This window comes from Variovorax sp. AC194 (assembly GCF_979257995.1).
Genome location: NZ_OZ409823.1, coordinates 5827723 through 5884166 on the forward strand (window position 1 = coordinate 5827723; position 56444 = coordinate 5884166).

Annotated in this window: 51 protein-coding genes (2 of these 51 only partly in view); 20 read left to right on the forward strand and 31 right to left on the reverse strand. The window is 67.6% G+C overall.

Annotation, left to right across the window (positions count from 1 at the left end; genetic code table 11):
- Together ACZYRS_RS27635 and ACZYRS_RS27640 are read right to left on the reverse strand one after the other, a co-directional pair.
- A protein-coding gene (locus ACZYRS_RS27635; protein WP_463421757.1) for an ABC transporter substrate-binding protein crosses the window boundary here: on the reverse strand, window positions 1-568 show its 5' portion. It extends 398 nt beyond the left edge of the window; 568 of the gene's 966 nt are visible here — the first part of the coding sequence; it begins with the start codon at window positions 566-568; its stop codon lies off the left edge, out of view.
- 62 nt (window positions 569-630) lie between these two features.
- Window positions 631-2085, reverse strand: coding sequence for an aldehyde dehydrogenase family protein (locus tag ACZYRS_RS27640; protein WP_463421758.1), 1455 nt, complete (start codon window positions 2083-2085; stop codon window positions 631-633).
- 141 nt (window positions 2086-2226) lie between these two features.
- On the opposite strand from ACZYRS_RS27640, the gene ACZYRS_RS27645 reads away from it, so the two are divergent.
- Window positions 2227-3186, forward strand: coding sequence for a LysR family transcriptional regulator (locus tag ACZYRS_RS27645; RefSeq protein WP_463421759.1), 960 nt, complete (start codon window positions 2227-2229; stop codon window positions 3184-3186).
- On the opposite strand, the gene ACZYRS_RS27650 is transcribed toward ACZYRS_RS27645, so the two are convergent.
- On the reverse strand, window positions 3187-3960 hold the full coding sequence (locus ACZYRS_RS27650) for an SDR family NAD(P)-dependent oxidoreductase (protein ID WP_463421760.1): 774 nt from the start codon (window positions 3958-3960) through the stop codon (window positions 3187-3189).
- 130 nt (window positions 3961-4090) lie between these two features.
- Here ACZYRS_RS27650 and ACZYRS_RS27655 point away from each other — a divergent pair, with 130 nt between their 5' ends.
- Window positions 4091-5011: an SMP-30/gluconolactonase/LRE family protein gene (locus ACZYRS_RS27655; RefSeq protein WP_463421761.1), complete on the forward strand. Its 921-nt coding sequence runs from the start codon at window positions 4091-4093 to the stop codon at window positions 5009-5011.
- Between the two features lie 136 nt (window positions 5012-5147).
- Here the strand turns inward: ACZYRS_RS27655 and ACZYRS_RS27660 are convergent, their stop codons facing one another.
- The 4 genes from ACZYRS_RS27660 to ACZYRS_RS27675 form a co-directional block, all read right to left on the reverse strand.
- Complete coding sequence (locus ACZYRS_RS27660; RefSeq protein WP_463421762.1) at window positions 5148-6218, reverse strand: aldose epimerase family protein; 1071 nt, start codon at window positions 6216-6218, stop codon at window positions 5148-5150.
- Entirely contained in the window at window positions 6215-7204 is a 990-nt protein-coding gene (locus ACZYRS_RS27665; protein ID WP_463421763.1) for an alpha/beta hydrolase family protein, read from the reverse strand. The genes ACZYRS_RS27660 and ACZYRS_RS27665 overlap by 4 nt, the downstream gene beginning before the upstream one ends.
- A complete protein-coding gene (locus ACZYRS_RS27670; protein WP_463421764.1) occupies window positions 7201-11973 on the reverse strand; it encodes a CapA family protein in 4773 nt (1590 codons plus the stop codon). The genes ACZYRS_RS27665 and ACZYRS_RS27670 overlap by 4 nt, the downstream gene beginning before the upstream one ends.
- A 476-nt stretch (window positions 11974-12449) precedes the next feature.
- Entirely contained in the window at window positions 12450-13328 is an 879-nt protein-coding gene (locus ACZYRS_RS27675; RefSeq protein WP_463421765.1) for a LysR family transcriptional regulator, read from the reverse strand.
- Between the two features lie 133 nt (window positions 13329-13461).
- Here ACZYRS_RS27675 and ACZYRS_RS27680 point away from each other — a divergent pair, with 133 nt between their 5' ends.
- Window positions 13462-14445, forward strand: a complete 984-nt coding sequence (locus ACZYRS_RS27680; RefSeq protein WP_463421766.1) for a DMT family transporter — start codon at window positions 13462-13464, stop codon at window positions 14443-14445.
- Between the two features lies 1 nt (window position 14446).
- On the forward strand, window positions 14447-15568 hold the full coding sequence (locus ACZYRS_RS27685; RefSeq protein ID WP_463421767.1) for an NADH:flavin oxidoreductase/NADH oxidase: 1122 nt from the start codon (window positions 14447-14449) through the stop codon (window positions 15566-15568).
- Between the two features lie 12 nt (window positions 15569-15580).
- On the opposite strand, the gene ACZYRS_RS27690 is transcribed toward ACZYRS_RS27685, so the two are convergent.
- The 4 genes from ACZYRS_RS27690 to ACZYRS_RS27705 form a co-directional block, all read right to left on the reverse strand.
- The gene (locus tag ACZYRS_RS27690; RefSeq protein WP_463421768.1) at window positions 15581-16069 is read right to left on the reverse strand and encodes a DUF2147 domain-containing protein; all 489 of its coding nucleotides are present in this window, start codon (window positions 16067-16069) and stop codon (window positions 15581-15583) included.
- A gap of 148 nt (window positions 16070-16217) precedes the next feature.
- On the reverse strand, window positions 16218-17006 hold the full coding sequence (locus ACZYRS_RS27695) for a class I SAM-dependent methyltransferase (protein WP_463421769.1): 789 nt from the start codon (window positions 17004-17006) through the stop codon (window positions 16218-16220).
- Window positions 17003-17539 carry an N-acetyltransferase family protein gene (locus ACZYRS_RS27700; protein WP_463421770.1) on the reverse strand — a complete coding sequence of 179 codons (537 nt, stop codon included), beginning with the start codon at window positions 17537-17539 and terminating at the stop codon, window positions 17003-17005. Before ACZYRS_RS27700 ends, ACZYRS_RS27695 begins: the two co-directional genes overlap by 4 nt.
- A gap of 5 nt (window positions 17540-17544) precedes the next feature.
- The gene (locus tag ACZYRS_RS27705) at window positions 17545-18147 is read right to left on the reverse strand and encodes a helix-turn-helix domain-containing protein (RefSeq protein ID WP_463421771.1); all 603 of its coding nucleotides are present in this window, start codon (window positions 18145-18147) and stop codon (window positions 17545-17547) included.
- Window positions 18148-18277: 130 nt separating this feature from the next.
- Here ACZYRS_RS27705 and putA point away from each other — a divergent pair, with 130 nt between their 5' ends.
- Window positions 18278-22039 (forward strand): trifunctional transcriptional regulator/proline dehydrogenase/L-glutamate gamma-semialdehyde dehydrogenase, encoded by a 3762-nt coding sequence (gene putA / locus ACZYRS_RS27710; RefSeq protein ID WP_463421772.1) that lies wholly within the window; start codon window positions 18278-18280, stop codon window positions 22037-22039.
- Window positions 22040-22315: 276 nt separating this feature from the next.
- On the opposite strand, the gene ACZYRS_RS27715 is transcribed toward putA, so the two are convergent.
- Window positions 22316-22708, reverse strand: a complete 393-nt coding sequence (locus tag ACZYRS_RS27715) for a carboxymuconolactone decarboxylase family protein (protein WP_463421773.1) — start codon at window positions 22706-22708, stop codon at window positions 22316-22318.
- Window positions 22709-22904: 196 nt separating this feature from the next.
- Here ACZYRS_RS27715 and ACZYRS_RS27720 point away from each other — a divergent pair, with 196 nt between their 5' ends.
- Window positions 22905-24290, forward strand: coding sequence for a YadA family autotransporter adhesin (locus tag ACZYRS_RS27720; RefSeq protein WP_463421774.1), 1386 nt, complete (start codon window positions 22905-22907; stop codon window positions 24288-24290).
- A gap of 50 nt (window positions 24291-24340) precedes the next feature.
- On the forward strand, window positions 24341-24739 hold the full coding sequence (locus ACZYRS_RS27725) for an outer membrane protein assembly factor BamE (RefSeq protein ID WP_463421775.1): 399 nt from the start codon (window positions 24341-24343) through the stop codon (window positions 24737-24739).
- Window positions 24740-24745: 6 nt separating this feature from the next.
- Here the strand turns inward: ACZYRS_RS27725 and ACZYRS_RS27730 are convergent, their stop codons facing one another.
- The 14 genes from ACZYRS_RS27730 to ACZYRS_RS27795 all read right to left on the reverse strand — a co-directional run bounded on the left by ACZYRS_RS27730 (window position 24746) and on the right by ACZYRS_RS27795 (window position 41451).
- Window positions 24746-25360, reverse strand: coding sequence for a phytanoyl-CoA dioxygenase family protein (locus ACZYRS_RS27730; RefSeq protein ID WP_463421776.1), 615 nt, complete (start codon window positions 25358-25360; stop codon window positions 24746-24748).
- A 21-nt stretch (window positions 25361-25381) separates the two neighbouring features.
- Window positions 25382-26611, reverse strand: a complete 1230-nt coding sequence (locus tag ACZYRS_RS27735; RefSeq protein ID WP_463421777.1) for a lipopolysaccharide biosynthesis protein — start codon at window positions 26609-26611, stop codon at window positions 25382-25384.
- A 5-nt stretch (window positions 26612-26616) separates the two neighbouring features.
- Complete coding sequence (locus tag ACZYRS_RS27740) at window positions 26617-27888, reverse strand: glycoside hydrolase 5 family protein (protein WP_463421778.1); 1272 nt, start codon at window positions 27886-27888, stop codon at window positions 26617-26619.
- Window positions 27885-28952: a glycosyltransferase gene (locus ACZYRS_RS27745; RefSeq protein ID WP_463421779.1), complete on the reverse strand. Its 1068-nt coding sequence runs from the start codon at window positions 28950-28952 to the stop codon at window positions 27885-27887. Before ACZYRS_RS27745 ends, ACZYRS_RS27740 begins: the two co-directional genes overlap by 4 nt.
- A gap of 16 nt (window positions 28953-28968) precedes the next feature.
- Complete coding sequence (locus tag ACZYRS_RS27750) at window positions 28969-30129, reverse strand: polysaccharide pyruvyl transferase family protein (protein WP_463421780.1); 1161 nt, start codon at window positions 30127-30129, stop codon at window positions 28969-28971.
- Window positions 30126-31223 (reverse strand): hypothetical protein, encoded by a 1098-nt coding sequence (locus tag ACZYRS_RS27755; protein WP_463421781.1) that lies wholly within the window; start codon window positions 31221-31223, stop codon window positions 30126-30128. The genes ACZYRS_RS27750 and ACZYRS_RS27755 overlap by 4 nt, the downstream gene beginning before the upstream one ends.
- Before the next feature lie 149 nt (window positions 31224-31372).
- Window positions 31373-32098, reverse strand: a complete 726-nt coding sequence (locus ACZYRS_RS27760; RefSeq protein ID WP_463421782.1) for a sugar transferase — start codon at window positions 32096-32098, stop codon at window positions 31373-31375.
- Window positions 32099-32433: 335 nt separating this feature from the next.
- Window positions 32434-34695, reverse strand: coding sequence for a polysaccharide biosynthesis tyrosine autokinase (locus ACZYRS_RS27765; RefSeq protein WP_463421783.1), 2262 nt, complete (start codon window positions 34693-34695; stop codon window positions 32434-32436).
- Entirely contained in the window at window positions 34692-35147 is a 456-nt protein-coding gene (locus ACZYRS_RS27770) for a low molecular weight protein-tyrosine-phosphatase (RefSeq protein WP_463421784.1), read from the reverse strand. Before ACZYRS_RS27770 ends, ACZYRS_RS27765 begins: the two co-directional genes overlap by 4 nt.
- A 7-nt stretch (window positions 35148-35154) precedes the next feature.
- A complete protein-coding gene (locus tag ACZYRS_RS27775; RefSeq protein WP_463421785.1) occupies window positions 35155-36309 on the reverse strand; it encodes a polysaccharide biosynthesis/export family protein in 1155 nt (384 codons plus the stop codon).
- 909 nt (window positions 36310-37218) lie between these two features.
- Entirely contained in the window at window positions 37219-37422 is a 204-nt protein-coding gene (locus tag ACZYRS_RS27780; RefSeq protein ID WP_198787932.1) for a hypothetical protein, read from the reverse strand.
- A 180-nt stretch (window positions 37423-37602) separates the two neighbouring features.
- Window positions 37603-38457, reverse strand: coding sequence for an AraC family transcriptional regulator (locus ACZYRS_RS27785; RefSeq protein WP_233101979.1), 855 nt, complete (start codon window positions 38455-38457; stop codon window positions 37603-37605).
- A 39-nt stretch (window positions 38458-38496) separates the two neighbouring features.
- Window positions 38497-40056, reverse strand: a complete 1560-nt coding sequence (gene gntK, locus ACZYRS_RS27790; RefSeq protein ID WP_463421786.1) for a gluconokinase — start codon at window positions 40054-40056, stop codon at window positions 38497-38499.
- A 42-nt stretch (window positions 40057-40098) separates the two neighbouring features.
- The gene (locus tag ACZYRS_RS27795; RefSeq protein ID WP_198788038.1) at window positions 40099-41451 is read right to left on the reverse strand and encodes a GntP family permease; all 1353 of its coding nucleotides are present in this window, start codon (window positions 41449-41451) and stop codon (window positions 40099-40101) included.
- A 211-nt stretch (window positions 41452-41662) separates the two neighbouring features.
- On the opposite strand from ACZYRS_RS27795, the gene gntR reads away from it, so the two are divergent.
- Complete coding sequence (gntR, locus tag ACZYRS_RS27800; protein WP_463421787.1) at window positions 41663-42706, forward strand: HTH-type transcriptional regulator GntR; 1044 nt, start codon at window positions 41663-41665, stop codon at window positions 42704-42706.
- Window positions 42707-42712: 6 nt separating this feature from the next.
- On the opposite strand, the gene ACZYRS_RS27805 is transcribed toward gntR, so the two are convergent.
- Complete coding sequence (locus ACZYRS_RS27805; protein ID WP_463421788.1) at window positions 42713-46321, reverse strand: indolepyruvate ferredoxin oxidoreductase family protein; 3609 nt, start codon at window positions 46319-46321, stop codon at window positions 42713-42715.
- Between the two features lie 92 nt (window positions 46322-46413).
- Here ACZYRS_RS27805 and ACZYRS_RS27810 point away from each other — a divergent pair, with 92 nt between their 5' ends.
- Entirely contained in the window at window positions 46414-46932 is a 519-nt protein-coding gene (locus ACZYRS_RS27810) for an Lrp/AsnC family transcriptional regulator (RefSeq protein WP_198787936.1), read from the forward strand.
- A gap of 24 nt (window positions 46933-46956) precedes the next feature.
- Here ACZYRS_RS27810 and ACZYRS_RS27815 read toward each other — a convergent pair whose 3' ends face one another.
- Entirely contained in the window at window positions 46957-47397 is a 441-nt protein-coding gene (locus ACZYRS_RS27815) for a hypothetical protein (protein WP_463421789.1), read from the reverse strand.
- 249 nt (window positions 47398-47646) lie between these two features.
- On the opposite strand from ACZYRS_RS27815, the gene ACZYRS_RS27820 reads away from it, so the two are divergent.
- The 10 genes from ACZYRS_RS27820 (at window position 47647) to ACZYRS_RS27865 (ending at window position 54695) form a co-directional block, all read left to right on the forward strand.
- Window positions 47647-48621, forward strand: a complete 975-nt coding sequence (locus tag ACZYRS_RS27820; protein WP_463421790.1) for a hypothetical protein — start codon at window positions 47647-47649, stop codon at window positions 48619-48621.
- Window positions 48622-48863: 242 nt separating this feature from the next.
- A complete protein-coding gene (locus tag ACZYRS_RS27825; RefSeq protein ID WP_463421791.1) occupies window positions 48864-49223 on the forward strand; it encodes a hypothetical protein in 360 nt (119 codons plus the stop codon).
- Window positions 49224-49257: 34 nt separating this feature from the next.
- A complete protein-coding gene (locus ACZYRS_RS27830) occupies window positions 49258-49677 on the forward strand; it encodes a DUF2934 domain-containing protein (RefSeq protein ID WP_463421792.1) in 420 nt (139 codons plus the stop codon).
- 20 nt (window positions 49678-49697) lie between these two features.
- Window positions 49698-50018 (forward strand): hypothetical protein, encoded by a 321-nt coding sequence (locus ACZYRS_RS27835; RefSeq protein WP_463421793.1) that lies wholly within the window; start codon window positions 49698-49700, stop codon window positions 50016-50018.
- Window positions 50018-51754 (forward strand): RecQ family ATP-dependent DNA helicase, encoded by a 1737-nt coding sequence (locus tag ACZYRS_RS27840; protein ID WP_463421794.1) that lies wholly within the window; start codon window positions 50018-50020, stop codon window positions 51752-51754. The genes ACZYRS_RS27835 and ACZYRS_RS27840 overlap by 1 nt, the downstream gene beginning before the upstream one ends.
- Before the next feature lie 139 nt (window positions 51755-51893).
- Entirely contained in the window at window positions 51894-52118 is a 225-nt protein-coding gene (locus ACZYRS_RS27845; RefSeq protein ID WP_463421795.1) for a hypothetical protein, read from the forward strand.
- Window positions 52115-52342: a DUF3606 domain-containing protein gene (locus ACZYRS_RS27850; protein ID WP_198787944.1), complete on the forward strand. Its 228-nt coding sequence runs from the start codon at window positions 52115-52117 to the stop codon at window positions 52340-52342. The genes ACZYRS_RS27845 and ACZYRS_RS27850 overlap by 4 nt, the downstream gene beginning before the upstream one ends.
- Window positions 52339-52710 (forward strand): hypothetical protein, encoded by a 372-nt coding sequence (locus ACZYRS_RS27855; RefSeq protein WP_463421796.1) that lies wholly within the window; start codon window positions 52339-52341, stop codon window positions 52708-52710. Before ACZYRS_RS27850 ends, ACZYRS_RS27855 begins: the two co-directional genes overlap by 4 nt.
- 167 nt (window positions 52711-52877) lie before the next feature.
- The gene (gene ku / locus ACZYRS_RS27860; RefSeq protein ID WP_463421797.1) at window positions 52878-53822 is read left to right on the forward strand and encodes a non-homologous end joining protein Ku; all 945 of its coding nucleotides are present in this window, start codon (window positions 52878-52880) and stop codon (window positions 53820-53822) included.
- A gap of 36 nt (window positions 53823-53858) precedes the next feature.
- On the forward strand, window positions 53859-54695 hold the full coding sequence (locus tag ACZYRS_RS27865) for a tetratricopeptide repeat protein (RefSeq protein WP_463421798.1): 837 nt from the start codon (window positions 53859-53861) through the stop codon (window positions 54693-54695).
- Here ACZYRS_RS27865 and ACZYRS_RS27870 read toward each other — a convergent pair.
- Window positions 54683-55183: a DUF3237 domain-containing protein gene (locus tag ACZYRS_RS27870; RefSeq protein ID WP_463421799.1), complete on the reverse strand. Its 501-nt coding sequence runs from the start codon at window positions 55181-55183 to the stop codon at window positions 54683-54685. The two genes, ACZYRS_RS27865 and ACZYRS_RS27870, sit on opposite strands and share 13 nt — an antisense overlap.
- A gap of 4 nt (window positions 55184-55187) precedes the next feature.
- Entirely contained in the window at window positions 55188-55580 is a 393-nt protein-coding gene (locus tag ACZYRS_RS27875) for a nuclear transport factor 2 family protein (protein ID WP_463421800.1), read from the reverse strand.
- A 143-nt stretch (window positions 55581-55723) separates the two neighbouring features.
- Between ACZYRS_RS27875 and ACZYRS_RS27880 the strand changes: the two genes are divergently transcribed.
- Window positions 55724-56263 (forward strand): winged helix-turn-helix transcriptional regulator, encoded by a 540-nt coding sequence (locus ACZYRS_RS27880; RefSeq protein WP_463421801.1) that lies wholly within the window; start codon window positions 55724-55726, stop codon window positions 56261-56263.
- A gap of 88 nt (window positions 56264-56351) precedes the next feature.
- Here the strand turns inward: ACZYRS_RS27880 and glmS are convergent, their stop codons facing one another.
- Window positions 56352-56444, reverse strand: partial view of a glutamine--fructose-6-phosphate transaminase (isomerizing) gene (glmS, locus tag ACZYRS_RS27885; protein ID WP_198787951.1) — the final stretch only. Its footprint extends 1788 nt past the window's final position; 93 of the gene's 1881 nt are visible here — the last part of the coding sequence; the start codon falls outside the window, past its right edge — the gene reads right to left on this strand; its stop codon occupies window positions 56352-56354.

Consider the following 56444-nt stretch of genomic DNA (forward strand, 5'->3'; position numbering starts at 1 on the left):
ACTTCGGGTCGGCCTTGATGATTTCCTCGAAGCCCTTCTTGCGGTCGATGGCCGGTGCCGAGCCCACGGTGCCTTGCAGCTCGACGATGTTCACCTCGCCCTTCTGGTCCTTCATCTTCTCGGTGAGCCAGCGGCCGGCCTTGCGGCCTTCCTCGGTGAAGTCCGAGCCCATGAAAGTCACGTAGAGCGTGTCGTCCTTGGTGTTGACCGAGCGGTCGGTCAGCACCACCGGAATCTTGGCGGCCTTGGCTTCGCGCAGCACGGTTTCCCAGCCCGACTCGACCACCGGCGAGAACGCGATCACATCGACCTTCTGCGCGATGTACGAGCGGATCGCCTTGATCTGGTTCTCCTGCTTTTGCTGCGCGTCGGAGAACTTGAGCTCGATGCCCGCCTCCTTGGCCGAGGACTTGATCGACTCGGTGTTGGCGGTGCGCCATTCGCTCTCGGCGCCCACCTGCGCGAAACCGAGCACGAGTTTCTTCTGCGCGAACGCGGAGGCGGGCAGCAGGCTGCCCAGGGACGCTGCGACGAGCGCGATGTTGAGGGTGCGGCGATTCATGGTCATGGCTGTCTCCTTCTTGATGAGTCTGTGGTTGTGTTGTCGTACGCGATTGAAAAGCCGAACGGTCAGGCCAGCATGTAGCCGGTCTTGACCGTCGTGTAGAACTCCGCGGCGTGGCGCCCTTGTTCGCGCGGCCCGTAGCCCGACCCCTTGCGGCCGCCGAAGGGCACGTGGAAATCCACCCCCGCGGTCGGCAGATTGACCATCGTCATGCCGACCACGGCATGGCGTCTGAAATGCATCGCGTGCTTGAGCGAGTTGGTGCAGATGCCCGCGCAGAGACCGAAGGGCGTGTCGTTGCACAGCGCCAGCGCCTGGTCGTAGTCGTCGGCGCGCAGCACGCAGGCCAGCGGCCCGAAGATCTCTTCGCGCGCGATGCGGTGCGACGGCTTGGCCAGGAACAGCGCGGGGCTCATGTAGTGGCCGGGCGTCGAACGCGCGAGCGCCTCGCCGCCCCACACATGCTCCGCTCCCTCTTCGCGCGCGATGTCGACCCAGGCGAGGTTCATCGCCAGGCGCTCCTCGTTGGCCACCGGGCCGATGTCGATGCCGCGCTCCAGCGCGTGGCCGATCTTCAGTGTCTTCAGGCGCTGGCGCAGCTTGGCCACGAAGGCGTCGTGCACCGCGGCCTCGACGATGAGCCGGCTCGATGCGGTGCAGCGCTGGCCCGTGGAGAAATACGCGCCCTGCACCGCGCAGTCGACCGCGCGGTCCAGGTCCGCATCGGCCAGCACCACGAGCGCGTTCTTGCCGCCGGTCTCCAGCTGCACCTTGGCGCGGCGCGTGGCCGCGGCCTGCAGCACGCGCTCGCCGTTGGCGGCCGAGCCGGTGAAGCTGAGCGCATCGACCAGCGCGCTGTCGACCAGCGCCTGGCCCACTTCGCGGCCGCTGCCCATCACGAGGTTGAAGGCGCCCGCCGGCAAACCGGCGCGGCTGATGATTTCGGCCAGCGCCCCACCGCAGGCCGGCACCAGCTCGGCCGGCTTGAACACCACGCTGTTGCCATGGGCGAGCGCCGGCGCGATCTTCCAGGCGGGAACGAGGAAGGGCGCGTTCCACGGCGTGATGAGGCCCACCACGCCGACCGGTTCGCGCGTCACATCGACCTGCACGCCCGCGCGCACCGAGGCGACGTTCTCGCCGCCGCCGCCACGCAGTGCTTCACCGGCGAAGAACTTGAAGACCTGCCCCGCGCGCGCCGTCTCGGCCACGGCTTCGGGCAGTGTCTTGCCCTCTTCGCGCGCCAGCAGGAGGCCCAGCTCGTCCTTGCGCGCGATGAGCTCTGCACCGATGCGATCGAGCACGTCGGCGCGGCGCTGCGGGGTGCTGTGGCTCCAGTGCGGAAAGGCCTCGGTGGCCGCGCGGATGGCGGTCTCGGCCTGGCGGCGGTCGGCGCGTGCGTACTCGGCCACCACCTCGCCGGTGTCCGACGGATTGGCGCTCACACCGGTGGTCGCGCTGGTTTCCCAGCGGCCGTTGATGTACTGCCGCACGTTCTGATGGATCTCGCCGTGGATCACGAAGGCGCCGACCTTGTCTCTTTGTTTGAATTGGCCAGAGTCTAGGAACAGAATTGATATCGATCCAATCGTTTTTTCGACAAAATGCATATCGATCACCGGATTCTGGAAAACCCGAGCAGCCCTTAGTTCCTACAGGCCATGACCAATTACAACCACTGGTTTATTCGCGCGCGGCTCAAGACGCGGCAGCTGCTTTTGCTGGTCGCGCTGGCCGAGGAAGGCAACATCCACCGCGCGGCGCAGGTGCTCAACATGACGCAGCCGGCCGCCTCCAAGCTGCTCAAGGACCTGGAAGACGTGCTGGAGGTGCCGCTCTTCGACCGCCTGCCGCGCGGCATGCGGCCCACCTGGTACGGCGAGACGATGATCCGCCACGCCCGCGTCGCGCTCGCGAGCCTGAACCAGGCGCATGACGAGCTCACCGCGCTCAAGGCCGGCCGCTTCGGCCAGGTGAGCGTGGGCGCCATCACCGCGCCGGGGCTGGCGCTGCTGCCGCCGGCCGTCGCGATGGTCAAGCGCGAGCAGCCGGACCTGCGCGTGTCACTGGAAATCGAAACCAGCCCGGTGCTGATCGAACGGCTGGAGCAGGGCAAGCTCGACATCCTCGTGGCGCGGCTCTTCGCCGAGCACGACAAGTCGCAACTGCGCTACGAGGCGCTGAGCGAGGAGCCGGTGTGCGCGCTGGTGCGGCCGGGCCATCCGATGCTCGGCGAGAGCGGCCTCACGCTGCGCGACGTGGTCGGCGCGGGCTGGATCGTGCCGCCCGCGGGCAGCGTGCTGCGCCACCGCTTCGAGCTGATGTTCCAGGAGGAAGGGCTCGCGCCGCCGACCAACACCATCGAGAGCTCGGCGCTGCTCTTCATCACGCGGATGCTGCAGCAGAGCGACATGGTGGCCGTGCTCGCGACCGACGTGGCGCGCTACTACGCGGCGCACGGCATCGTGTCGCTGCTGCCGCTGGACATGCCCTGCCACATGGACCAGTTCGGCATCATCACGCGCACCGACCGGCTGCTGTCGCCCGCGGCGCGCGTGATGATGAAGGCCCTCAAGACCGCCAGCATGAGCGTCTACGGACGCAAGCTGGAGATGGACTGATCAGGTCCAGCCCGCGTCCACCGTGAACTCTTGCGCGGTGCACATCTTCGCGTCGTCGGACGCGAGAAACAGCACCATGCGCGCGATGTCTTCCGGCATCAGCTTGTCGGGCAGGCACTGGTTGCGCTTGAGCGCCTGCTCGCCCTCTTCGTCGAGCCACAGCTTCACCTGCCGCTCGGTCATCACCCAGCCGGGCGACACCGTGTTGATGCGGATGCGATCCTTGCCCAGATCGACCGCGAGGCCGCGCGTGAGGCCGTTCACCGACGACTTCGCGATCGCATAGCAGGGGTAGCCCGAGCCCTTGGTCTGCCAGCCGGTCGAGCCAAGGTTCACCACCGAACCGAAGCCCAGGCGCTTCATGCCCGGCACCACGGATTGAATCGCGAACAGCGCCGGCCGCTCGTTGATCGCCATGCGGTTGTCGTAGTAATCCGGTGTGACCGATTCGAGCGTGTGGCGGTCGTCGCTCGCCACGTTGTTGACCAGCACAGCGAAGTCGCCGAACTCGGCGGCCGCATCGGCGATGGCGCCTTGCAGCGCGCCGATGTCGCGCACGTCGCAGGCGCGCCACCATGGCGCGTCGTGGCCGTCTGCGACGATCTGCTGCGCGAGCGCGGCGCTGGCGCTCTCGGCGATGTCGACGAACGCCACCCGCGCGCCCTGCGCGGCAAAGGCGGCGACGATGGCCGCGCCGATGCCGCTGCCGCCGCCGGTGACGAACACGGTGCGGCCTTTCAGGCTCGGATGGATCGAGAGTTGGGGGGAATTCAAGAAGGGTCTCCAGTGGGATGGCAAAGTGACATTGCAAAATGCATATCGATCTATTCCATATTGTTTGATTTCAAATATCAATATGCCTTGATACGATCCGCCGCGTCAAGGAGACATGACAAGGAAAACAATGACGAGCTACACCGCACCCTCGATCGAGGGCACCCCCGAATGCATCTGGCCCGCGGCCGCGAACCTCGGCGAAGGCACGCTCTGGTCCGAGCGCGAGCAGGCGCTCTACTGGATCGACATCCTCACGCCGCGCCTGTTCTGGTATCGGCCCGCCGATGGCGCGCGGCGGGCCTGGCAGTTCGACGAGGAGATCACCGCCATCTCGGAGCGCGCGAACGCACCGGGCCTGGTCCTCACGCTGCGCCGCGGCTTTGCGCTCTTCGACACGACCCAGCTGCCGGGCGCCGGCGCCAAGCCGCGCTACCTGCACCAGCCCGAACCCGAGCGCACGAACAACCGCTTCAACGACGGCAAGTGCGACAGCCGCGGCCGCTTCTGGGGCGGCAGCATGGACTTCGACTGCAAGGCGCCCACCGGCGCGCTCTACCGCTACGACGCCGATGGCAAGTGCACGAAGCACGACGATGGCTTCGAGGTGACCAACGGGCCCACCTGGTCGGCCGACGGCCGCACCATGTACTTCAACAACACGGTGCTCAACAACCTCTACGCCTACGACTTCGACATGGAAGCCGGCACGGTGTCGAACCGCCGGGTGTGGCACCGCTTTCCCAAGCCGGACGGCCTGCCCGACGGCATGACCACCGACGCGGCCGGGCGCCTGTGGATCGCGCACTGGGACGGCGCCTGCGTCACCTGCCACGACCCGGTGACCGCGGCGGAGCTCGGCCGCATCACGCTGCCCGCGAGCAACGTGACCGACTGCGCCTTCGGCGGCGCCGACATGCAGACGCTCTACATCACGACCGCGCGCAACGGCCGCACCGAGGAACAGCTGAAAAGCGAGCCGCTGGCCGGCGGCCTCTTCGCCGTGCGCATCGGCAGCCCGGGCGTTCCGGCGGCGTTGTTCGCCGGCTGAGTCCCCTCACCGTTCGGGCTGAGTCCCCTCACCGTTCGGGCTGAGCCCCTCACCGTTCGGGCTGAGCTTGTCGAAGCCTTGCGCAGCGCTTCGACAAGCTCAGCGTGAACGGTTGTTATTGAACGTCTCGCGCTACTCAGCCGACGCTGAAGCGGTGCTCCGTGGTGCTCGCGAACACCTCGCCCGGCCGCAGCACGGTCGACGGAAATCCCGGCTGGTTCGGCGAATCCGGGTAGTGCTGCGTCTCCAGGCAGAGGCCGTCGCCCTGGCGCAGGCTCGCGCCCTGCGATCCCATGAGGCTGCCGTCCAGGAAGTTGCCCGAATAGAACTGCACGCCCGGTTCGGTCGTGTGCACTTCCATCACGCGGCCCGAGCCTTCGTGCTCGACGCGCGCGGCCAATGCGAGGCCGCCGCCGTTGCGGTCGCCGTCAAGAATCCAGTTGTGGTCGTAGCCGTGCGCGCGCAGCAGCTGCTCGTGCCCTTCGCGGATGCGTTCGCCGATGCGCACCGGCGTGCGGAAGTCGAACGGCGTCGCGCCCACCTCGGCCACACCGAGCGGAATCAATTGCGCATCGACCGGGCAGAAGCGGCTCGCGGGCAGCGTCAACCGGTGGTCCATCACATCGCCGCCGCCCGCCAGGTTGAAATAGTCGTGATGGCTCAGGTTCAGCACCGTCGGCTTGTCGGTCTCGGCGCGGTAGTCGATGCGCCATGTGTTCCCGGTCGCCGAGAGCGCGTAGCGCACCGCGAGCCGCACTTCGCCCGGATAGCCCTCTTCGCCATCCGCGCTTGTGTAGCGCAACTCGATCGCGACGTCGCCGCGCGCGTCTTCCGCGGACACCGGCGCGATGTCCCAGAAGCGCGTGCCGAAACCCTTCGGCCCGCCGTGCAGCGAATTCGCGCCATCGTTGATGCCCACTTGATGCACAGCGCCGTCGAGCGTGAAGCGCCCCGCCGCGATGCGGTTCGCATAGCGCCCGACGATGGTGCCGAAGTGCGGATGCGGCTTCAGGTAGTCGTCCAGCGACGGCAGGCCCAGCACGATGTTCGCGCTGCGCCCATGCCGGTCGGGCACATGCAACGCGGTGACGATGCCGCCGTGGTTGATGGCACACAGGCGCAGGCCGCGGCCGTTGTCCAGGGTGTATTCGGTCACCGCGCGCCCATCGGGCATGCGGCCGTATTCACGTGAGGTGATGCTGCTCATTCGGCTCCAGGGGTGGGCGGAAACAACGCCTCCAGCGCGCACTGCGATGCGGCGTGCAGGCCGATGCGGTCCGTGAGGTCGTGATAAGTGGGCGGCTCGGCCGCATGGGTCTTCACCTCGACGCGGTGCCCCGCCTTCGCCACTGCATCGCCGAAGCGCTGCTGCAGGGCGAAGGGCGTGTTCCTGTCGTCGCGGTTGCCGATCAGCACGATGCGCCGCACCGGGTCGCGCACGATGCCGCTCACATGGTCGAGCGGATCGTAGAACTGCGTGCTGCCGGTGGTGTCGGTGCGGCCGTCCTTCGACATGCCGAGCATGCGCGCGCGTTCGAGCAGCCCGTAGGCGCCCGAGGTCAGCACCGCGCAGGCCACGCGCGTGCGGCCCATGGTGAGCAGCGCGGCGCCCGCGGTCGCGCCGCCGCTGTGGCCCAGGATGACGATGCGCTGCAGCTGGTGGCGCTGCATGAGCGCATCGAGCGCGGCGTCGAGCGCGTGGAACTCCACGGGCTCGCGGCGCCTTCTGTGGTCGCCCGACGAGCCATAGGTGCCGGGCCGCGCCATGAAGATCCACGGCACGCCCGCGCGGTCGCGGCTGCGCTGTGCATCGAGCGTGCGCAGCGCCTCGGTGTTGCCGGGAATGCGCGTGGGCGGCTGGTCCATCACGCCGTCGCGGTCGCCGGAGAACTGCACGATCGCCACGCGCGCGCCGTCGATCTCGTCGCTCGCGAAATAGCGGATGCAGGCCGGGCCTTCGACAGCCTGCACCCAGAGGTAGCCGCGGCGGTCGGGGCAGTTGGCGCGCACGGCCGGCTGGTTCCAGTGCAGCACCGCGTCCTCGGCGGCCACGCCTGATGCCGCCCGTGCCGCCGGGCCGCGCAGGTCGGCGCCGGCGCGCTGCGCGCAGGCCGCCTGCATCAGCGCGAACAGGAGCACGAACGCGAGACGGCAGTGCCGCCGCAGGACGGGCATGAAAGACGGCGTCGTCACAGCTTCTTGAGCAGCGCGGGAATGGTGCCGAAGTCCGAGCGGTCGCGGTCGCCCTTCACCAGCAGCAGGTCGCCGTCGCGCAGGTACTCGCCCAGGTACAGGGTCAGGTCGGCCGCGTTGTCGAAATGCGGGCCGAGCAGGCTCACCGGTACCTCCTCGCGCAGCCAGCGCATCTCGTCGCCGTGCGTCACCACATGCGCGATGCCCGAGGCCAGCAGCGGCTCGGCCAGCCCGCGGTGCATCGCCTCGGCCTGCTCGCCCAGGTTGACGATGCGCCCGAGCACGCCGACCTTGCGTGCGACCGGCTGGTTGCCGGCAGGCGCGCGGTAGCTGCGCATGAAGCTCATCGCGTTGCGCATCGACATGACCTCGGCGTTCCAGCTGTCGTCCACCAGCGTGACCAGCGCACCGGTGCCGGTGCGCAGCGGCTCCACCTGCATCACCGAGGCGGGCAGCCGCACGTGGGGCATGCGCGCGCTGGCCTCCTCGGCATCGAACCCCATCGCCACGATCGCGGCAAAGGCCAGCGCCGAGTTGCGCACCAGCCCGATGCTGGCCACCGGGAACAGGTACTCGTGGATGCGCCCCTTGAACGAGAGCCGCACGCGGCAGCCCGAGGCCTCGGGGCGCGCATCGAGCAGGCGCACGTTGTCGTTCGGCCCGGTGCCCACGGTCCACACCTTTGCGGCCGTGCGCATCGCGGCCTTCACCACCTTCGCCAGATGGGGAATGTGCGCGCTCACGACGGCGATGCCGCCGGGCTCCAGCCCGAGGAAGGCGCGCGACTTGTACTCGGCCGTCTTCTCCAGCGTGTCGGTCTTGGCGGTCTGCGAAAGCCCCACCTCGGTGAGGATCGCCACGTGCGGGCGCGCCTCCAGCGAGATCGGGCCGCGGTCCATCCACAGCGCGCTCTGCGCCATCTCCAGGATGCACACGTCCACGTCGGGCCCCAGGCTGGCCATGGCGCCGGGCACGCCGACGCGCGAGTTGTTGTTCTCCACCGTGGTGAGCACGCGCGCGCCCGGCGGCAAGAGGTCGCGCACCATCGCGATGGTGGACGACTTGCCCACCGTGCCGGTCACGCCCACCACCAGCCCCTTGTAGCGCGCCCGCGCGGCCGCGCCGAGCGAGAGCAGCGCGCGGATCGGGTCGGGCACCTGCAGCAGCGGAAAGTCCGGCGGCAGCCCTTCGACCGCATGCTGCACGATCGCGCCCGCGCACTGGGTGTGCAGGCGCTGCAGGTCGTCGTGCTGGTCCCACTCTTCGGGCGCGCGGCTGAAGTTCTCGTGCGCGGCCAGCGTGCGGTAGTCCGACGCGACGAACAGCGCCGGCCCCGGCCGCACCTTCAGGTGCATCGGAAGGCGCACCACCGACTGCACCGACCAGCCCGCGGGCGGCGGCACCAGCCATTGCCCGCCGGTGATCTGCGCGAGCTGCTCGGCGGTCCACACCGGCCCGGGCTCGCGGCTCGCGCCGGGGAGGTTGACCGACAGCACCGGCGCGCGGGTCTCGGGCAACGGCGCCGGCACGCCGGGCATGCGCAGGCCGCACCACACGGGAAGCCGCCGCGCGCCCGGCAGGTCCGGCGCGCCGCGCAGGCGAACTTCGAGCTGCAGCACGTCGCTTTCCATCTGCCGCGCGAGCGGGGGGCGCAGGCCGTAGCGGTCGCGGTAGATGCGCCCGGGCGTCCAGCGGCTGGTCGGCCACATCCAGTCGCAGGGGTCGTGGTCCATGCCCTCGCCCCAGGCCGGCATGGTCTTGCTGCGCACGGGCAGCGCGCGGAACTGCAGGCGCAGGTCGGCATCGACCGGCGCATCGACCGTCCAGAACGATTCGACCCACAAGAGCTGCCGGCCGAACACCTGGTTGGGCGTGCAGCGCATGCCCACCAGGCGCAGCGGCCCGATCTTCACCGGCGCCATGGCCGCGTCCGCGGGCACGGCATCGACGACCCAGCCGGGCCTTGCGGTGCGCAAGGGCGGCGAGGCGCGGCGAGCCACCGTTGCATCAGCGTTCACCAACGGTTGCTGCAGCTGCTGCGGCAGCACCTCCCGCGCGGGCGGCGCCAGGTGCAGCACGCAGCCGCCCTCCGGCGTCGGAAAGACCTGCGTGCCCAGCGCGTGGCATTGGGCGGCGAAGTGTTCGCTCGCGGCGCGCGCGCGATCGCCTTCGTACGGTTCGGAGAATCCGAAGTCCACGCGAATGGGCGTGAACTTCACTTGCTCGACGCCGTGCGCATGGAGCGCAAGCGAGAAGATGCCTGCGTTCCACGCATCGCCGCGCATCGCGTCGAACAGCAGGTCGCCGGCGTCATGGATGATCGGCCGCCCGCGGTAGACCTCGATGCCCTGCAGCACATGCGCCGAGGTGCCCAGGATGGCGTCGGCGCCCGCATCGATGATCGCGTGGCCCACGGCGATCTCGGCGCGCGAGGGCACCGTCTCCAGGTTGTCGCCCCAGTGCACCGCCACCAGCACCACGTCGGCCTCTGCGCGCGCCCTCGCGATGCGCGGCGCGAGCGTCGCGGTCCATTCGGCGGGATCGGCCAGCGGCAGGTAGGCGCCGCCCGGGTGCCAGGCCGTGGCCGCGAATTTCGGCTGCGTGGCATCGAGCGAGAACAGCGCCACGCGCACGTCGCCGGCGCGGCCCATCACCGGCTGCAGCGCGGCTTCGAGGTCGGGCCCGGTGCCCGCCGAGCCGATGCCCGCGGCGTCCAGCAGCGTCTTCTGTTCCAGGAGAGCCTGCGGGCCGTAGTCGCCGCTGTGGTTGTTGGCGGTGCTCACCAGGTCGATGCGCGCGGCCGTCAGCACGTCGATCATCTCGGGGCGCGCGCGGTAGTAGTAGGCGCCGGTCTCGTCCTTGTCGGCGCCCTGCTCGCCGGTGGTCGCGACCACGCATTCGAGGTTGACGATGCGCAGGTCCGCATCGCGCAGCGCCGCAATGCCGCCGAGCATCGCCTGCGGGCCGCCCAGCTCGGCCATCCGGTAGTGCTGGCGCCGGCCCAGGTTCACGTCGCCGCCCCAGGCCGCGACACCGCGCGGGCCCGGTGCGGCGGCCGTTTCCGCGGCGCCGGCCTCCGCCTGCTGCGCCTCGCGTTTCTGCAGCAGCCGGTGGTACGCCACGTAGCCCGAGAGGTAGTGCTCCACATCGTCGATGCGCACGCGAAAGCTGTGGTGCTTGATGAAGAACGAGCCGGCCACGCGGTCCGGGTTGCGGAAGAACATCGCCAGCTCGGGCCAGAAGTGGCCGTTGGCGAGATATCGCGCGCGGTGCTCCAGTGCGCGGTCGAACTTCTCGCGATCGAACCCGTCGAGCAGCGGACGCAGCGCCGGATCGGCTTCGATGCGCAGCACCATCTCGCGCGCCGCCATCATCAGTTCGAGCAGCGTCGGAAAGGTGGTGATGCGCTCCAGCACGAAGTCCAGGTACCCCGCCACGTTCTGCAGGCCGAACTGGTAGTAGCGCGTCTCGGGCCGGTAGCGCGTGAGCTCGTTGACGCAGTAGCTCAGCCAGTGGTCGTGCGCCTGCCAGTGCTTGGCGGCGATGAAATGGTCGAAGGCTTTCTCGACCACCGCGAGCCAGCGCTCGTCGCGCGTGAGCCCATAGAGGCGCATCAATCCGAAGGCGGCCTCGCCGTCGTAGTAGATGACGCGGAACGCATCCTTGATGTCGAGCTTGGGGAAATTGAGCACGTGCACGAAGCGCCCGGTCTTCTGGTCCTGCATCGCGCGAATGCCGAGCGCGAGCTGCTCCATCAATGGCAGGTACTGCGGGTCGCCGGTGAGCTCGGTGTACTTCACCAGCGCGAGCAGGCAGACCGCGTTGCCGCCGAGCTTGACCTCGTTGCCCACGTCCACCAGCAGCGCCGCGCGCGTGCCGTCGGGCAGCGGCACCTGGCGGATCAGCCGCTGCGTGAGGATGCCCAGCGAGCGGTCGATGGCCGCCTTCTGCACGGCGCTGCGCGTGAGCTCCCAGGCCTCCAGCATCGCGTAGGTGGTGCTGGCGTGGCGCAGGGTGTTGTAGGTGGGGATGGCGCGGTCGAAGCAGGGAAACCAGCCGTAGTGGAATTCGCCCGTGGGCTTGACCTGCTCGGCGAGGTAGTCGCTTGCCGAATCGATCATCGCGCGGACCTGCCGCATGTTCCAGTGGTCCAGCCGGCGGTAGCCCGCGGCCTGGCCTTCGGCGGTGAGGGGCCAGGCGCCCTCGGCGTCCACGTACACCGCGCGGGTGGTGAAGCACCAGACGGGCGCCGCATCGTCGGCGGGAAAGTCGATCTCGGCGCCGAAGCGGCGCTTGGCATGCAGGCGCAGGTTGGTGGCGTTGGGCAGCGCATGCTCCACCTCGCCGCTGTAGAGCACTGCGGCGCCCTGCATCTCCTGCGCGAGCATCGCGTGCTTGAAGTGCGCATCGAAGGCGATGCCCTGGTTGAAATAGTTGCGCTTGGTTTGCGCCAACTTCGCCTTCAACGCGCCCCAGCTCATGGCCGTGACCGTGTCGACGATTTCCGCGCGCAGGCGCTCCGGAGGCCGGTCGCCGCGCTTGGCTTGCACACCAGCCGCATCGGCGGCGCGCTGCCATGCGGCCTCGATGTCGGGGCCGCGTCCGGCCACCACGCGGGCGCGACTCTCGCCTTCGCCCAGGGCGAAGAACACCACGCACCCCGCCTCCGGGGTGGCGGGCGACGCAAGGGGCAAGGCGCCCTCGGCATCCGCCAGGGCGAGCCTGGCACGGTTCAACAGATCGGCGAGGGGGTGGGGGTCGTGCGTCATTCCACCGCGAATGATGACAGGCCGCAGCGCACCCTGCCATCCCGGCGATCCATGACGGCCCGGGTGCCGTTCAGGTGCTGCTCAGGTACCCGGTCTACAGCCTCGGCAGTTCCACGCGACGGTTCTTCGCGCGGACATCGGCGATGGAAGATGAGCCATGTCGTTTTCCGTTGTGGCTGATGTGAAAGTCGCGGAAGGGGCGTTCATGGCGTGTGCACAGGCCATCGGGTACTCCCCTCCGCGAATGTCCCCCGGGGCTTCGCCCCTCCTCCTTGATTTCGCTGCGGGGAGCACCCGACGCCCTGCGCACTTGGGCACGCTGCTGGTGTGCGGCGATCAACAAGTGCTCTGAGACGAGCGCGCCGATGGGGTGCCTTGCGCAGCGAAATAAAGGAGGAGGCCGCAGGCCGGGGGACATTCGCGGAGCAAGGTACCCCGTCGGCGGGATCGCCGCCCTGAATGCACCCGAATGAGTGTCAGGCCCAGGCTTCCATCACAGCCCCACGCACCGCATCGACCGACACGGCCCGCTTGCCATCCACCGATGCGATCCAGCACAGCCACGTGTGCGACCGCCACCCATTCCAGATCGCAAGCTCCCCATTGCGCGCGCCCTGCTCGGCCTGGTCGAGCCGCATCACCCCCGCGCCCATGCCGCTGGCGACCATGCTGCGGATCGCGCTTTCGCCGTCGGCGGTGCGGCCCTGGTGGTACTCGCGGCCCGCGCTCGCGAAGAGCTTTTCGAGGTGCACGCGCAGGATGCAGGACGTCGGCGTGCCCACCCACGGCAGGTTCACGAGTTCGTCGAGCGAAAGATCGGGATGTGCCTGGGCCACCGGCAACGGCAGCACCACGGCCAGGTCGACCACGCTCAGGCGGCGCAGCTCCAGCCCCTCGGACTGCTCGCTGTCGCTGAGCACATAGGCGCAGTCCAGGTCGCCGCGCTGCACGCCGGCCAGCGTCTCGAACGACAGTCCTTGTTTCAGCTGCAGCGTGACCTGCGGATGCCGCTGCGCGAGCTTGACAAGCACCTCGCCCAATTTCAGTGACACCGGATCGACCACCGTGCCGAAACGCACCACGCCCTGCGCCGCACCGCGCAGCTGCTCGGCCGCCGAGCGCATGCGCGTCGCCGAGGCCAGCGTGCGCTCGGCTTCGTCCAGGAGGCTGTGGCCGGCTTCGGTGGGCACCATGCCGCGCGGGGTGCGGTCGAACAGCTTCACGCCCAGTTCGTCTTCCAGCGCCTTGAGCTGCGCGCTGACCGCCGGGGCGCTGGTGAACACGCGCTCGGCGGCGCGGGTCAGGCTGCCCTCCCTGGCGATGGCGACAAAGGTCTTGAGTTGGTAGAGCTCCATGGCACAAATTGTGGGCGCTTCGGCGCGATTCGGCCATTCGCTTTTTTGGAGGGCCCCGTCCAAAGAAGCGAATGGAAATCGGAGCACCGAAGCACGATCCTTGGAGCCATCGATTCATTGCAAAAGGCTCCCCGTGTCACTCTCTCTGTCCCCTCGCCAACGCCTGCTCGGCATCGCCGCGCTGCTGCTCGCCACCTCCAGCTGGGGCGGCATGTTCCTCGTCAGCAAGGGCGTGCTGCACCACGTCGAACCCGTGTGGTTCACGCTGATCCGCTACAGCATGTCCGCGCTGCTGTTCGTGCTGCTCATCCTTCCGCGCGGCATGGCGCCCTGGCGCAAGCTGCGGCTGCACGCGGGGCCGCTGGCGCTGCGCGGGTTCGCGGGCTTCGGCGTCTTCAGCGTGATGCTGCTGCTCGGCCTGGCGCACTCGGTGCCCTCGCACGGCGCGGTCATCGTGGCCACCACGCCCATGACCACGCAGCTGCTGCGCTGGGCGCTCGACGGCGTGCGCCCCTCGCGCACGACGCTGCTGGCCTCGGCGCTCGCGCTGCTGGGCGTGGCGATCGTCTCGGGGCTGCTGTTCGGCGATGCGTCGGCGGGCGAATCGACGCTCTTCGGCGATACCGTCGCCTTCGTCGGCACGCTGGGCTGGGTCTGGTACACGCGGGGCGCCGCGCGCTTTCCGGGGCTGGACGTGATCGAGTACAGCGCGCTCACCGTGCTGGCCGCCTGGCCGCTGCTGCTGGCCGGCGCCGTCGGGGCCAGCGTGCTGGGGCTCTCGCAGATGCCGAGCCTGGAAGGCCTTAGCCTGTCGTGGGAGGCACTGCTCTACGTGGGCCTGGTGTCTTCGGCCATCGCGGTGCTGGCTTTCAACTTCGGCGTGAGCAAGCTGGGCGCCGTGACGGGCACGGCCTTCTTCAACTTCGTGCCGGTGTCGGCGCTCTTGATGAGCATGGCGATGGGCAAGATGCCCACGGCCAACGAGGCGGTCGGCATGGCGATGGTGATCGGCGCGCTGCTGATCCATACCGCGGCCGGGCGCAAGGCTTCTGCGGCGCCGGCAGCGCAGGCCGTGCCGCCGCTCCAGAATCCCGGCACCTGCACCGCCACTTCATGACATGAGCCAAGCCCACCTCTTCACGCCCCTGCAACTCGGCGCGCTCCGCCTGGACAACCGCATTGTCATCGCGCCGATGTGCCAGTACTCCGCCGTGGAGGGCACGCCGGGCGACTGGCACCTGATCCACCTGGGCCATCTCGCGCTCTCGGGCGCGGGACTCATGATCCTGGAGGCGACGGCGGTGGAGGCCGAAGGGCGCATCTCGCCCGGCGATCTCGGGCTTTACTCCGATACCAATGAAGAGGGCCTGGCCCGCGTGCTCGCGGCAACGCGGGCCCATTCGCCCATCAGGATCGCGATGCAGCTCGGGCACGCGGGGCGCAAGGCATCGAGCCGCGCGCCGTGGGAAGGCGGCAAACAGATTGCGCCCGGCGAGCCCGGCGGATGGAAGGCGTACGCGCCGTCGGCCGTGCCGCACTCGCCGACGGAAGACGTGCCGATCGCACTCGACGCCGCGGGCCTCACCCGCATCCGCAATGCATTCGTCGACACCGCACGGCGCGCGGCGCGGCTGGGCCTCGATGGCCTGGAGATCCACGCGGCGCACGGCTACCTGCTGCACCAGTTCCTCTCGCCGCTGGCCAATCACCGCACCGACGAATATGGCGGCAGCCTCGAGAACCGCATGCGCTTTCCGCTCGAGGTGTTCGATGCGGTGCGCGAGGCCTTTCCCGCCGACAAGCCGGTGTGGGTGCGCGTCTCGGCCGTCGACTGGGTGCCGGATGGATGGGACCTCGAGGGCACCGTCGCGTTCGCCAAGGCGCTCGAGGCGCGCGGCTGCGCGGCCATCCATGTGTCCAGCGGCGGCGTATCGCCCAGGCAGGCCATCGCGCTCGGCGCGGGCTACCAGGTGCCGTTCGCCGAACGCGTGAAGTCCGAGGTCGGCATGCCGGTCATCGCCGTGGGCCTCATCACCGAGCCGCGGCAGGCGGAGGAAATCATCGCCAAGGGCCAGGCCGATGCGGTGTCGCTCGCCCGCGCGATCCTCTACGACCCGCGCTGGCCCTGGCATGCGGCGGCCGAGCTGGGCGCGCAGGTGAAGGCGCCGCACCAGTACTGGCGCTCGCAGCCGCGGGAGTTCAAGGATCTGTTCGAGAACGCGGCGTTCGGGGCGCGCTGATCGACGGCCGCATCAGTCGTTCGACGCCACACGCACCCAGCGCTGCGTCTTGCCGAACAGCGGCAGCCCGACATACGCACGCAGCACCAGCTCGCCCGCCGCGTTGCCCTCGGTGCTCACCGACATGTTGCAGCGGTAGGTCTTGCCGTTCTCGCGGTTGTAGATCTGCCCGGCCCATTCGGTGGACGGACGCGCGGCGTCGCTTGCATCGACGGGCGCGAAGTCCTTCAGCAGCGTCATGCCCAGCGCGGGGCGGCCATCGGCGGCTTGCATGTCGCCGCCGCCGGGTGCCATCGAGCGGTTGCCCAGCACCTTGGTGACGGTGCCGCACAGCGCGGCGCCGCAGGGCGCGACCTCCACTTCGAGGTTGCCGTTCGCGGTGATCCAGCGGCCGCGCGGATCGGCGGCCGAAGCGGATTGCGCCTGCGCCGCGAAGGCTGCGGCGAACAGCAGGACGGCGCTGAATGCGCGGCCTGGACGATGGAACGAGGGCTGGGTCATGGCGGGCTTCGTGTCGAGTGGATGGAGCGCCCATTCCATCGCGACAGGTGCCGTCCTGTGTGTCGAGACACACACTGAATCGTCGTGTTCCGTATCTGTCGGGGTGCCAGACACGGTACGGTACAAAAATCCGAAAAATCTGCGCGGCTCAGCCTGCCGCTGGTTTGACGGCCTCCAGCCAGAACAGCTTCTGCCGCATCGTGAGCGGCCCGTCGTCCTGGATGCGCGCGTGCAGCCGCTCCAGCGCGGCGCGGCATCCGTCGATGGCGAATTCGGGGCACACATACGGCACGTGCTTCAGGTACCACGCGAACGCGCCGATGTCGTCGAACGACAGCAGCTCGGCGCCCTCCTCGCCTTGTTCGATGACCAGGCCCGCGCGCGTGAGCTGATCGACCGCGGTGTCCAGTTGCCATCGCGGCAGCACGGGCATGCGCAGGCCCAGCAGCGCATGGCAGTCGGCGTTGAAGTCCGACGCGACCTGCTGCGTGACGAAGCGCCCGCCCGCCCCAAGGATGCGATGCACATCGCGCGCGACGAAAGACTCGTGGCGATTGACGACCAGATGGAACGACGCATCCGCGAACGGCAGTCGCGCCGCTTCATCGCCGGGCGCCTGCGCAGCGTTGTCGTCGGCGCCTTCGACCTCGACCACCTCCACGCCCAGCGGCGCCAGGCGCTCGCGTGCGACGGCCACGTTGGGCGCCCAGCCCTCGGTCGCGACGGTGCGCGCCGGGCGATGCGCGAGCGCGCTCAGCCATTCGCCGCCGCCCGTGCCCATGTCGAGCATGTCTGGCGACTCGCGCGCATGCCGCACGACCGCGGCCTCGAAGTTCCACGGCGTGGCGGTGGTGGTGATGCGGCCGTCGCACGACAGGTCCCATCCGACGAGCGGCCGCGCATCCGCATCGCGCAACAGTTGCTCGAAGCTGCTCATCCGCGCGCCTCCAGCGCGAGATAAAAGAAAGTGGTGCCGCACGGCTCGCCCTCGGGCAGCAGCGCGAAGCCGGGGATCACGCCCACGCGCTGCCAGCCCATGCGCGCATACAGGCGCTCGGCCTCGGCGCTCGATGTGTCGAGCACCAGCAGCGTCTTGCGATGCTCGCGCGCCGCGTCCTCGGCCGCCTGCATCAGCAGCGCGCCGATGCCCCGTCGCCGCGCCCGGCGGAACACCAGCATCTTGGAGACCTCGGCGCGGTGCGGCTGGTTCTCGGGCTGGTCGAGCACGAGCTGCACGGTGCCCAGCAGGCCCTCGTCGTCTTCGGCCACCAGCAGCACGCGTTCGCCGCGCGCCACGCCGTCGGCCACCTTGCGCCAGAACGCGAGGGCGCGCTCGCGCGTGATCGGCAGCATGAAGCTCACCGACGCGCCGCCTTCGACGCAATCGATCAGCAGATCGGCCAGTGCCTGCACCTGCGCATCGCTCACCGTCGCAAGGGCATGGATGCGGGGTGTTTCGGTCGTCGTCATTTCGTTCATCTCCAGGAGGTGGGGGCCGTGGTGATCACGACGGCATAGCGCGCGGTCTTGCGCGTGGGGTTGTGATAGCTCGTCGGATGGTCGAGCGAGAGCGCGAGGCAGTCGCCCGCGTCGAGGCGATGGAGCTCGTCGCCCACGGTGACTTCGATGCGGCCTTCGAGCACCCACACCTGCTGGTGGATGCGCGGCTCGCGCGCGCCGGTCTCGTAGGCCACGCGCGCCTTGGGCGGGAAGTTGACCTCGACGATCTGGATGGGAGAGATGGCGCCACCGGGCGAGACGTTGCGGCGCACATAGCCGGAGTGCGGGTCGCGCCACTGCAACTGGTCCGCGAGGCGCGAGACGGGGCTGGCGGTGGGCTCGGCATCGTCGAACAGCGAGGCGAGCGGAACGCCCAGGCCCGTGGCGAGTTTTTCGAGCAGCACGGCCGTCGGACTGCTCTCGCCGCGCTCGATCAGAGAGATCATGGAGCGGCTGACGCCGCAGTGCGTGGCCAGCGCATCGAGCGACAGCGCGCGCGAGGCGCGCAGGTCGCGCACGCGCCGGGCGATGCGGTCGTTGAGGGTGGCCGCCGGAGGGGTTGGCGTTGATTCCGTCATATTGGATAAAATATCCAATAAAAGGGAACCTGCGTCAACCCGTCATTTGTTCGGTGCGATGCCAATTCTTCGAACGAATATTCGTGAGACAGATTGCGATCATTCAACATATCACCAGCATGGACCTGACATGAGCGCCAACGACCCCGACCCCCTGCCTTCTTCGTTCATCGACTTCGCCGATGGACTTGCCCGACCTTCGGCCTTGCGCGCCCCGATCACCGCCGCCTACCGGCGCCCCGAGCCCGAGGCATTGCCGCCCCTGCTCGAACAGGCGCGACTTCCGGCCTCACAAGCCGAAGCGGCCCATGCCCTCGCCCACCGAATCGCACTGCAGTTGCGAAACCGCAAGAACGCCAGCGGCCGCGCCGGCCTCGTACAAGGCCTGCTGCAGGAATACGCGCTCTCCTCGCAGGAAGGCGTCGCGCTGATGTGCCTCGCCGAAGCGCTGCTGCGCATCCCCGATGCCGAAACGCGCAACGCGCTCATCCGCGACAAGATCGCGCACGGCCAGTGGCAGTCGCACGCAGGCCGCAGCCCCTCGGTGTTCGTCAACGCCGCGACCTGGGGCCTGCTGCTCACCGGCAAGCTGGTGGCCACGCACAGCGAGACGGGCCTCTCCACAGTGCTCACGCGCCTCATCGGCAAGGGCGGCGAGCCGCTGATCCGCAAAGGCGTGGACATGGCGATGCGCATGATGGGCGAGCAGTTCGTCACCGGCGAGACCATCGCGCAGGCGCTGGACAACGCGCGCGAGCTGGAGGCGGAAGGCTTTCGCTATTCGTACGACATGCTCGGCGAAGCGGCGCTCACGGCGGAGGATGCGAAGCGCTACCGCATCGCCTACGAAGACGCGATCCACGCGATCGGCAAGGCCTCGAACCACCGCGGTGTGTACGAGGGCCCAGGCATCTCGATCAAGCTCTCTGCGCTGCACCCGCGCTACAGCCGCGCGCAGCATGCGCGTGTGATCGACGAGCTGTACCCGGTGCTGCGCGCGCTCACGCTGCTCGCGCAGCAGTACGACATCGGCATCAACATCGACGCGGAAGAAGCCGACCGCCTCGAACTCTCGTTAGACCTCTTGGAGCGCCTGTGCTTCGAGCCCGCGCTCGCGGGGTGGAACGGCATCGGCTTCGTGATCCAGGGTTACCAGAAGCGATGCCCGTTTGTGATCGACTACGTCATCGACCTCGCGCGCCGCAGCCGCCACCGGCTCATGGTGCGCCTCGTGAAAGGCGCGTACTGGGACAGCGAGATCAAGCGCGCACAGATCGAAGGGCTCGAGGGCTATCCGGTCTACACGCGCAAGGCCTACACCGATGTGTCGTACCTGGCCTGCGCGCGCAAGCTGCTCGATGCGCCCGGCGCGATCTACCCGCAGTTCGCCACGCACAACGCGCACACGCTCGCCGCGATCTACACGATGGCGGACCCGTCGCGCTACATGCCGGGGCAGTACGAATTCCAGTGCCTGCACGGCATGGGCGAGCCGCTTTACGAACAGGTGGTCGGCCCGCTCGGCCGACCTTGCCGCATCTATGCGCCGGTGGGCACGCACGAGACATTGCTCGCGTACCTCGTGCGGCGGCTGCTGGAGAACGGCGCGAACACCTCGTTCGTCAACCGCATCGCGGACCCGACGATTCCGCTCGAAGCGCTGGTCGAAGATCCTGTCGCGACTGTCGAGCGCATGGCGCTGGACGAAGGCGCTGTCGGCCTGCCGCATCCGGCCATTCCATTGCCCGCCGCGCTCTACGGCAAGCAGCGCCTCAACTCGCAAGGCATCGACCTCGCGAACGACAACAGCCTCCGCCTGCTCGGTGAAACACTACGCGCCACGGCCACCGAACCATGGCGCGCGGAGCCGATGCTCGCTGCAAGCGAATCGAGTGACGACGCCTCCCTTCCATGGGCCGCCGTACTGAACCCCGCAGACCATCGCGATGTCGTCGGGCAGGTGCGCGAAGCCACGCTGGCCGACGTCGAATCCGCCGTGTCGCAAGCGCAGGGCATTGCAACGACGTGGGCCGCGACGCCGCCCGCAGATCGCGCCGCACTCCTCGACCGCGCGGCTGGCCTGCTCGAAGCCCAGCAACCGCGCCTGCTCGGCCTGCTCGCGCGCGAGGCCGGAAAGACGTACGCCAACGCCATCGCCGAAGTGCGCGAGGCGGTGGACTTCCTGCGTTACTACGCGGCGCAGGCACGCACCGATTTCGCGAACGACACGCACCGCGCGCTCGGGCCAATGGTGTGCATCAGCCCGTGGAATTTTCCGCTCGCGATCTTCACCGGCCAGGTGGCCGCCGCGCTCGCGGCCGGCAACCCGGTGCTGGCCAAGCCCGCGGAGCAGACGCCGCTCGTCGCCGCTGAAGCGATCCGCGTGCTGTGGCAGGCGGGCATTCCGCACGCGGCCGTTCAGCTGCTGCCCGGCCGCGGCGAGACAGTAGGCGCCGCGCTGGTCGCCGATGCACGCGTGCAGGGCGTGATGTTCACTGGCTCGACCGAGGTCGCGCGCATCCTGCAGAAGACGCTCTCGACGCGGCTCGGTGCCCACGGCATGCCCGTGCCGCTCATCGCCGAGACCGGCGGGCAGAACGCGATGATCGTGGACTCCTCCGCGCTGGTCGAACAGGTCGTCACCGACGTGATGGCCTCGGCCTTCGACAGCGCCGGCCAGCGCTGCTCCGCGCTGCGCGTGCTGTGCGTGCAGGAGGAAGCGGCCGACCGGCTCATCGAGATGCTCAAGGGCGCGATGGCCGAGAGCTGCATCGGCAACCCCGCGCGGCTGGCCGTCGACGTGGGCCCGGTGATCGACGCCGAAGCCCGCGACAACATCGAGCGCCACATCGCCACCCTGCGCAGCCGCGGCCGCCGCGTCTACCGGCAGGGCCGCGAGTTCGCGCACGACACGCGCCAGGGCACCTTCGTGATGCCGACGCTCATCGAACTCGACAACATCGCCGAGCTGCAGCGCGAGGTGTTCGGGCCGGTGCTCCATGTGGTGCGCTTTCGCCGCCGCGACCTCGGGGCGCTCGTGGGGCAGATCAACGGCACGGGCTACGGCCTCACGCTGGGCGTGCACACGCGCATCGACGAGACCATTGCGCAGATCGTGTCGCACGCGAAGGCGGGCAATGTTTATGTGAACCGCAATATCGTGGGCGCGGTCGTGGGCGTGCAGCCGTTTGGCGGCGAAGGCCTCTCGGGCACGGGGCCCAAGGCAGGCGGTCCGCTCTACATGTACCGCATGCTGTCGAAGCGGCCGGACGATGTGCTCGTGCGCGCCATTGCAGACGCGGACCCGGGCAACGCATCGCCGACACAGGCCGGCGCACCACATGCCGCCCTGTCGGCCTTGGCGCGATGGGCGAACGAAACGAGCCGCCATGCATTGGCAACGCAATGCCAACGCTTCAGCGAGCTCTCACGCTCAGGCAGTTCGCGCACGCTGGCCGGCCCGACCGGCGAGCGCAACGTCTACACGCTGCAGCCGCGCGAAGCCGTGTTGTGCCTGGCCGATGCGGAAGCCGACCGCCTCGCGCAACTGGCGGCCGTGCTCTCGGTGGGCAGCACCGCGATATGGCCCGCGGATGCCGGCGCGCAGAGCCTGCTCGCAGCGTTGCCCGTCGAGGTGCAGCAGTCGATCGCCATCGCGCGCGACTGGACTTCGGAGACCGTGGTCTTCGATGCCGTGCTTCATCACGGCGATGCGGCGAGCCTCTCGGGCGTCGCGCACCAGGTCGCGTCGCGGCCGGGGCCTATCGTCGGCGTGCGCGCGTTCGCGCCGGGGGATGCGGGCATTCCGCTTGAAAGCCTTGTGGTCGAGCGTGCCTTGAGCGTGAACACGGCCGCTGCGGGGGGCAATGCGAGTTTGATGACGATCGGGTGAGGCCGCAGTTCAGGGCGGGTGCACAGGCCACCGGGTACTCCCCTCCGCGAATGTCCCCCGGGCTTCGCCCTCCTCCTTGATTTCGCTGCGGGGAGCACCCGATGCCCTGCGCACTGGGCCACGCTGCTGGTGATCGCAGATCAACGACCGCTCTGAAAGCGCTCTCGCCGATGGTGGGCTCTGTTTCGCGAAATCAAGGAGGAGGCGAAGCCGGGGGACATTCGCGAAACAGAGCCCACCGTCGGCGGGAGTGCCGCCCTGAATGACTCAGCGTTCCTACTTGTCGAACGCCGGATCGATTGGCACCCGATACCCGTTGACCAGCCGGTTCGTCTCGTTCGCCATCCCGACAACGCCCATGAGCTCACCGAACATCTCGTTCGTCATGCCCGCCTTCTCCGCGCTCGCGTGGTGGCTCGCGATGCAGTAGCCGCAGCCGTTGGTCACGCTCACCGCGAGGTAGATCATTTCCTTGACCACCGGGTCGAGCGCGCCGGGCGCCATCACTTCCTTCAGGCTCGACCAGGTGCGCTGGAGCGAGACCGGATCGTTGGCCAGGTACTTCCAGAAGTTGTTGACATCGGGCACGTTGCGCGAGGTCTTGATGTCGTCGAACACGGCCTTGACCTCGGCGGAAGCGTTCGCGTAGTCGATCGGTTGGGGCTTCATCGAATCTCCTGAATCAGTGATGGTTCGTAAACATTTGGTAGCTGTTCGTTCACAGTCATTGTGAATTAGGTCCTTTGTTGGCACGGCCTCGGTTCATACATTTGTGACCTTCATAAATTAACGCATCCAAAGGGTGCGTCAGGGGGAAACAATCATGGATCGAGGATTCAGGCGTGCTGTCGTCTTGGCGGCAGGCGTGCTCACCGCAAGCGCATGGGCCGACGTCACCATCGGCGGCAACACCTACGTCGCCGGCTCGGGCGCCGTATGCAGTTCGACCGGTGCCGGGCCCACGTGGTCGTGCCAGGTGCCCAACGGCAACGGCGGCATCGCGCTCGTGAGCGGCGTGCCCGGCGATCCCGTCAATGGCGGTCCGGACGCGGCAGCGTTGCAGACCATCGTGAGCGGCAACCTGGGCAACAGCGCCGTGCTGCTCGGCGACACCACGACCAAGGCCACCGGCTACGGCAGCGTGGCGACGGGCATCGATGCCAAGGCGACCGAGACCTACGCGACCGCGCTGGGCGCCACGAGCACGGCCGCAGGCGTGAGCAGCACCGCCGTCGGCAACGTGGCGCAGGCCTTCGGCACCAACGCGACAGCGCTCGGCGCCAACACCACTGCGGTGGCCACCAGCAGCCTGGCCGCGGGCGACCGCGCTACCGCGAGCGACATCAATGCGACCGCACTCGGCGCGAACACGCAGGCGCAGAAAAAAAGCAGCCTGGCAGCCGGCGACCGCGCGAACGCGAACGGCATCAACGCCGCGGCGCTCGGCGCCAACAGCCAGGCGCTGGCCGACAGTGCGCTCGCCGTGGGCGACTTCGCGACGGCCACCGCCGTCTCCAGCGTGGCCGTAGGCTTGCAGAGCATGGCATCGGGCACGTCGGCGATCGCGCTGGGCACCGGCACCATCGCCAGCAGCACGGGCGGCGTGGCGCTCGGCGCGGGCGCCATCGCCGACCGCGCGGGCATGGGCGGCAAGGCCGAGCTGTTCTCCAATACCGCGGTGAACTCGACGCAGGGCGCCATCTCCGTCGGCAGCGCGGGCGGCGAGCGGCAGATCACGAATGTGGCGGGCGGCACGCAGGCGACCGACGCGGTCAACGTGCGGCAGCTGCAGGCGGTGCAGTCGCGCGCGGTGAACTACAGCACCAACGTGGATGGCAGCGTCAACTACAACCAGGTCACGCTGGGCAACGGGCAGGCGCCGGGCGGCACCACCATCTCGAACGTCGCGCCCGGCGTGGCCGGCACCGACGCAGTCAACGTGAACCAGCTGAACGCGCAGGGCAGCCAGGTCAACGCGCAGAACAACCAGCTGCGCAACGAGATTCGCGCGACCCAGCGCGATGCCAATGCCGGCACCGCCGGCGCGATGGCGATGAGCGGCATGCCGCAGGCGTACATCCCCGGCAAGAACATGGTCGCGGCCAGCGTGGCGGGCTACGAAGGCCAGAACGCGATCGCCATCGGCTACTCGAGCATCACCGACAACGGCCGCTGGGTGATGAAGCTCACCGGCTCGGCCAACTCGCGCGGCAGCGTCGGCCTGACCGCCGGTGCCGGGTTCCAGTGGTGAGCGACAAGAAATTCAAAAGACCTTTCATGACACAAGCAAAACAACCACGCATGCTTCGCACTTCCATCGCCGTGATCGGCACCACCGCGGCGCTCTTCGCGCTGCAAGGCTGCACTTCCTACGTGAGCCGCGGCATCACCGACGAAGGCAAGGCCACCGAAGTCGTCTGGCCGAAAGCCGACGACGCATGGCAGAAGGAAGGCAGCTTTCCGAACCGCGAGAACCTGCGCGCCATCGGCCCCGGCGCGACCAAGAACCAGCTCTACGAACTCATCGGCCGACCGCATTTTTCCGAGGGCATGGCGGCCGTGCGCGAGTGGGACTACATCTTCCATTTCCGCTCGGGCAACGGCGTGACGACCTGCCAGTACAAGGTGATCTTCGATCGCAACTACCAGGCGCGCAGCTTCCACTGGCTGCCCGAGTTCTGCGGCAAGCTGGGCGCCTAGGCTGAACTACGCGGGGCGGAAAACGGGCGATGAAGACATCGGCCGCCTGAGGTTGATCGCGTCGTCCGCATAGAGGATCGCGAAGGCCTTGCGCTTCTCGCTGAAGTTCACGCTGGCGCCCGCGTGGTGCAGCGCGCGGTAGTTGAAGGCCACCACGTCGCCCGCATCGACCTCGTAGCCCACGATGTCGAAGGCGCGGCGGTTGGCCTCGATGTCGCGCACCTCGAAGCGGCCGGCCCAGCCGTACTCGGCCTTCCACAGGTGCGAGCCGCGCACCACCTCGATGCCCGTCTCGCGCGGCACGTGGTCCACCGGCATCCACACGCGCACGATGCGGTGGCTGTCCGCGAGGCCATACGAAGTGTCCTGGTGCCAGGGCGTCGCGCCGATGGCATCGCCATCGAAGAACTGGTCGTAGATCCAGCGCAGCCGCCGTGTCACGGTCAGCTGCCGCGCGACCTCGCCGGCACCGGTCTCGAACATCACCTGCTCGTGCTCGACGCCGTCCTGCGCGCGCCGCACCCACTCGGGCGAGATGATCTGGCGCAGGCACACCACGCCGTCCCGCAGAAAGCGCAGGCGCTCGTCCAGGCGGACGTCGCGAAGCAAGGGGTTGTTCATGGCGTTCTCCAGGATGGCCTCTCAGCCTCTCGGGCTCTGTCCGGGCGCTCGCATGAAGAAGAACAGCCAGCCGATCATCAACGCGGCCATGCATGCGAAGCCCAACGTCATCGCGTGGATGGTCTGGATGTACGAGATCGGCGCGTTCGCCATGCGCATCGCGATGCCGAACACCACCGCGCCCACGACCGAGCAGAACAGCAGCGCGCCCGGCCGCGCCGCGGCACGGAAGCCCGTGCGCAGGCACATGGTGAGACCGAAGATGGCAGGCGCGTAGTAGAACGGCGAGAAGTCCATGTGCCGGTAGTTCTCGCCGAAGGCCAGCACCACGAGGTGCGGCCCGACGAGGCCCAGCACCACGCCGCCCACTTCGGCGATCGCAAAGCCGAGCAGCACGAACATCACGAACAGCCGGTGCACGCTCTTGCGGTCTTCGGCATGCCAGCGCGCCGCCAGTTGCGGCAGCAGGTAATAGCCCAGCGCCGCGAGCACGTACTGCATCGGCAACAAGAAGGTGATGTAGATCTTCAGCAGCCCGCCCTGCTCCGAATCGGCCGACGAGCCCAGCAGCAGGATGGCGCCGCCCGTCATGATCCAGCTCATGAACTGCGAGAGGCTGGCCTTCCAGCCGTAGGCCATCGACTCGCGCACGGTGAGGCCTTGCGCGTCGCGCGCGGCGGGCAATGCGGGCATCACGTTGCGCAGGTTCAGCAGCACGAGGATCACGAACGGCAGCTGCAGCAGCGAGACCAGCAGCAGCGCCTCGCCCCACGTCGCGGGCTTCTCCACGCCGAGCACCGCGACATACCCCACGCAGATCAGCACGCCGGTCGCGCACAGCATCGCGTAGCGCCGCCCCGTGAGCAGCAGGCTGCGCGAGAGCCAGAAGATCTCGTAGCCCACGATGAGCGCCACGCCCACCCAGCGCACCCGCCCCGGAAACACGATGAGCTGCCAGCACAGGTACCCCGCGAGCGAGAGGAGCGCGACGAGCGTCCAGCTCGTCCACGCGGCCGACCGGCTCACATAGAAGCGCCGGATGAGCAGCGGCTCGTGCACCATCGCCGTGTGCAGGATGTACTGGAAGCTCACGACCGCCAGGAACGCGGAGGCCACGCCGAAATCCGAAGGCGACAGCACACGCGCGAGCGCGAAGCTCAAGAGCAGCTGGCTCGCGCTGTAGATGCACTGGTCCGCAATCGCGAAGACGGGGCCGCCCAGACGTTTGCGGATGCCGGAAAGACGCGCCATCGCGTCTAGTCCGAGATCGACAGCAGCACGGGATAGGCCGAGGCCTTCGCGGAGAACCCGCCGTCCGTGCGAGGACCGCAACTGCCGCGGCGCACCTGCGGGAAGAAATCGACGCGCGTGCACTTCTTGCCTTCGGCGACGGGCACGGTGACGGACTTCTCGTTGTCCTGCGTCCACAGCACGTGCAGCAGCGCGTCGTCACGCTTCAAGACCAGCTGGTTCACGCCCTTCGCGTCGTCGTAGGACACCTTCTTCGAATGCCGGGCGATCTTGAGGAATTCGGTGAGCGCGGAGAACGCCTCCTTCTTCTCGCCCGCGTTCGACATGATCCCGAAGTTGTCTTCCTTGGAGAACGACGAGCGCCCGCGGTCGCGCCACGCATACAGGTTCAAGAGCTTGATGCCGGCCGCGGCGTTGATGAGGTACTCGCGGAACACCAGCGAGGCCTGCGTGCTCTGGCTGCGCACCGGCAGGTACGAGGCATAGCCCCATTCGGAGACGGCGATGCCGGTCTTCCTGAGGTCGCGCTTGTCGAGCTGGGCGCGCAGCTTTTCGTAGTCGCCGAAGGCGGTCTCGGGCACCGGGCGGTAGGGGTGGATGGAAATGTCGGTCAGGCAATCGGACTTGGCGGCCGAGACGAACGCGTTCTCCAGTTGCGTGGGCACCTTGCCGCCCACGAAGGGCAGGTTCGCGAAACCGAAGCCCACCACGATGTTCGGCTGCACCTTCTGTTTGGCCATGTTGGCGCACAGCTCCGACGACGCGGTCTCGAAGTCCGCGAGCAGCGCGGGGTTCAGGAAGGTCTTGTGGTCCGGTTCGTTCCACACCTCCCACACGGCCACGTCGCTGGTGTGCGCCTTCATGAAGCCGACCGCGAAATCGGAGAACAGACTCTCCTTGCGCGCGCCCTCGCGCCAGTCCTTCGGGCCCAACCCCCAGATCGCGCTGCCGCCGAAGAGCGTGACGATCGCGTCGAGCTTCGCGTTGCGCACGCGCTGGATCAGGCGCGGGTAGTCGATGAGGTTCGGGTTCACGCTCTTGAGCGGCGGCCGCACGCCGAAGCGCACGAACTCGAAACCCGCCGCGCGGATGTCGTTGAGGTCCGCATCGGTGATGGTGGCCGGGTCGATCTGCACGCTCAGCGCGACCGGGTAATCGGTGTCGATGCCGCTCACGCCGCGCGCTTGCGCGGGGCTCATGAAGGCAGCGGATATGCACGCGCACGACAGCAGCGCCGCTTGCAGCAGGCGGCGGGTTCGGTTTCTGGAAATCTTCATCGGAGAACCGACTCCTTGTAGAGGTTGACGATGGCCGTGTTCATGCGCTGCGAGGTGAACTTCTCTTCGAAGATCCGCCGGCCGGCCTGCCCCATCTGGCGCAGGGCCGCGTCGGAGAGGCCGTCGATGTCGCGCAGCGTCTGGTCCATCTGTTCGAGCGAAAAGAGCCGGCCGCTGGTGCCGTGCGCCACGATGTCGACGAGCCCGCCGACGGCCGATGCGAACACCGGCTTGCCGCGCGCCATGGCCTCGACCGCGACGAGGCCGAAGCCCTCCCAGCGGGATGGCACGATGGTGGCGTCGCATGCGCGGTAGACCGCGTCGAGTTCGTCCTTCTCCAGCCAGCCCTTGAATTCGACCTGGTCGGACTGCGCGAGGGTCAGGTCCTTGCGCACGGAATCGCCCACCACGATGAGCTTGAAATTCGGCTTCACGCGCACGTAGGCGTCGAGCAGCGCATCGATGCCTTTCTGCTTGTCGAGCCGGCCGACGAACAGCACCTTGCGCGGTTCGGCGAGCGCCAGTTGGGCCGACGCCGGCTCGCTGCCTTCGATCTGGTCGATGCCGTTCGGAATGCAGCGCACATGCTGGATGCCGAACTTCTCGGCCACCCTCGTCTCGTGGTCGCTGATGCAGATGATCGCGTCGCTGCGCCACGAGAGCATTCGCTCGATCCAGCGGTAGGCCAGCGTCTTGTAGGCGGGGCCGGTCTGGTCGAAGGCCCAGCCGTGCGAGCAATAGACGATCTTCACGCCGCGCGGCACCTGCCCGAGCAATGCCATGGCGCGCACGACACCGCCGGCGATCGAGCTGTGCAGGTGCAGCACGGCCGGGCGTTCGGTCGCGATGATCCGGCGCACGTCCCTCGCATACGCCAGCAGCGCCGAGGCCTTGCGCGCCGTGGGCACGACGTGGGTGTTTTCCGCGCCCAGCCAGTCCACCTGCCCGGGCAGCACGAACTTCACCTGGCTGATTTCCGGCGAGGTCTTCTGGTAGCGCGAGACGATGCGCAGGTACGTCTCCAGCCCGCCCTTGAGCGTCTCGGCAACGTGCAGTACTTTCATGATGGCGCGCCTCGCATCAGATGAGGGCGTGCGTGCCGGCGATGACTTCGCCTTTCAGCGCATCGAGCCGCTCGCGGTTTGCACTCCTGTCCTGCAGCAGCTGCAGCACCGAGGCCTTGAGCTGGTCGGGGCGCGGCGACAGGTCGAACAGGTATTGCGTGCGCCCCGTGAGGCGGAAGAACGACTCGACCTTCTTGTCCCAGTTCATGCCGACCGACGGGATGTTCAGGCTGTAGGCCACGATGTTCGCGTGCAGCCGGTGCGCCGCGATGCACGAGCACGCGCTGATGAGCGCCACCAGGTCGTCGGGGCGCTTGGGCACGAGGAAGGCGGCGTTCTCCGCCGCGTTCTCGCCGGCCTGCCGCGCGGAAATCTCGGCCATCACGCGGTTGTCTTCGGCCGCGCCGTTGGTGAAGTAGAGAACGCGCGCGCCTTCCTTCTGCAGCGCCTCGGCCAGGTTGGCGAAGAAATCGGCCGAGCCGATGGCGTTCGCGTCGCCGTACTCCGAGTTCATGACCAGCGCATCGAGGCTGCTCACGCAGATGCCCACGTCCCACTTCTTCTCGGGCGAAAGCTCCTCGGAAAACGCGCTCTCGCAGACCAGCGCCGGGTCGGGCACCACGCGGATGTCGGGCCGGGGGATGCGGAAGATGTCGTGCAGGTTCTTCGCGGACTCCGCATCGCGCGTCGCGAAGAAAACCGGCGCCGCGTTCTTGAAGAACTTGTTGACCAGCACCTTGCCCCAGTACGACCACTTGGCCGTGACGCCCACCGACACCACCGCGACGCGCTTGCCGCGCAGCAGCCGGCTCAAGAGGAACAGCTTGGCCGGGAAGTTCAGCGCCACGTCGCAGAAGAGCTGCCCGCCGCCGACGATGACCAGGTCCGCATCGCTCACGGCCGCCTTCCAGTGCGGGCGCCAGCGCTGGACGTAGTTCTTCAGGCAGTACGCGAACACGATGGCCGAGCGCACGAGCGCCGGCAGCTTCTGGAACACGCCGAACGCGCCGCCGCCGCGCAGGTTGTCTTCGTCGAATCCGTGCCGCCCGGCAATGTCGAGGAATTCGATTCGGGCGTCCGGGTATTTGAGGCCGGCAATGTGCGCCAGCGACGCGGCAATGACCCCGTCGCCCAGGTTGTCGCTGAATGGCACAGCGCAAATCAGGATTTTTTTCATGGGAGGAATGGTTTTCTCTCTGCGACCTTGATGGCGATGAGATAGAGCAGCACCGAAGTCAAATGCCGGGTGAAACTCCCCAGATCGGGCTCGAAGATCAATTGCACCAGGATGTGCGCAATGAACAGGCTGGCAAAGAATCTGACTTCGAACCGGTCATGCCCGCGCCGGGCTTTTTTTCGGGCGCGGTAAAGAATGACCAGCATCGCGCCGATCATCAATTGCATGAAGAAATCGCTCGCCGTCTGGAAATACAGGACTGGTGTGATCAATACCGTTCCGGCATAGACGTAATTGACCAGGAATCCGGGGCCGGTGGCCGGGGATGCAATATTGGTGAAGGCCGTGCGGTTGTCGCTGCCGATTTGCTCCGCATAGGCATTGGACGTGTCGCGTGGCGATTGCAGCGTCTGCAAAACGCTGGACGGCGCCGCCATGATGGCGCCCGCCGCAACAATGGCCGCCAGCAAATGGTATTTGAGCGGTCGGCGCCAGAGCCAATAGACGCCGAAGAACACGCCGACGATCAGCAAATAGTATTGGCGTACGAAGATCCCGTACACCACGTAAAGAAAGAGGAACGACGCGAAGGTGAATTTCTTCGAGGTCCGGAAATAGATCGCCGACACGGTGATGAACATCGTCATGATGAGCACCACGGTTTCTTTCGACGGCGCAAACATGTTGAGCATGATGCACGGCGCAATCAGCAGCAGCCGCGAAAAGAAATCGCCGGCCCGGCGGATATCGTGCGTCGCGAAGAAAAGAAACAGCGCGCTCACCAGGCAGGTGAAGATATCCAGGTTGTCCACGCCGATGAGGCCGAACAATGCCGCGGTGACCGCGAACGAATTGTCCAGGTCGCCGCCCGCGCCGCCGTAATTCAGGATTTCGATGATCTTGGCCGAATCGACGCTCCATTTTTCGGGCAGCGATTCCCGGAAAAAAGCGTAGATCAGCACGTACACGACCACGAGCGCAATGCCCGCGATCGAATATTGATTGAAACGCCGGCCCCTTCCGGGCCTGGGCATATTTCTCCGAGGCGCAATTGGGCCGGGCGGTCTTCCCGCAATGGCAGGACTCGTCAGCATATGGATTCCATTCCGAACATTTCGAAGACAAAAATTCCCCTGCACCGGCCGCTTTCCAGCGCTGGTTTTTTTATTCTTCTTTGGTTGTCGCGGCCGCCCTTTGCGGCCGCAGCCGACGAATTTCTATTCGTGCGGCCCGGCGAAATTCATCATCGCGACCCGTGCCCCACGGCCACCACCCAGATCGTCTTGATGAAGATGTCCACGTCCTTCACCACGGACAGCGTCTCCACATACCGCACGTCCAGGGCGACGCGGGCGTTGTAGGTCAGCTGGTTGCGGCCACTCACTTGCCAGAGGCCGGTGATGCCCGGCCGCACGGCGCAGTAGTGGCTCCAGTCGTGCCCGTAGAGCGATTTCTGCTCGAGCATGCAGGGGCGTGGGCCGATGAGGCTCATCTCGCCCATGAGCACATTCCAGAATTGCGGCAATTCGTCCAGGCTGGTCTTGCGGATGAATTTTCCGAAAGGCGTGATCCGCGGGTCTTTTTCCAGCTTCTGGTATTCGTCCCATTGACGCCGCGCCTCGGGATTGTTTTTCAGGTGCTCCTCGAGCACCTGCGCCGAATTGGCCGTCATCGAGCGGAATTTCCAGAACCGGAATACCTTCCCGTCTTTTCCATAGCGCGGCTGCGAATAGAAAACGGGCGCGCCGGAACTGACCATCACGCACAGGCCGATCAGCACGAACACCCAGCCGAAGGCGATGAAGAAGAAAAGCGCGGCGGCAATGTCCACCGATCTTTTGCCGACGCGGAGCAATACCGGGTGATTGACCCGGTTCTGCCCGATGTCGTACGGCGATTCGCTGTGGTGGTTTTCCGAATTGTCCCAGCCTTGTGGGACCAGTGATTCTTCGGGGCGGAGGTTTCTCATGGCTTTCTCCATCCAGATCTGAAACGCGAAAGAATTTCTTTCGGAAGGTATTTCATTGGCGACGCACCTTTCCTCATGCGGGCAATTTCAATAGCCTGCATCTCTTCGGTTATGGCCCTGATTTTTTGTGGCCGACACGACCCGCACAACTGCCTCATGGCTCCTGCATTGCAGAAGCTATTGCGCGGCCAACGGACTACGGAAAATGTAGGAAAAATGAATGATTATTCATTGGTACTACATTTTTTTGAGTGAATACAATTTGAGTATGAGCTCGATGCGCCCGCCAGAATGTCAAGCGCATCGAATTGAATTTAACTCCAATTTTTCACGGTCTAGGTGGAATCCCTGTTGGATTTATATGTGTATTGTAAATGCTTGTAAGCGCCGTACTTATAGCCCCCACTGCCCGCATGGCGGCGCGATAGGTCAATAGCATTCAGAATTACGCCGTTCACCGAACGGCCCGCATGCGCAAGCCTTCTGACGGTTTCATTTAATTCCCCAAGCTGTGTCTTTTCCGCACGCGCGACCAGCAGCAAGGTGCTCGCCAGAGGCGCCACCGAGGCGGTATCCGCGGCCACCAATACCGGTGCCGTATCGACGATCACGAGGTCGTAGGCGGGCGACAGCTTGTCCAGAACGTGGACAAAAGACTCACTCATCAGCAATTCGGCCGGATTGGGCGGCAGCACGCCGGTGGTGATGACATCCAGGTTCGGCAGCACCGACGGGCGCACGGCCTTCTCGAAATCGAGCGTTCCTGCTATCAATTCCGACAATCCGCCGGCGCGCGGAATCGAGAGGAATTGATTGACGCGGCCTTTTCGCAAATCGGCGTCAATCAAAAGAACTCTTTTACCGGTCGCGGCGCTGATGGCCGCGAAATTCACCGAAATAAACGTTTTGCCTACACCGGGCGTCGCACCCGAAATAAGCAGCCGGTTGTTGGTCGCCTCCAGCATGGCGAACTGCAGCGCGGTGCGCAGGCTCCGCAGGCTCTCCACCGCCGGGTCTTCGGGTTGCAGGTGCGAGAGCACGTGCAGGCCGGCGACCTTGTTCTCGATGTTCCGGTCGAGCGTGCGCTGCGCGGCGCTCAGCGGAATGCTGCTGTAGACGTTCAGGCCCGTGTGCGTCTCGATTTCGCCAGGGTTGCGGATGCCGCCGAAGAACGAGCTGCGCGCCACCGCGGCGCCGATGCCGGCGGCCAGCCCGAGGATCAGTGCGAGCGCGACGACCAGCGGGCGCTTGGGCCACACCGGCTCCTCGGGCACGATGGCTTCGTCCAGCAGGCGCACGTTGCCCACCTTGCCCTCCTTGGCCAGGCGCATCTGCAGCGAGCTGTTCAAGAGCGACACGTACAGTTCGGTGTTCACCTTGATGTCGCGCTGCATGCGCACGGTGTTCTGCTGCAGCTCGGGCATCTTGCGGATGCGCGCGTCGATGCCGGCGATGGCGCTCTTCCAGGCCCTCACCTGCGTGTCGAGCGTCTGGATGGCCGGGTGCTCGTCGGTGAAGCGCGCGGCGAGCTCGCGGCGCTTCTGCTCGGCCTCCAGCAGCTTGGACTGCAGATCGACGGTTTGCGTGAGCGCGTTCTTGGCCTCGTCGTCCAGGCTCACCGTGCCGTTCTGGTTGCGGTAGCGGTTGTAGATGTCCTCGGACTGCTCCAGCTGCGTCTTGAACTGCGGCAGCGCCGTATCGAGGAAGCCCAGCGTCTTCTCGGCCTCGGCCGCCTTGCGCTCCATGTTCTGGCGCACGTAGAGCGTGCCGATCTCGTTGAGCAACTGCGTGAGCTTCTCGGGGTCGGCGCTCTTCCAGCTCACGTCGAGCACGCCCGACTGCTTGCCCTTTTCGACGACCTTGAGCGCGTCCTGCAGCGCGAGCAGCGTCTTCTGCGTGGACGAGCGCACGAGCTGGAACTGCGCGCCCGGCTTGCCGCCGAGGCTGGTGACCATGAGGCTCAGGCTGCCGTTCGCGACGTTGGGAATGTTCGCCGAGAGCAAGGTGCCGACGGTGCCCTTCATCGGCGTCTCGATGTCGGGGTGGCTCAGCTCGTACTGGCCGTTGGTGCCGACGGTGAGCTTGAACGGTTGCTCCTCGAAGTCGGGCGGCACATCGAAGCGCGGCACGAGGATGCTCTCGGTGCCCGTGACGTAGCCCGAGAGCCCCATGAAGCCCGGCTCCGACAGCCCGGTCGCGCGGCGCGAGAGGTAGCTCCCCACGAAGGGCGCATAGCGCGGCCGCGCGCTGATGTAGAGCTTGGTGTTCTCCACCGCCTTGCCCAGGATGGCGCGCGAGCGGAGGATTTCGATTTCGCCCGCGGCCGGCGTCTTCACGCTCAGCAGCGACGAGGCCGCATCGCCGAGGAAACTGCCCGCGGAGTTGCCCGAGTCTTCCACCTGCACCGCGAGGTTGCCTTCGTAGACGGGCTTGCCCAGCAGCGCATAGGCGGTGCCCAGGAAGAGAAAAACGACGACCACTGCCGCGACGAGCCAGCGGTTGTCCACCAGGATGTCCCAGTACTCCGCGAGGTTGATGCCCTCGCCGTCGTCGTCCAGCGCTTGCATCGCTGGGGCGGCTTGCGGGGATGCGTTCATGTGGTTTGCTGCTCAGGTTTTGTGATCTTCAGGACGCGGTCGATCCACGTCCGTGCGCCGGCGTCGATGAGGGCCAGCGCCCGCTCGAACGCGGCGTCGCCCTGCCGGTAGGGGTCGGGCACGTCCTTGGCCATGGTGTCGGCGATGCGGAACACCTTGCCGCGCACGAACGGGTAGGTCGACTCCAGGTAGCGGCGCTGCGCCAGGTCCATCACCAGGATGAGGTCGGCCTGGCGGCACAGCATCTGGCTGACCTGCTGGGCGACGTGGCCCGAGATGTCGATGCCGCGCGCGCGCATGAGCGCCTGCGCGGTGGCGTCGGCGGGTTTGCCCACCAGCGCGCCGGTGCCCGCGGACACCACGCGAAGGTGCGGCAGGCCCGCCGCGAGCAGGCCCTCCGCCATGGGGCTTCGGCAGATGTTGCCGATGCAGACTGTGAGCACGGTTTTCATCGGCGGCTCATCGGTGGTTCATGTAGATGCGGTCGCCGATGTCCATGACCTGGGCGGCCGGCAGGATGAGGCTGGCCACGCGGTTCCAGCTCACCAGCGGCACCGAGTCGATGTAGACGACGTCGCGCGGCTGCAGCGGAAAACGGTCGGCCAGCGCGAGCGCGGCGGGGTTCTTCGCGTTCAGGTGGAACACCGCGGGCGTGCCCTTGGCGGTGTTGCGCACCACGTAGATCTGGCCCGGGTTGGCGGTGCCCAGGTTGGCGCTGCCGGCTTCGCCGAGCGCTTCGTTCAGCGAGAGGCGCCCGTTGTGCATGAGCAGCGCCGAGGGGCGCAGCACCTCGCCCATCACCATCACCTTGCTCTCGTCGCGGTTGCGCACCTGCACCACGTCGCCGTTCTGCAGCGGGATGTCGCCCGCGCCGTTGCCCAGGTCCTGCAGGCGCGTGAGATCGACCAGCGTGGTGCGGTCGCCGCGCGTGAGCGTGACGAACGAGCGGTCGCCGTTGGCGGTGATGCCGCCCGCGCGGTTGAGCGCCTCGGCCAGCGTCATCGGCACGTCGGTGAAGATCTGCAGGCCCGGCGTGCGCACCTCGCCCTCGACGAAGGCGCGGCGGCTTCGGAACGACTGGATGCGCACCGTGACCTGCGGCTCCTTGATGTAGCGCGCGATGCGCCTGGCGATGAGGTCGGAGGCCTCGATTTCCGTCAGGCCCTGCATCTTCACGCGGCCGATGTAGGGAAAGCTGATCTCCCCGTTGGCGCCCACGATGAAGCCCGGCGCCACGCTGATGCCGGTCGGGTCGACCTGCTGGGTGATCACCGCGCCGGCGTTGGGCAGGAGCTCGGGGTGGTCGTAGACGATGACGCCCACGACGTCGCCCGGCCCGATGGTGTACGGGGCGGCCTCGCCGAACAGCGCCTTCACGTCGGAGGGCACCGCGGTGGGCTGCGCATCGGCCATCGCGCGGATGAGCGCCGGCGAAATGGGCGTGAGCGCGCCTTCGGGCGAACCGTCGGCGGACAGCGCGGGGGCGGGCGTCGGGTCGGGCTCGGAGGCCGCCAGGGTGCCGAAACCCGGTGCGCAGCCCTGGAGCAACATCGCGCCGGCCAGGGCGACGCTCCACCCCATCAGGTACACGTAGCGTGTCAAATTGATCTCCATTGCAAAACTGGTTTTTTCAACCACTGCGGTTCATATGCAAAGGTCGAGCCCGATTGATGCGGGAGGTCGCCTTTGGATCGCGGCGCACTTCAAAGCGAGCCTGTGCTTTATCGGTACGCGGTCGAAAACCCAATTGTCGCTGCGGCCGAAGACCTCCTTTTTCGTCGCAGAGGCGCAAAAATCGTGTCTATTCGTGGCGCAACCCTGCGCTGCGCGGGGTTATCTCTCATCGCACTCTCCGGAATGTCGTTTTCATTGGGAAAACGGCCGCTGGAACAGCATTCCGGAATGCAATTGAGGCGATTGAAATGGCGACTTATTAATTACCCCGGCGCGTGGGGCGATCGTCGCATTCAGACCACGAAATCCTGGATTCAAGGGTTTTTGACCTTGCGTCCCGTTTTTGTAAGATTTTGTATTTTCGTGCAACCCCTCGAATGGAGCGCGCCCGTGAACTTGGGGTACCCTGTTCGCGAACCGGGTGCGGCGGCACCACAAGGGGCACCTCGATGGCCATTTCCGCCCGGTTTTGAATTGCTGTAGGTTCTTCGGTCTACTTCGAATTGATGCGGCTGCGGGCGGGGGTAGCACCAGGATCGTGCAACGATTGCACACGAAATAAAATGAATGATTTCAGATTCATTTTGAATTGAAACTTTCGTAGTGTTATTTCAATTCCGGTAATTCGAATGCCACGGAATTTTCGTAATTCCGTCATGCAAAACCCGTCTAATCGGGGCAATGACAGGAGGAGGCATGAAAAAGAATTCAACGCCGGTGCACCGCAATGGAATGGCGCATTTCCGGGAATTGGGCGCGCTCGGCCGCGGCCAATAAATGCAAAAGGCCTCACGAGGAGGCCTTGGGTGGGGATGTTCCGGCGAGCGAGTGGCGGAACAGGGGCGCGGCTTACTGCTCTTCGTCGTTGCCGCCTTGGCCGAGCTGGTCTTTGGTAGCGCGAACGCCGCGCAGCACCAGGTACAGGGTGATGCCGACCAGCACCAGGAACACGGCCAGCGCCCAGCCGCCCATGCCGAAGGCCCACCACCAGAACAGGCCGCTCAGTGGCAGCAGCACCAAGGCCAACAGCAATTCGATGAAGATCAAGCGCATCTGTCTCTCCCCCTTCGCTCGGGCACGCGTCAGCCCCAGGATGTGTAAAAAATCGCTACGCGTGTCGGGTGCGAGAGGATAGCTCAAGAAAAGTGAAGGATAGGCAGGTTCCGGGACGCTGCCTACAGAGTATTCCGGGGCAACCTGCATGCGGCCTGACTGCGCATGCCGCGCCGCCGCTCACGCCCGCGCAGAGGCGCGGAATTCGCCCGGCGTCATCCCCTGGAGGCGCCGGAAGTGGCGGTTGAAGTTCGAGATGTTGTTGAACCCCACCTCGTAGCAGATGCTGCTCACTTGCTGGCGCGTGGAGGCCAGCAGGCGGCAGGCCGTGGCCACGCGCAGGCCGATCACGAAATCGGTGAAGGTCTGGCCGGTGGCGCGGCGAAAGCTGCGCGAGAACGCGTTCTCCCGCATGCCCACGATCGCGCCCACTTCGCCCAGCGACATCGCCTCGGCGTAGTTGTCGCGGATGTGGTCCATCGCCTTGTGGATGCGCACCGCGTGGCCGTGCTCGTCGGCCCCTTCGCCATGGAGCGCCGGCGCCTCGTCGGCGAGCAGCCGGTAGTCGGTCCACTGCGCGAGTTCGTTCAGCAGCACCGTGAATTCGGAAAAACGCGCAAGCCCCTGCAGCGATGCGATGCGGCGCAGCCGCGCGAGCGTGCCTTCGCCCAGGCCCACGAACTGCACGCCGCGGCGCGCGCGCGCCAGGAGCGGCCCCGCATCGCCGAGCTCGGGAAAAAGCACCATGCCGCGGCGCAGCGGCTCGTCGCCGAAGCGCAGCACGATGCCGTCCGCATCGCCGCCGGACATCGCCCGGTGCGCGAACGCCATGGTGTGCGGCAGGTGCGGGCCGAGCAGCACGACGGTGCCGGGCGCGAAGCGGTGCGTCTCCTTGCGCGCGCCGCTGCCGATGCGAAGGCTTGCGGGCATCGTGCCGATCAGGTGCAGCTCGTGGTCGTGCAGGCAGCGCGGCTCGTGCGCGCAAGGCGTGAGCGGGAGCGCGACGGCGGGTTCGCAGTGGACCGTGTTCAGCAAGACCGCATCTCCAATCTGCAGCGAAAGCGACGGGCCGCGTCAGCCCTGGCGCGCCGTTGGCGGCGCGGCCGTCTGCTGCTGGAACGCGGCGAGCAGCCGGTACTCCTCGCCCAGCTTGCGCGGCAGCGACAGGTACACCGGCAAGAGCTGCCGGTAGAGCGCGGCGTTCTTGGCGTTGGGCGTGTGGCGGTGCGTGGCGCCCACCATGCCCGCGACCACGTCCAGCGAATCGACGTGGCCCAGCGCATAGAGCCCGAGCACCGCGGCGCCCAGGCACGAGCTCTCGAAGCTCTCGGGCACCACCACCTCGCGGTCGAACACGTCGGCCATCATCTGGCGCCACATGCCCGAGCGCGCGAAGCCGCCCGTGGCCTTGATGTGCGCGCTGCGCCCCGCGATCGACTCGACCGCCGGCAGGATGCTGTAGAGGTTGAAGATCACGCCCTCCAGCACCGCGCGGATCATGTGCTCCTTGCGGTGGTGGATGCCCAGGCCGAAGAAGGAGCCGCGCAGATCGGCGTTCCAGTAGGGCGCGCGCTCGCCGGTGAGGAAGGGGTGGAACACGAGCCCCTCGGAGCCGGCCGACACGCGCTCGGCGATGCGCGTGAGCACCTCGTAGGTGTCGATGCCCAGGCGCTTGGCGGTCTCGGCCTCGGCCGAGGCGAACTCGTCGCGCACCCAGCGCAGGATGATGCCGCCGTTGTTCACCGGACCGCCCACCACCCAGCGCCGGTCGGCGAGCGCGTAGCAGAAGGTGCGGCCCTCGGGGTCGGTCATCGGGTGGTCGGCCACGGTGCGCATCGCGCCGCTGGTGCCGATGGTCACGGCCACCTCGCCGGGCGCGACCGCGTTCACGCCCAGGTTGGAGAGCACGCCGTCGTTGGCGCCGATGACGAAGGGCGTGTCGGTCGCGAGCCCCAGCTGCGCCGCGACGTCCGCCGCGAGGCCCTCGATGTGCCAGGTGGTCGGCACCGGGCGCGGCAGCTGCTCGGCGCGCACGCCGGCCAGCGCGAGCGCGCCTTCGTCCCAGTCGAGCCGCTCCAGGTTGAAGAGCCCCGTGGCCGAGGCGATCGAATGATCGACCTGCCACTGCCCGAAGAGCCGGAAGAACACGTACTCCTTGATGCCGACGAAGCGCGCCGCGCTGGCGAAGAGCTCGGCGCGCTCATGGCGCAGCCACACCAGCTTGACCAGCGGCGACATCGGATGGATCGGCGTGCCGGTGCGGCGGTAGATCGCGTCGCCGTCCCACTCGGCGCGAATGCGTCCGGCCCAGGCCGAGGCGCGGTGGTCGGCCCAGGTGATGCTGCGCGTGAGCGGCGCGCCCGCGGCGTCCACCAGGATGAGGCTGTGCATCGCCGCGCTGAAGGACACCGCGAGCACGTCGCCCGGCGCGGCCTTGCAGGCCTTCACGCAGCCGGCGATGGTCTGCCGCACGGCCTGGAAGATCTGCTCGGGGTCCTGCTCGGCGGCGGCGGCCTCGGGCTGCAGCAGCGGGTACTCGGCCGCGTCGTGCGCCAGCACGCGCCCGGCCGGCGTGAAAGCCACCGCCTTGGTGCTGGTGGTTCCGATGTCGACCCCGATGACGATGCGGCCCATGGCGTTGGTCTCCTTGCTTGCGATGGCGTTCAGCCGGCCATGCTAGACGACCATGCCCAGAAGCATGATGAAGACGATGGCCACCACCGAGATCAGCGTCTCCATCACCGTCCAGGTCTTGAAGGTCTCGGCCACGGTCATGTTGAAGTACTGCTTCACGAGCCAGAAGCCCGCGTCGTTCACGTGCGAAAGAATCAGCGAGCCCGCGCCCGTGGCCAGCACCAGCAGCTCGCGGTTCACGCCCGGCACCATGGTGGCGAGCGGCGCGACGATGCCCGCGCCCGTGATGGTGGCGACCGTGGCCGAACCCGTGGCGATGCGGATCACCCCCGCCACCAGCCAGGCCAAGAGGATCGGCGAGACCTGCGCCTGCAGCGCCATGTGTCCGATCGCGTTGCCCACGCCGCTCGCGACCAGCATCTGCTTGAAGCCGCCGCCCGCGCCGATGATGAGCACGATGGCCGCGGTGGGCGCGAGGCTGTCGTCCACGAACTTCATGATCTGCTTGCTCGTGAACCCGCGCGCGGTGCCGAAGGTGTAGAGCGAGAGCAGCAGCGCCGCCAGCAGCGCGGTGATCGGGTGGCCGATGAAGTCCATCCACTGGCGCACGATGTTCTTCTCGTCCAGCGCCACGTCGGCGAAGGTCTTCAGGAGCATCAGCGCCACCGGCAGCAGCACCGTGACCAGCGTGATGCCGAAGCCCGGCAGCTCGCGCGCCTCGGGCTCGCGCGCCAGTTGCGCCAGCAGTTCGGGCGATGCCTCGCCCGGCACGTACTTGGAGATGAACTTGCCGAAGATCGGGCCCGCGATCATCGCGGTGGGCAGGCCGACGATGAGGCCGTAGAAGATGGTCTTGCCGATGTCGGCGCCGAACACGCCGATGGCCAGCAGCGGCCCCGGGTGCGGCGGCACGAGGCCGTGCACCACCGACAGGCCCGCCAGCAGCGGAATGCCGATGCGGATGAGCGACACGCCCGTGCGCCGCGCCACGATGAACACCAGCGGAATCAGGAGCACGAAGCCGATCTCGAAGAACAGCGGAATGCCCACCAGGAAGGCCGCGAACATCATGGCCCAGTGCACGCGCTCGCGGCCGAAGGCGTCCACCAGCGTGCGCGCGATGCGGTCGGCGCCGCCCGACTCGGCCATCATCTTGCCCAGCATGGTGCCCAGGCCCAGCACGATGCCCACGAAGCCGAGCACGCCGCCGAAGCCGTCCTGGAAGGACTTCATCACCAGGTCCACCGGCATGCCCGAAGTGAGGCCCAGGAACCCCGCGGCCAGCGTGAGCGCGATGAAGGGATGCACGCGCCAGCGCGTGATCAGAAGGATGAGCCCGAGGATCGCCACCAAGGCGTCGACGAGCAGGAAAACCTCTTTGCTCATTCCGAACATTCCGAACATGTCTTGTCTCCTGAGTCCGGGGGCTGCGAGGGCGCCCGGTGGGTGGAACGACGGCGGGGACAGCGCTATCCCGCACAATCCAAAAAAACCAGCGCTGGCAGTTCCGGGTTTCTCCGGTCGGCAAAGGGCTGGGACAGCGCTATCCTAGGACAGCGCTGTCCGATTCAATCTTGGTATTAACCCTGAGAAACGACCAACGACCATGGCCGACGTCCCCGAGCGCCCCCGTTCCCGCTCTGTCTCCCGTTCTTCCAGTCACGTGACCCTCGACGACGTGGCGCGCGTCTCGGGCGTGAGCGCGATCACCGTCTCCCGTGCGCTGCGCGGCGCGCGCAACGTGGCGCCCGAGCTGAAGGCGCGCGTGCAGGCGGCGGTCGATGCGCTGGGCTACGTGCCCAACGTGGCGGCGCGTGCCCTCGCCTCGGCGCGCAGCTCGCACGTGGCGGTGCTGATTCCGTCGCTCACCAACCAGCTCTTCGTGGAACTGCTCGAGGCGGTGCAGGACGCGCTGGCGCCGCACGGCTTCCAGTCGCTCATCGGCGTGACCCACTACGACCCCGCCGAGGAAGAGGCGCTGCTGCGCAGCTACCTCTCGCAGCGGCCGGCCGGCGTGCTGCTGACCGGGTTCGATCGCAGTGCCGCGTCCCTGCGCATGCTCGAGCGCAGCCATGCGCCCTGCGTGTACCTGATGGAGACGTCGGCCGCGCCCGGCATCCACAGCGTGGGCTTCTCGCAGCAGGACGCGGGCCGCGCGATCGTGCAGCACCTGCTCGCGCGCGGCCGCCGCCGCATCGCCTACGCCGCGGGCCAGCTCGACCCGCGCGTCATGCTGCGCCTGGAGGGCTACCGCGAGGCGCTGCGCGCGGCCGGCTGCCACGACCCGGCGCTCGAACTGCTCGTGCCGGGGCCGACCTCCATGGCGCTGGGCGGCCGGCAGTTCGAGGACCTGCTCGCGCGCCACCCCGACGTGGATGCCATCTTCTATTGCAACGACGACCTCGCCCAGGGCGCGCTGCTCGCCGCGCTGCGCACGGGCGTGCAAGTGCCCGGGCGCGTGGCGATCGCGGGCTTCAACGACCTGGGCGGCAGCGACCAGATGCTGCCGCCGCTCACCACCGTGCGCACCCCGCGCCAGGAAATCGGCGAGCGCGCGGCGACCATGCTGCTCGCGCTGATGCGCCAAGAGACCGTGCCCGAGCGCACGCTGGACCTGGGCTTCGAGCTGATGGTGCGGCAGAGCAGCTGAGTGCGCTCAGTGCGAGACGACGGCGATTCCCTTGAACTGCCCTGCCTGCGCCTTCTCCTTCGTTTCCGGCCGCGGATAACGCTCCGGCGAGAAGCGGTGCAGCAACTCCGCCTCGCGCTCGTTGGCGAGCGCGAGGTTGGCCAGCTTCACATGCCCGAAGCCGCGGATCGAGAGCGGCAGCGCCGCGATCTGCGCGGCGAGCTGCTGGTTGGCCGCTGAAAGTTCGGCGGCCAGTTCATCGAGCCGCTGGTCGAACCGGGCGATGAGTGCGCGCTCCGTCCGGCGCTCCTGCGTGTAGCCGAACAGGTCCAGGCCCGTGCCGCGCAGCCGCTTGCCGTGCGCGAGCCACTTCATCATCGGCAGCATCCAGGCGCCGAGGCGAATCTTCGCGGGTGCCTGGCCGTTCGCGGGGCGCGAGAGCAGCGGCGGGGCCATGTGGAATTCGAGCTTCAGCTCGCCTTCGAACTGGTCCTTGAGCTTCTGCAGGAATGCGCCATCGGTGTAGAGGCGCGCGACCTCGTACTCGTCCTTGTAGCTCATGAGCTTCAAGAGGCTGCGCGCCGCATTGCGCGTGAGCGGCAGGCGTGCATCGCCGCCCGGCAGCGCGGCTTCGGCCGCCTGCAGCGCGCGGATGCGTTGGTCGAAGCGCGCGGCCCATGCGGCGTTCTGGTAGCCGGTGAGATGGCGGCGCGCATCGGCGAGCAGCGCGTCCAGCGGGCGCTCGTCGGCCTGCTGCGCCTGTGCGTCCATCGGTGCGGCACGCAGTTGGTCGAGCGCCGCGGGGTTCCCCGCCGCAAGCCGGCCCAGCGAGAACGCCGACTGGTTCGCCGCCACGGCCACGCCGTTGAGCTCGATCGCATGCATCAGCGCCTCCAGGCTCAGCGGCACCAGGCCGCGCTGCCACGCATAGCCGGTCGCGACGATGTTCGCGGCCAGCGTGTCGCCCAGGAACTCTTCGGCCAGGCTCTGTGCGTCGAAGGTCTCGACCTGTTCTTCGCCCGCGACGAAGCGCATCTTCTCCAGCAGCAGATCGACACGCAGGTCGGCATCGGGATTGCGCAGCGACTCGGCCACCGGGATCTCGTGGATGTTCGCGAGCACGCGCGTGCGCCCGTGCCGCACGGTCTGCAGCGCGTCGGGCGAGGCGCCCACCACCACGTCGCACGCGAGGATGGCGTCGGCCTGCTGCGTGTCGATGCGCACCTGATTCAGCCGCTCGGGCGTGTCGGCCAGCCGCACGAAGCTCAGAACCGAGCCGCCCTTCTGCGCGAAGCCCATGAAGTCGAGCACGCTGGCCGATTTTCCTTCGAGGTGCGCGGCCATCGCGATGACCGCGCCGACGGTCACCACGCCGGTGCCGCCCACGCCGGTCACCAGCAGATCGTAGGGGCCGGTCCACGCATGCGGCGCGGGATGCGCGAGCGCGGCCACGCGGTGCAGGAAGGCATCGCGCCCCGCCGCCAGCGCCCCGCTCTTGCGGCGCAGCTTGCCGCCGGTGACGCCCACGAAGCTCGGGCAGAAGCCCTTGGCGCAGGAGTAGTCCTTGTTGCAGCTGGTCTGGTCGATCTTGCGCTTGCGGCCCATCGGCGTTTCGTGCGGCAGCACGGCCACGCAGTTGCTCTGCACGGTGCAGTCGCCGCAGCCTTCGCACACGGCCTCGTTGATGTAGAGGCGCTTGGGCGGATCGGCCAGCTCGCCCTTCTTGCGGCGGCGGCGCTTCTCGGCAGCGCAGGTCTGCTCGTAGATGAGCACGGTCACGCCGGGCATTTCGCGCAGGCGCCGCTGCACCGCGTCGAGCGCGGCGCGGTCGTGGAACTCGGTGCCCGCAGGAAACTTGTTCTTGATGGCGTCGTACTTGTCGATGGCATCGCTCACCACGACCACCTTGGTGACGCCTTCCGATTCCACCTGCCGCGCGATCGCGTCCACGCTGATCACGCCGTCCACCGGCTGCCCGCCGGTCATCGCGACCGCGTCGTTGAAGAGGATCTTGTAGGTCAGCGTGGCCTTGGCCGCGACGGCCTGGCGGATCGCGAGATAGCCCGAGTGGTAGTAGGTGCCGTCGCCCAGGTTCTGGAACACGTGCGGCGTCTTGGTGAACATGGCGTGCGAGATCCAGTCGACGCCCTCGCCGCCCATCTGGATGAGGCCCGCGGTGCTGCGGTCCATCCAGTTGGCCATGAAGTGGCAGCCGATGCCCGCGCGCGCGGTCGATCCCTCGGGCACCTTGGTGCTGGTGTTGTGCGGGCAGCCGGCGCAGAAGTACGGCACGCGCTTGACGGCATCGCTCGCGTTGCCCAGCAGGTCGGGCGGCGTGAAATCGCGCACATGCTGCAGGTGGTCGCCGAGGTCGTGGTTGTCAGGGAAGTGCACGGCCAGCCAGTGCGCGACCAGCTCGATGAGGCGCGAAGGCCGCAGCTCGCCGAGCGCGGAGACGAGCGGCTGGCCCTTGCGGTCGTGCTTGCCCACGAGCACGGGGCGCGCATCGGGCGGCGCGTTGTAGAAGATGTCGCGCAGCTGCGTCTCGACCACCGCGCCCTTCTCTTCCACGACGAGGATCTCGCCGAGCCCCTGCGCAAATTCCTTCAGGCGCGTCTGCTCGAGCGGAAAGCTCAGCCCCACCTTGTAGAGCCGCACGCCGGCGCGCGCGAGCTGTTCGGGCGAGAGTTCGAGGCGCCGCAGCACTTCCATCAGGTCGTGGTGCGCCTTGCCGCAGGTGACGATGCCCACCTTGGCGTGCGGGCTCACGATGACGTGGCGGTCGATGCTGTTGCGCTGCGTGAACGCGGCCACGGCGGCGAGCTTGTCTTCCAGCCGCGACTCGATGCGCAGCGACGGCAGGTCGGGCCAGCGGTAGTGCAGGCCGTCGGGCGGCGCGGCGTGGCCGGTGGCGGCGCGCACGGCGTCGGCGTCTTCCCAGGCGGCCACGCGCACGTTCACCGCATCGAGGTCCACGGTGCCCGCGCTCTCGACGATCTCGGACAGCGCCGCCATGCCGACCCATGCGCCCGAATAGCGCGAGAGTTCGTAGCCGTAGAGGCCGAACTCCAGGTACTCGGCCACGCTCGCGGGCTGCATCACGGGCATGCGCCAGGCCATGAAGGCGTGGTCGCTCTGGTGCGGCATCGACGAGGACACGCAGCCGTGGTCGTCGCCCGCCACCACCAGCACGCCGCCGTGCGGCGACGAGCCGTAGGCGTTGCCGTGCTTGAGCGCATCGCCCGCGCGGTCGACGCCCGGGCCCTTGCCGTACCACATGGCATAGACGCCATCGACGGTGCGCTCGGGGTCGGACTCCACGCGCTGGGTGCCCAGCACCTGCGTGGCCGCGAGCTCCTCGTTCACGGCGGGCACGAAGCGGATGCCGGTCTGCTTGAAGCGCTCGCCGGCCTTCCAGATGGCTTGGTCGACCATGCCCAGCGGCGAGCCGCGGTAGCCGCTCACGAAGCCTTGGGTATGGAGACCCCGCGCCGCGTCGCGCTGTTTCTGCATCGCCAGGATGCGGATCAGCGCCTGCGTGCCGGTGAGGAAGACCGAGCCGGCATCGGCCCAGAGGTTGTCGGAGAGCTGGTAGTCGGGCCGTCGCAGCGCGGCCGTCTTGTGGGGGGCGTTCATGCCCGGAATTGTTCTGCCGCACCCCGAGTAAGTGTTTCTTCAATACACTGGCGCAGACCCTTGTTTGAAGAAGAATCCACTCGAAAACCACCATGAACGTCGGTTCTGTTTCTCTGGATGAGCATTGCCTCAAGATCCTTTCTGCGTTGCAGCACGACGGGCGGCAGACGGTGCAGCAGATCTCGGAGGCCGTCGGGCTCTCGCCCACGCCCTGCTGGAAGCGCATCAAGGACATGGAGGCGGCCGGCGTGATCCGCGGCTACACCACGCGGGTCGATCCCGAACTGGTGGGCCTGCACGTCTCGGCCGTGGCCGAGGTGAACCTGGACCGCCACAGCGAGGCGATGGTGCAGCGCTTCGAGGAGGTGGTGGCGGCGAGCCCGCAGATCATCCGCTGCGTCTCGGCCACGGGGCCCGCGGACTACATCCTGAACGTGACGGTGCCGGACATGAAGCACTACGAGCGCTTCCTGCACGAGGTGCTCTTCAGCCTGCCGGGCGTGACGCACGTGCGCTCGAGCATCGTGCTGCGCGAGATCAAGTCGGAGGTGGCGCTGCCGCTCGGGCACCTGATGGGCGCGAAGTCGGGCGCGGCGCCGTCGCGGCGCTGAGAAGGCGCAGACCGACCGGACCGATCAGTAGTAGCGCCGCTCGGATCGGTCGAACGCCAGGAGCAAGCCCGCGAGCAGTGCGCCGCCCGCCGCGGCGATGAGCACCGCCTTCACCGGCTCGGCTTCGATCTGTTTCACGCAGGAGGCCTGCCATCCGGCGGCGCGCTCCTTGAAACCCCCGATCTTTTTACCGGCCTCGTTGACGGCGCTCCGGGCGTAGGCCCGGCCGGTGTCGGCGGCGTCCGAGGCGACGTCCTTCGCATCGGCGGCAATGCCGCGTGCGGTGTCGAGCGCCTCGCCGGCGGTCGCCTTCGCGTCCGTGGCGCTCGAGCGCAGGGCCTGGGCCGTGTCGCGGGCAATCGTCTTCGCCTCGCCGGCCAGGCCGCTGGCTGCGGCCGATGCGTCTCGTCCGGCCCGGCGTGCTTCGTCGGCGAGTTGGGAGGGGGTCTTCGGGTCGTCTGCCATGGCGGTCTTTCGAAAGGAGCAACAGGATTTGCGAAGGAGCTATTTGGGCGACGCGATGCACACCGGGGTGTCGGGTGGAACGGGCATCTCTTGTAGGCAAAAGCAAACCGCGGCCATCGACGGCCCGCACGGTTGGACGCGGGCCGGACGGGATCACTGCCTACCCCGCCTTGCGTCGGGCACCGACTGAAGCGCACACGCGCCGGCGAAAGATTTCCAGCACCACAACAAAGTGCACAAGGAGCAGCCATGGCCCAGTACGGCGTCAATTCACCAGTCGGCGTGATCGAAGGGTCCGCCAGCCAGAGCGGTGTGTCCTGGGGGGCGATCTTTGCGGGCGCCGCGGGCGCGGCATCGCTGTCGCTCATTCTTCTGTTGCTCGGCACGGGGCTGGGCATGTCGTCGATCAGCCCGTGGGCGAGCCAGGGCGCGAGCGCCGCCACCATCGGCGTCGCGACCATCCTGTGGCTCACGTTCACGCAGATCGCCGCCTCGGGCATGGGCGGCTACCTGGCCGGGAGGCTGCGCACCAAGTGGGCCGGCGTGCACACCGACGAGGTGTACTTCCGCGACACGGCCCACGGCTTTCTCGCTTGGTCGGTGGCGACGCTGCTGACGGCGGCGCTGCTCGGTTCGGTCGTGGGCTCGATCCTCGGCGCCGGCGCGCAAGCGGGCGCCACGGTGGCCGGCGGTGCGGCGACGGCCGCGACCGCAGCAGGTGCTGCGGGTGCCGCGGGTGCCGGTGCCGCGGCTTCGGGATCGCAATCAACTTCGGAGGCCGGCCCCGGCCCGATGAACTACTTCATCGATTCGCTGTTCCGCCGCGATGCGAGCGCCACGCCCGCAACCCCGGGCGACGCCAGCGCCGCGCCCGCGACCACAGCGCCCGATCGCCCTGCTGCCGCAACCAATGCGGAAGTCAGCCGCATCTTCCTGAACAGCATCCGCACCGGCGCGCTGCCGCCCGAAGATGCGCGGTATGTGGGGCAGGTCGTCGCGCAGCGCACCGGTCTCAGCCAGCAGGACGCGGAGAAGCGCGTGACCGACACCTACGCGAAGGCCCAGGCCGCGCTCAAGGATGCGCAGGCGAAGGCCAAGGAGGCCGCCGATGCGGCGCGCAAGGCATCGGCCTATGGCTCGCTGTGGCTGGTGATCTCGATGCTCATCGGCGCCTTCGTCGCGAGCTTCGCGGCCACCTATGGCGGCCGCCGGCGCGACCTCTGAACGGCATCCACCCACTTTCAAATTCAAGGAGATTTCCATGCGCTCACTTCTGCTGCTTTTTCTTGGCGTACCCATCCCGGTCATCATCCTGATCGCGTTGTTCTTCCACTGAGCCGGCGCCGCGGGCCGCGCCTTCGCGGGCCCGCGGCGGCAACCCGCCCCGTGCACATACAGCATGCACAGACAGCCGATGCTGAAGTGCTCCTACGTGGCTGCGAATTCATTCCGCTGAATCTGCATTCATGAACAACCCTTCCAACCCCCATTTCGCGCTTCGCGGCATTGCCGTTTTCAGCATCGCGGCGGGCCTCGCGCTATCGGCCGCGGCACAGTCCACCGGCAATCCCAAAGGCTCGGTGGCGCCGCCGACCAGCGATGCACAGAAGGCCCCGGCTTCGCGCAGCCCCACGGGCGGCTTCGGCGACAGCGGAAAGATCGTGACGGACAAGGAAACAGTCCAGAGCCGCTCGCAGACGATGACGTCGCCGGCCAACGTGGGCCCGCCCGACAAGTCGCCCGGTCGCACGGGTAGCGGCGCTGGTGCCGCAGGTGCCGCAGGTGCCAGGGGCGCCGGCACGACGACCAAGCCCGTCCCCCAGTAAGTCCAGCCCCATCCAGCCTCACAAGGAGATCGAAATGAGCGACAGACCCCCCACCGGTTCAGGCGACGGAACCCGCCCCGCCACCAGCGGCGGCGTGGACAACATGGGCGGTGCCGAGAGCTTTTCCGGCAAGAAGACCGCCGCGGGCGAGGACGTCTCCGGCCCCGCGCCGAAAGAGCGGATGCAGGACAAGCGCAAGAACGTGGAGGCCACGAAGCACGACGACTCCGCCGCGTTCGGCCTCACCGAGGACCTGACGCCCGACAGCAACCGCGAGCCCGCCGAACCCGCACCTCTCCCCCACCCTGACTCCCGCCCGGACTCCCGCGAAGAAGCCATCCGCCGCGCCGCGTACGACGCATACCAGCGCCGCGGCGGCGAAGCCGGTCACGAGACAGAGGATTGGCTCGAAGCCGAGGCGCAAGTCGATCGCCAGGCCGGCACGAAAGTTTGAAAGCACAGAGGAATCCGAACATGGCGACCAGCAGCATCCTGGGCGGCGAACGCGCGCCCATCGAACCCAAGGGCACCGACGAAGACACGCTCGGCCCCTCCGATTCCAGCGACAGCGGCAGCGATGCCGCGGGCACGGGCGGCAACCGCGCGGCCGCCGAGGCGGGCCTGGAGGAGCCGACCGATTCGGACATCCTTCCCGACCGCGTCGGCGTGATCCCCGACGCGGCGCATGAAGTGGACACGGCCACCGAAGATCCGGACGCGGCCCGCGTCGAGGACCTTGCCGAGGACAACGGCAGCAGCGAAGACAGCGAGGACGGCGAGCCCGAGAACGCCTGATGCCCGCCAGGCCCGCCGGCAAACCGCCCAAGGAAATACCGCCTGCGCGCCGCGTGGCCACGACCTTGCGCGGCGTCTTCGGCCACAGCCGTCTGCGCGCCGGCCAGGCCGAGGTGATCGAGCGCGTGCTGGCCGGCCTGTCCACGCTCGCGGTGATGCCCACGGGCGCCGGCAAGTCGCTCTGCTACCAGTTGCCCGCGGTCCTGCTCGAAGGGCAGACCGTGGTGGTCTCCCCGCTCATCGCGCTGATGAAAGACCAGTGCGACCGGCTGCGGGCGCTCGGCATCCGCGCGGTGCAGGTCAACAGTTCGCTCGGCGCTGAGGAACTGGCGCAATCGGAAGCCGACATCGACGCGGGCCGCGCGCGCATCGTGCTGACGACGCCCGAGCGCTTGTCCGATCCGGAGTTCCTGCGGCGCCTGGGCGCGCACCCGGTGGCGCTGGTCGCGGTCGACGAGGCGCACTGCATCTCGCAATGGGGCCATGACTTCCGGCCCGCCTTCCTGGAGATCGGCCCCGCCATCCGGGCGCTGGGCAACCCGCCCGTGCTCGCGTTGACGGCGACCGCGGGCGACGAGGTGGCAGCCGATGTGATGAAGCTGCTGGGCATTCCGCGCTCGGGGCTGGTCGATACCGGCGCCTACCGCGCGAACCTGCGCTTTGCCGTCGAACAGCTCGCGAACGAGAAGGAGCGCCTGCGCCGCACGTTGGAATTCGTGCGCGAAGCGCCGGGCAGCGGCATCGTCTACGCCGCCACGGTGAAGGCCGCGGCGCATGCGTTCGATGCGTTGAAGGCGCAGGATGAATCCGTGGCGCTCTATCACGGCAAGCTCGGCGCGCGCGAGCGCAACGCCGCGCAGGAGGCATTCATGGCGGGCGAGGTGCGCGTCATGGTCGCCACCAATGCCTTCGGCATGGGCATCGACAAGCCCGACATCCGCTTCGTTCTGCACTGCCAGATGCCGGCGAGCCTGCATGCCTATTACCAGGAGGCCGGGCGTGCCGGACGCGATGGCGACGAGGCGCGCTGCCTGCTGCTGTTCCATGCGAAGGACCGCACGGTGCAGCAGTTCTTCCTGGCCGGAAAATATCCGCAGCTGGAGGACCTGGATGCGATCTACCGGCAGCTGCTTGCCGAGCCGCTCGAGGCGCAAACCGATGGATGGACGGCCGCCAGCCTGCTCGACGCGCTGGACCGGCCGCGCACCCGGATGCAGTCGGGCATCGCGGTGCTCAAGCAAGCGCAGGTGCTCCAGGCCGACCGGCGCGGGCGCCTCTCGGTGCGCGAGCGCGCGGCCGGCAACGTCGATTTCACGGCGGTGCTCGATGCCTACAAGACCCGGCGGCAGCAGGACCGCGAGACGCTCGAGCGCATGGTGTCGTACGCGCAGTCGGGCCAGTGCCGGTGGCAGTTGCTGCTGAGCGATCTCGACCGGGCGGCGGAGACGAAACGCTGCGGCACGTGCGACAACTGCCGGCGCATCGCGGCCCATGAAAAAGAAATGGCGCAGCCCATCGTGATGAATGGCAACGACGCCGGGCCTGCCGCACGCACACCGCCGGCCTTCGCCGCCGACGATCGGGTGCGTGTCCGGCGCTTCGGGCCCGGCGTGGTCATCGCTTCGGACGCGACGTCGATCACCGTCGGATTCGAGGACGGGACCCAGCGCTGCTTTCATCCGGACTATGTGACTCCGCTGCGCCGCAGGCCGAGCGCTGCCCGCGTGCACGGCTGAGCGCCTCTGCCATCGCCATCGCCATCGCCATCGCCATCGCGTTATCAGACGCCGGGATACAGCACGGTTCAGCTTTGTCCGACGCCGGCCCCGCGCGCAAAGAACCAGACTGCCGCCTTCAACATTGGAGGACCGAGAGATGAGCAGCCGTGATCCACGAGGTCATCAGCACCCACAACCGCCGCGCGGGGAGTTCTGGCTCCTGGTCGCCGTGGCGGTCCTGATCGCCACCATGGCGCTGTTGCACCTTGCCGTACAACGCGAGCGCGCCGCCGGCTCCGGCGCGCTCGATTTCCAGTTTCTCTCCGGCTCGCCGGGCAAGAGCACCATCCAGGCGATGCGCGAGCCGCGCGAAGTGCGATGACGCGCGCGATCCGACCGGGTGCGAAAAGCATCTCGACCCCCACGCCCGCCGCGGCGAAGGCGTGGGCCGACCACCTGGGGTGCTCCGTCGCCGAACTCAGGATCGCGATGCGCGCCGTCGGCACGTCGGTGGAGCGCGTGCAGGCTTACCTCGATGCGCTCAAGCGGCGGGAAAGCGCGGCGCCGGGGAACGACGCCCGCTTCGGCCAGGCCGCGGCGCCATGAGCACGGGCACGCAAGACGTCCTGCGCCGGATCGCGGTCCATGTGGAGCAAGCGCCGTCCGGTGGATTCGAGTGGGTGCTCAGCGAAGCCGACGACGACGAGGACGGGGACGGACACGAGGGGCCGTGGCGATCCTTGAAGCGCGCCCGCAAGGCGGCCGACACCTACAAGGCATCGATGGCCGATGGCCTCCTCGCGCTGCAATCGCTCATCGACGACCTGGATGCGGGACCACGACGTCCGACCGACAGCGAGCCCGATTCGAAAGCCTTGCGAGCCGGCAAGCACCCCGCCCGCAAGGCAGCGAAGCCCGAGCCTGAGAAGAGGCCCGCCACGGGAAGCGCCTTCGGATTCGGACTGATGAAGTAGCACACCCCTGCCAACGCTGGGAGCGCCAGATGAGAGTCCCGATGTGCGCCGCGTCCTCCCGGCGGCATTGGCCATGTCCCACACCGCGCCCATGCAGCGCAAGACACGCTTTGCATTCGCCGGTCTTCGCCGGCCCCGTTTTCTTTTCAGCGTTAAGGACGAACCCCATGGCCACAGGCAGCAGGACCCTTTGGAAAGGCGCGATCACTTTCGGGCTGGTTCACATCCCGGTGGGCCTGCACACGGCCAGCAGCGAACAGGGCATCGATTTCGACTGGCTCGACAAGCGCAGCATGGACCCGGTGGGCTACAAGCGCATCAACAAGAAGACGGGCAAGGAGATCGACAAGGACAACATCGTCAAGGGCTTCGAGTACGAGGACGGCAAGTACGTGGTGATCTCGCCCGACGAGATCGAGGCGGCGTATCCGCGCACCACGCAGACCATCGAGATCCAGCGCTTCATCGACGCCAACGAGATTCCCTTCGTGTACTTGGAGCGGCCCTACTACGTGGCGCCGGTCAACAAGGGGCAGAAGGTCTATGCGCTGCTGCGCGAAGTGCTCATCAAGACCGGCAAGGTCGGGCTCGCCAAGGTGGTCATCTCCACCAAGCAGCACCTGGCCGTGCTGGTGCCGTCGGGCAAGGCATTGGTGCTCAACCTGCTGCGATGGGGCGACGAGGTGAAGCCGCTGGAAGGGCTCGACCTGCCCGCCGCCGGGGTCAAGGGCGCGAAGATCACCGCGGCGGAAATGAAGATGGCCGAACAGCTGGTGGGTGACATGTCGGGCGAATGGAAACCGGAAGACTTCACCGACGAGTTCAAGCACGCGGTGATGAAGATCGTGCAGAAGAAGGTGAAGGCCGGCGACACCGAGACCGTCATCCAGCCGGAGGAAGAGGCGCCGGAAGAAAGCTCCAATGTGATCGACCTCACCGAGCTGCTCAAGCGCAGTTTGAAGGGCGGCAAGGCTGCCAAGGCCGTCAAGGCCACTACGCCGGCGAGCAAGAAGCGCAGTGCGGGGGCTGCGGCCAAGTCGGGCGGAACCGCGCACAAGGCCGCATCGAAGAAGACCAGCAAGACCACCGCCAAGGCCCGGAAGGCGGCATAGCGCCGCTTCTTCGCCGCGCCGTCCGGCAGCGTCTCGATGAAAGCATCCGCCGATTTTTCGCAGTCGTTGCGCGGGGTGTCGCAGTCGCTCGGGCTGTCGCGCCATGCGGTCGGCAAGCTCATCGAGCTCGGCTTCGTGGCGCCCGTGAAATTGCAGGGCAAGGTCTGGAAGTTTTCCTTCCAGGACCTGGTCGTCCTGCGTTCCGCGCATGAGCTGCGCGCGGCACGCATTCCCACGCGGCAGATCCTCAAGGCGCTGCGGCAGCTGCGGGCCACGCTGCCCGAGGCGCAACCGCTGCAGGGCATGCGGATCACCGCCGAGGGCGACCGCGTCACCGTCAGGTGGGGCGATGCGCAATGGGAACCGCAGACCGGGCAGTTCGTGCTCGATCTGCAGATCGCTGCTGGCGGCGACAGCGCATTGCGCTTCTTTCCGCGGCCGCACGAGCCGGTCGTCGATGCGGCCGCGCTCGATGCGCGCTTTGCCGAAGCCCAGGCGCTGGAGGAAAGCAGCCCCGGGGCCGCCGAGGCGCTGTACCGGCGCATCCTGAAAGACGATCCCTCGTACGCCCACGCGTACCTGAACCTGGGTTTCATGCTGTGCGAATCCGGCCGGTGCGAGGCGGCGGCGGCGCTCTACGAAGACGCGCTGCACTTCTGCGCCGACGATCCGCTGATGCATTTCAACCAGGCCGTGGCGCGCGAGGGCATCGGCGACCTCGACGGCGCATTGGCAAGCTACGAAGAGGCGCTGCGGCTGCAGCCGGACCTCCTCGATGCGCATCGGAATGCCGCCCTGCTCTGTGCGCAGACCGGGAGGCATCAGATGGCGATACGGCACTTCAGCGCGTTCAGGCGCCTTCAGAGAACCTGATAGATGCGAAAGTCGATCCGCCCTGCCGACATTTCGTTGTAGCCCAGGAGAACGAGTTCGTTCACCCACAGGTAGCGCTCGTCCAAGGTCTCCAGCTTCGGCGTGGTGCGCAGGTAGGTCTCGCCGAACGCCAGGCGCTCTCCCTTGGCCAGCCGCTTTCTGCCGTCCGGCGGCAGCTTGGCGACGCCCTTGCTTTCGAAGTAGACGAGCGCGCCGTCGTCGGTGCGGATCGCACCGCGAATGTCGAGCCGGCTGATGCCGTCCGCGCCGATCACGACCCAGTCGACGCTGCCCGGCAGGAATTCGCCGCGCAGCTTCGGCCCTTCCAGCCGGCCGCCTTTGCCGATGTACGGGACCAGCGTGCCGCGCGGCGTGGGGATGGCGATCGGCGTCTCGAGGTCGACCTGCAGATCGCACAGGTGCCTGATCGGCATCGCTTCGCGCAGTGGCTGCTCCAAGAGCGGTTGCGTGGTGAGGATGGCGTTCATGGCGTCAGTTCGAGGCGGCCTTGACTTGCGCGTAGTCGAAGAACGTGTCCTTGCGCGTGATGAGGCCGGCGCTGTCCACCTCGACGACGTCCAGCGCATGGAAGCCGCGGCGCTCCTTGCCAGGGGGTTGGAAGGTCAAGGTCCAGTCGAGCGTCCAGTGCCCGTCGCCCAGGAGCAGGCGGTGGGTTTCCACGCCGAAGCCGGGATAGCGCTCGAAGACACCGGCGAACTCCTGCAGCAACGCGGCCTCCCCCCGCACCTCGGCGCCGCGGCCGTGCGCCTGGAAGGTCGAGTCGGGCGCGTGCAGCGCAAGGATGGCCTTGGGATCGTGCGAGAGCCACGCGGCGGCGTAGCGATCGGCAATGGCGGCCAGGTCCAGCTTGACAGGTTCAGACATGAGAAACCTTTCGATGTGGTTCAGTGGATGTTCACGGAAAGCCCCATGGATTCCGCGGTGCGCGAGGAGGTTTGCAAGCCGCCCCGCGAACGCTGGCGACTATACCTATGATTTTCATAGTGACAACAGGTATGATGCCGGAAATGACCAAGACGCCGAGAAATTCATCCGCAGATGGCGAGACGACGGGCCCAAATTCCAGCCCGACCCTGTGCCCGGTCGCGCGCGCGCAGGACGTTGTCGGCGACCGCTGGACCGTGCTGGTGCTTCGGGAGTTGTTCCTCGGAACGCGCCGCTTCGAGGAGATCCAGGCGCACACGCAAGCCACGCCGCAGATGGTGGCCAGCCGCTTGAAGAAGCTGGAATCGGCGGGCCTGATCGAGCGCCGGCCCTACAGCGAAAGGCCACCGCGGCACGAGTACCACCTGACGGAGATGGGCATCGCCTTTCACCCGGTGTTCCTGGCACTGCGCGCCTGGGGCGAGACATGGTTCAAGTCCGAGGACGAGGAAGTCGCCATCCACTACATCCACATCCCCTGCGGGCAGGACCCCGGCCTCGGCCCCGCCTGCCAGTCCTGCGGGAAGACGATGCGCAGGGAGGAGCTTTCCGCGAAGCTGAGCGGGTCGTTCCATGCGGAGCGGCAAGCGCGGCTGGGGGCTTTCAAGGCCGGGCGGCCGTAGCGGCGGGCGTTCGGCTCACGCTTTCATCGCCACCTCTCACTGGCGTGCTCGCAGCACGCCAGCCAGACGGGACCGTTTCAGAAAAGCGTTACTCCACCGTCACGCTCTTCGCCAGATTCCGCGGCTTGTCCACATCCGTCCCCCGCGCGCAAGCCGTGTGATACGCCAGCAACTGCAGCGG

Coding starts and splice junctions, on each gene's coding strand:
- gntR (WP_463421787.1), top strand. CDS start 41,663: ATGGCCGACGTCCCCGAGCGCCCCCGTTCCCGCTCTGTCTCCCGTTCT.
- ACZYRS_RS27780 (WP_198787932.1), bottom strand. CDS start 37,422: ATGCGCTTGATCTTCATCGAATTGCTGTTGGCCTTGGTGCTGCTGCCA.
- ACZYRS_RS27725 (WP_463421775.1), top strand. CDS start 24,341: ATGCTTCGCACTTCCATCGCCGTGATCGGCACCACCGCGGCGCTCTTC.
- ACZYRS_RS27750 (WP_463421780.1), bottom strand. CDS start 30,129: ATGAAAAAAATCCTGATTTGCGCTGTGCCATTCAGCGACAACCTGGGC.
- ACZYRS_RS27820 (WP_463421790.1), top strand. CDS start 47,647: ATGGCCCAGTACGGCGTCAATTCACCAGTCGGCGTGATCGAAGGGTCC.
- ACZYRS_RS27825 (WP_463421791.1), top strand. CDS start 48,864: ATGAACAACCCTTCCAACCCCCATTTCGCGCTTCGCGGCATTGCCGTT.
- ACZYRS_RS27645 (WP_463421759.1), top strand. CDS start 2,227: ATGACCAATTACAACCACTGGTTTATTCGCGCGCGGCTCAAGACGCGG.
- ACZYRS_RS27735 (WP_463421777.1), bottom strand. CDS start 26,611: ATGGCGCGTCTTTCCGGCATCCGCAAACGTCTGGGCGGCCCCGTCTTC.
- ku (WP_463421797.1), top strand. CDS start 52,878: ATGGCCACAGGCAGCAGGACCCTTTGGAAAGGCGCGATCACTTTCGGG.
- ACZYRS_RS27840 (WP_463421794.1), top strand. CDS start 50,018: ATGCCCGCCAGGCCCGCCGGCAAACCGCCCAAGGAAATACCGCCTGCG.
- ACZYRS_RS27880 (WP_463421801.1), top strand. CDS start 55,724: ATGACCAAGACGCCGAGAAATTCATCCGCAGATGGCGAGACGACGGGC.
- gntK (WP_463421786.1), bottom strand. CDS start 40,056: ATGGGCCGCATCGTCATCGGGGTCGACATCGGAACCACCAGCACCAAG.
- ACZYRS_RS27810 (WP_198787936.1), top strand. CDS start 46,414: ATGAACGTCGGTTCTGTTTCTCTGGATGAGCATTGCCTCAAGATCCTT.
- ACZYRS_RS27770 (WP_463421784.1), bottom strand. CDS start 35,147: ATGAAAACCGTGCTCACAGTCTGCATCGGCAACATCTGCCGAAGCCCC.
- ACZYRS_RS27855 (WP_463421796.1), top strand. CDS start 52,339: ATGAGCACGGGCACGCAAGACGTCCTGCGCCGGATCGCGGTCCATGTG.
- ACZYRS_RS27690 (WP_463421768.1), bottom strand. CDS start 16,069: ATGACCCAGCCCTCGTTCCATCGTCCAGGCCGCGCATTCAGCGCCGTC.
- ACZYRS_RS27795 (WP_198788038.1), bottom strand. CDS start 41,451: ATGTTCGGAATGAGCAAAGAGGTTTTCCTGCTCGTCGACGCCTTGGTG.
- ACZYRS_RS27775 (WP_463421785.1), bottom strand. CDS start 36,309: ATGGAGATCAATTTGACACGCTACGTGTACCTGATGGGGTGGAGCGTC.
- ACZYRS_RS27760 (WP_463421782.1), bottom strand. CDS start 32,098: ATGAGAAACCTCCGCCCCGAAGAATCACTGGTCCCACAAGGCTGGGAC.
- ACZYRS_RS27875 (WP_463421800.1), bottom strand. CDS start 55,580: ATGTCTGAACCTGTCAAGCTGGACCTGGCCGCCATTGCCGATCGCTAC.
- ACZYRS_RS27730 (WP_463421776.1), bottom strand. CDS start 25,360: ATGAACAACCCCTTGCTTCGCGACGTCCGCCTGGACGAGCGCCTGCGC.
- ACZYRS_RS27695 (WP_463421769.1), bottom strand. CDS start 17,006: ATGAGCAGCTTCGAGCAACTGTTGCGCGATGCGGATGCGCGGCCGCTC.
- ACZYRS_RS27805 (WP_463421788.1), bottom strand. CDS start 46,321: ATGAACGCCCCCCACAAGACGGCCGCGCTGCGACGGCCCGACTACCAG.
- ACZYRS_RS27740 (WP_463421778.1), bottom strand. CDS start 27,888: ATGAAGATTTCCAGAAACCGAACCCGCCGCCTGCTGCAAGCGGCGCTG.
- ACZYRS_RS27830 (WP_463421792.1), top strand. CDS start 49,258: ATGAGCGACAGACCCCCCACCGGTTCAGGCGACGGAACCCGCCCCGCC.
- ACZYRS_RS27870 (WP_463421799.1), bottom strand. CDS start 55,183: ATGAACGCCATCCTCACCACGCAACCGCTCTTGGAGCAGCCACTGCGC.
- ACZYRS_RS27815 (WP_463421789.1), bottom strand. CDS start 47,397: ATGGCAGACGACCCGAAGACCCCCTCCCAACTCGCCGACGAAGCACGC.
- ACZYRS_RS27670 (WP_463421764.1), bottom strand. CDS start 11,973: ATGACGCACGACCCCCACCCCCTCGCCGATCTGTTGAACCGTGCCAGG.
- ACZYRS_RS27675 (WP_463421765.1), bottom strand. CDS start 13,328: ATGGAGCTCTACCAACTCAAGACCTTTGTCGCCATCGCCAGGGAGGGC.
- ACZYRS_RS27865 (WP_463421798.1), top strand. CDS start 53,859: ATGAAAGCATCCGCCGATTTTTCGCAGTCGTTGCGCGGGGTGTCGCAG.
- ACZYRS_RS27685 (WP_463421767.1), top strand. CDS start 14,447: ATGAGCCAAGCCCACCTCTTCACGCCCCTGCAACTCGGCGCGCTCCGC.
- ACZYRS_RS27655 (WP_463421761.1), top strand. CDS start 4,091: ATGACGAGCTACACCGCACCCTCGATCGAGGGCACCCCCGAATGCATC.
- ACZYRS_RS27745 (WP_463421779.1), bottom strand. CDS start 28,952: ATGAAAGTACTGCACGTTGCCGAGACGCTCAAGGGCGGGCTGGAGACG.
- ACZYRS_RS27850 (WP_198787944.1), top strand. CDS start 52,115: ATGACGCGCGCGATCCGACCGGGTGCGAAAAGCATCTCGACCCCCACG.
- ACZYRS_RS27765 (WP_463421783.1), bottom strand. CDS start 34,695: ATGAACGCATCCCCGCAAGCCGCCCCAGCGATGCAAGCGCTGGACGAC.
- ACZYRS_RS27835 (WP_463421793.1), top strand. CDS start 49,698: ATGGCGACCAGCAGCATCCTGGGCGGCGAACGCGCGCCCATCGAACCC.
- ACZYRS_RS27705 (WP_463421771.1), bottom strand. CDS start 18,147: ATGACGGAATCAACGCCAACCCCTCCGGCGGCCACCCTCAACGACCGC.
- ACZYRS_RS27845 (WP_463421795.1), top strand. CDS start 51,894: ATGAGCAGCCGTGATCCACGAGGTCATCAGCACCCACAACCGCCGCGC.
- ACZYRS_RS27660 (WP_463421762.1), bottom strand. CDS start 6,218: ATGAGCAGCATCACCTCACGTGAATACGGCCGCATGCCCGATGGGCGC.
- ACZYRS_RS27755 (WP_463421781.1), bottom strand. CDS start 31,223: ATGCTGACGAGTCCTGCCATTGCGGGAAGACCGCCCGGCCCAATTGCG.
- putA (WP_463421772.1), top strand. CDS start 18,278: ATGAGCGCCAACGACCCCGACCCCCTGCCTTCTTCGTTCATCGACTTC.
- ACZYRS_RS27700 (WP_463421770.1), bottom strand. CDS start 17,539: ATGACGACGACCGAAACACCCCGCATCCATGCCCTTGCGACGGTGAGC.
- ACZYRS_RS27715 (WP_463421773.1), bottom strand. CDS start 22,708: ATGAAGCCCCAACCGATCGACTACGCGAACGCTTCCGCCGAGGTCAAG.